The sequence below is a fragment of the Nonomuraea sp. B10E15 genome (genome assembly GCF_039871615.1).
Lineage (GTDB): Bacteria > Actinomycetota > Actinomycetes > Streptosporangiales > Streptosporangiaceae > Nonomuraea.
Genome location: NZ_JBDPMB010000002.1, coordinates 1 through 54,949, shown reverse-complemented (window position 1 = coordinate 54,949; position 54,949 = coordinate 1). Strand labels below are relative to the sequence as shown.

Below are 54,949 nucleotides of genomic sequence, written 5' to 3'. Positions count from 1 at the left end.
CAGCCGTCTCGTCGTCGATGACGCCACCTGCCGGATCGAGATCGCCGCCGAGCCCGGCACCCGCATCCCGCCGCTCGCCGCCGAGATCATGCTCGCCCTCGTGCACCGCTTCCCGGCCTGGCTCGCCGGAAAGCACATCGTGCCGTCCCGGCTGGAGCTGCCCTTCCCCGAGCCCGGGTACAGCGACGCATACGTGCCGGTCTTCGGCCGGATGCCGGTCTTCGACGCCCCGGCGGTGTCGATCAGCTTCGACGCCCGGCACCTCACGGCCCCCGTCGTGCGCGGGGAAGCCGACCTGCTGCGCTACCTCCGCCGCTGGCCGGCCGACCTGATCCTGCACCGCGACTACGGCACGACGACCGCCGCCCGCGTACGCAACGTCCTCGAACGCGGCGACACCACCGAATGGACGCGCGCCGACGACGTGGCCGCCAGGCTGTCGATCAGCCCCCAGCACATGCGGCGGCTCCTGCGGCAGGAGGGCACGTCGTTCCAGCGAATCCGGGAGGAGGTGCTGCGGGACCTGGCCGTCGCGAGCCTGGAGCGCGGCAGGGAGTCGATCGAGGAGATCTCCTCGCGGCTCGGCTTCTCCGAGCCCAGCGCGTTCCGGCGGGCCTTCACGCGCTGGGTCGGCAGCCCGCCGGGCGCCTACCGCGCCCGGCACACCGTCTGACCCGGGGCTGTCGGGTGCGGCGGCGGACCGCCAGGCCGATCGCGACGGCCGTCCCGGCCAGGCACACCCAGGCGAAGGCGTCGCCGATCACCCGGTGGACGGTGGTGGTGCCGCGCACGGGCACGTCGGAGAAGACCACGTGCCGGTCGCCGCCCGCGTAGTCGTGCGCGGCCAGCACCCTGCCCTGCGGGTCGAACGCCCCCGACACTCCGAACTCGGCCTGCCGGACCATCGCGTACCCGTTCTCGATCGAGCGCAGGCTCGCCTTCTGGCTGTGCACCGGCCCGATCTCCGCCCAGTCGCGTGCGGGCACGAGCACGATGTCGGCGTCCACGCGCATCAGCTCGGGAAAGTCGGCGTCGAAGCAGATCACCGTGGCCAGCCGCCCGTACGGCGTCCGCGCGACCGGCACCACGCCGTCGCCCGGCGGGTAGAACTCCAGGCCGGGAATGGGATGGGCCTTGTTGTAGACCCAGACCCGCGTGCCTGCCGGGTCGTACAGGTAGGTGCGGTTCGCCGCGTAGGGCGCCTGCGGCAGGACGACGGACACGGCGGCCTGCAGGTAGATCCCGCTCTCCCGCGCCACGGCCGCCACCTGGCCGAGGAACGCCCGCTCGTCGGCGGCCAGGACGCCGGCGGCCTGCTCGGACCACATCACGATCTTCGCGCCCGCCTGCCCCGCCTCCCGCGTCCTGGCCAGCAGGTTGGCGTTGACCTTGCCGAAGGCCGTCCGTACGGTCGCCTGATCCTGTCCCGCCACCTGCTGCGGGGTGAGGTCCGCGCTGAGCGTGGCGCGCAGTTCGCGGGTGACCGAGGTGTCCGGGCTGATGCCGGCGACCCGCACGGTGCCGCCGTCCGGCGGGAGGAACGCGAGCCTCGCCCCGCCGGCGAGAAGGGCGATCAGGAGCACGACGACGTACGCGGCCGCGCCACGGACGGCGTTCGCCCGCAGGCGGTGCTCCCAGAGGTGGTTCGCCGTCGTCGCGAACCAGCCGATGAGGAACCCCACGCCGTACGGGCCGGTCACCGACACGACCTGCAGCAGCGCCAGGTCGTCGTGCTGGGTGGCGGCCGGCACGCCGAACGCGGTGCCGAACGGGCTGAGCAGCGTCATCAGGAACTCGCAGGCCGCCAGCGCCGCCGGGAACAGCAGCAGGGACGTGACCGTACCCGCCCTCGGGGAGACGAGCCGGTCCACGACGTACGGCACGACCGTCAGGGTGCCCAGCCCGATGATGCCCACCACCACGATCACGGTCATCGGCACGGCGGTCTCGACCAGCCAGAACACGCCGGCCAGCGCCGAGGCCGCCCACACCGCCGCGAGCCCGCCGAGTGCCGGGCCGGTCCGTACGAACCTCAGCAGGAAGACCGGGGACAACCACGCCGCCACGGCGATGTCGAAACGGCCGTGAACCGCGAAGAGCCACAGCAGCGTCCCCGCTCCCAGCCAGGCCCACCGCCACCGACGTCCGCCAGGGACCGGCGGCGCGGCCTCGCTCCGCCGCTCGATCTGCTCTGCCCGCATGTGATCCTTCCCCGCCGTCGAAGCCTCCGCCCGGAGGGTTCGACCAGTGCCTTGCGCGACGGCCGATCCGGTCGCGGACCGACGCTAACCGCGGCACCCTCCTGAGGGCTGTGACCCGGCCTCTCTTCATTCATGACCGAACCGCTCCTCGCCCGGCCAGGAATGCCTCGCTAAAAGGGGAGTCCGAGAAGATACTGAGCGGGTGGAGCGCGAGCGGCCGAGCCAGAAGTTCCTCTGGATCGTCTTGGCCCCAGTAGCGGTGGCGATCATCATCGCACTCGTCAACGGCCCTACCGGCAACCTCTACGACTGGTTCGGGAACGAGCAGCCGTCTCCCTCTACCGGAGCAGGATCACCCAGCGCTCCGCCGGCGGAAACCGCCCAGCCGAGCAGCCCTCCGTCCGAGACGCCCATAGGCGACGATCCGCCGCCCATTTACCGGCAGAAAGGCATCAACCTTTCGAAGGGCTACACGATCTCCTTCTCCGACAGGCCCATTCGCCCGAACCAGGAGAACGGGACGATGGGCATGAGGCATGACGGTTACGTGTCGGTGCGCGGTGGACGGCAGGTGGTCCTCCTGAAACCCGGGCAACCACGTGAATACCGCACCTGCCGCGACGACACCCGTTACTACCAGCACGTCACCATCCCCGGCATTCCCGGCTCGAAGCTGCCGGAGGGTGCGGCGCTCTGCGTCACCGACACGGACAGCGGGCTGATCACGCTCGTCAAGGTGACCGGCTGGAGCGACTCGGACGAGGACGCCCACTACATGACCCTCGACGTCACCGTCTGGCAGGGGCCGGTCTACGACTGAGACTCACCGCCGGGGTCGCGGCCAGGCGCCTTCGTCAAGGCGCTGCCAACGCACCAGCGTGCCGTCCGACGTGCGCGAATGTGATTTCCGGCGCCGGAATTAATGGGTCCTGAAGAACAAGTAAATCGTCATTAAAGCGATGACTTCTAGCGTGCCAGCCATATCGGTTGAGCACCGGGCGACCGAACCACCACAACGCTGTCGGCAAGCATCGTACGCAACGGAGAGGGACGGGCTTCATGGACCTGCATCCATGGGATCGTCGCGGCCGGACGATCGACTTCATCAGAAGTATACGCGCTTCCCAGGATGAGATCTGGGAACGGCTGTCGACCCCAGCCGGCATCAAATCATGGCTACGGATGTCAGAGGTCGAGCTCGAACTGAAAGAAGGCGGTGCGTTCCGCTTCGCGTTGCACACCCAAGGGCGGGCTGACGTGGCGGCGAGCCACGAGATCGTGGGCCGGGTCAAAGAGGCCGTCCCCGGGTGGCTGCTGGCCCTTGAGTATCCCCTGCCCGCGAGCGGCGTCTGGACGGACCTGAGCTTCCAGCTCCGGCCCTCCTATCCGGTTTTCCACCAGGACTATCCGGTCGAGTGCGATCTCTGGTTGACCCATTCCGGTTTTCCGCACGAGGGACTGGGCCTTTTCGAGTTCGACGGTCACCACCGGCACTGGCGCCAGCGTGTGCTCGATCTCGCGGTGGACGTCGAGGGGCGCCCGCCCTTGCCGAGGCCCTCCTGCCTGTCGGGCCTGCAGTTCGTCGGCGGCGCCACCGGCATCGGCCTGCTGGTTTCGCAGGCGATCAAGGGTTCACCGGCGGATGTCGCCGGCATTCGCGAGGGCGACGTCCTGGTCAGTGTCAACGGGATCCGGATGAACGCCCTGGACGATTTCCATGACTGGATCGACGAATGCGAACCGGGCGACGTCGGCGAGGTCCGGCTCCAGGACCGTACGGTGCGACTGGCCACCGAAGACTACGAAACCGCGCGCCGGCGATTCCTGCTGCGGGCGGATGAGGATTGGGTTCCGGCCCGACGGTGACGGCGGACGGGGCTCGATGGAAAGAGCGAGACCCATCGCTCGACATAGCGAATTCCGAGAGGAGGTGCACCATGAACAAGTCGACCGAGGCGAAGACGATTCAGCCTAAGCCGGTCATCTTCACCAAGAAGTCGGTGGGGGCCGCGAAGAACCTCGCCATTGCGGGTTGCATGACCAGTTACTGATTCCCGGGCACCCGGCGCCTGCGTTCCCGGCGGCGCCGGGTGCTCATCCGAACGCACCGAAGGACACTTTCCGATGACCGATGTCGGCGGCGCCTACGCCCTCCGACGCTGGCTGCCGCTGATAGCGCCTGCGCCGGGCCGGGACGCGCCTGTTCATCTCCAGCATGCGATCCACCTGGCCTCGGGCGATCTCGGTGAACACCGGTTGCCCTGGTCCTCGATCATGTATCCGGCGAACGTACGCTACAACGCCTGCCGGTCGTTCGGCCTCGACCCGGATTTCGGCGCCTGCGCCGCCGAGTTCGACGCGGCGCCCTTGCGGACACTGCAGTCCGACCTCGACCGTCTCGACGAGCTTCCTCCGTCCCGGATCGCGGCCGTGATCGCCACCCTCAACTGCCTTTCCGAGCAGCGCCTGCTGCCGGACATCATCGAGCGACTGCCGGACGGCCACACCGACCGCGACGGCGGCATGATGTGGTACCAGGCCACGCGCGGCCTGCGGCAACTCGGCGGATACGACGAGTTCGTCGAGGACCGGCTCGTCCGGGTCGGCCTGGAGTCCACCCCCGACGTCGGCCTCAACTCGCTCATCCAGCTGACCTCCACCTACCTGCGGGTCGCCCGGGATGCCGACCGTGCCCGCTGGTCGCTGGAAGGCGCGGAGAAGGCGCTGGCGAGCCTGGGCTCGGACACGCCGTTCCTCAACGCGCTGCTGGAGTCCCGGTTCCACCGCGTCAGGGCGCTGCTGCAGATCCGGGTGGGTGAGCCGGGGCCGGCCCTTTCGACCATGGCGGACTGCGTGCGGGCCGCGGACGTCGCGACCACGCTGTCGGCGGAAATGTCGTCTTATTCGGGCTTGCTGGCGGCTGAGAACTACAAGATCGTCTGTGAGTCGCAGATGAAGCTCGCGGGAATCCTGCGGGATGCGGACGATCTGTACCACTGGGCCACCGAACTGATCAGAGTCGATCCCCTCGATGTCATGACGTGGCGTCACGTGGGCGAGTCGTTGATCTTGATCGGTGCGACCGCGGCCGCGGGACGGGTGACGCTGCTGTTCGCCGCGATGGGCGGGCACGGCATCGAGCGGCTGACCGGGCGACTGCGCGAGACGACGGCTGCGGTCGTCAGCACGCCTCCCTCCTTTGACGAGACGCTCGACCGGGCGGCGCTCGCCCTGTTGCCATGACGGAGACCGACACGCCGACCCACGTCGCCGGCCCTCGGGTGGTCCGGATCGGCACCTGCGTGGCGATGCTGGCGGCCATCACGGTGGGCGGGCGGATCACGGACGCGGCCGTCCTGATGGCGGCGGCGGTGCCCGGATCGGCGATCAGCCTGAGCATTACAGGCCTCGCCGCCGGGATCCCGTTCCTGCTCGCCGGCGGGATCGGGCGGCTGCTCCTGCTGGCGCGGCTCAGCCCGCGCGCGGCCATCTTGCTGGGCTCCGCGCTCGGCGCGCTGGCGGGCGTGGCACTGGCCACCGGGCTCGCCGACGCCGGCGCTCGCCCGTTCCTCGTGTACGCCCCACTCGTCGTGGTGACCATCGCGAACATCATCGTCAACGCGACGTGGATGAGCAGCCTGCCGGAGATCCTCCCTGACCTCACGCGCCGGCGCAGGACGATCGGAATCACCGCGACCGTGACGTCCGCCGGCGCCGCGGCCGGTCCGGCCATCGCCGGCCTGTCCTTCGGCTTTCTCGATCTGAGCGGCCTGTGCCTGCTGTACGCGTCGACCAGCGCGGCCGGGGGCATCGCCATGGCCGTCGCGATCGGCGCGCTCTCGCCCGCGGACCAGCCGGAGACGACCGGCGCCGACCGGCCTGACAGGTTCGGCGGTGTCCGCGACATCGTGCGCTCGCGACGGGCCCGCGGTCCGGTTCTCGTTCAGGTCTCGACCAATCTCATCGTCTTCGGCGTGATCTACAGCCTGCCGGTCCGAGCCGTCCAGGAGGCTTGGCCGCCCTCCTGGGTCGCGATCGGCATGGCCGCCCTGATGTCCGGAACCATCGCTGGTTCGCTTCTCGCCACCGTGGCGCCGAGCCACCGCCTCTATGCCACGGCACTTCGCCTGGAACCCCTCTTCCGGGCGATCATGTTGCTGCTGTTCGCGTTCGCCGCCGACGGATATCCGGCCTGGCTGTGCCTTTTCCTCTTCTCGCTCCCGCAGGGCTTCGGCCGGGTCGCCCGCCAATCGATGATGACCGAGGAGTTCGGCGCGGCGAACCGGTTGCAGGTGATGGCGACCTACCGCGGCATGCTGGGGGCATCGATGGTCATCGCCCCCTTCGTCATGGAACGCGGTGTCGACCTCATCGGCACCTTCGGCTACACCCTGAGCTGTGCAGTGGCTCTGACGACGCTGTTCGTCCTGCAGGTCGTCGACACCCCGAAGGGAGAACGGCCATGACCGTCGGCATGAACGTGACCTGCCCGGAGAGCTGGAAGATCGCCCATGGCGCCGGCCTCACGCTGCGACCGGCCGTCGGATTCTACGAACTCCTGCTGGACAACTTCCTCCATCTCGAACCACGCGACGTCCGGGCCGAGATCGGCGACATACCGATCAGCATCCACATCATGAACTCAGGCTGGGCCAACCGCGATCCGCGCGGGCTCGCCGATCTCGCCGCCCGCGTCCGGGACTGGTGCGCGAGCTTCGAGGTGCTCTACGTCTCCGATCACCTTCTGGTCACCGCCGACGAGCACGGGCGCAGGCTGCCGATCGTGCGCGAGATCGACTACGCCGACCCGTCCGTCGCCGGCCGCGCGGCCCGCTGGCAGGACCTGCTCGGCACGACCCTGCTGCTGGAGAACTTCGCCTCGGAGTCTCCGCGCGGGGACGGGCAGGTGCCGTACTTCCGGGAGCTCTGCGAGCAGCACGGCATCCGGATCCTCTTCGACGCGAGCAACGCGTTGATCGCCGAGCAGAACGGCGGTGACCGTTGGGACCTTTGGGGCGAGCCCGATGTGCGCGCGTTCGTGGCGGCCGGACATGTCAGCGGATTCAGGCCCTCCGACCTCGACCCGGCCATGCTGGTCGACACCCACGACTGCCCGCTGGACGAACGCTCACGCTCGCATGTGCGAATGATGAGGCAGCAGGGCTGGTTGCCGCCCACGATGGTGGTCGAGCGGGAGAGCGTGCTCGATGCCGCATCCTGGCTGGCGGACGTGCGCTGGGTCGGTGAGCTCTATGCCTGAGCCCCGATCCGTTACCGATCCCCTGTTCCGTACGTTCTGGGGCGGCGTTCCCGGCACCGGCACGCCGTCCGACCGGCGACGCGCCCGGGTGATCGCGGCACTGACGCACCGGAGCCTGCGCCGTGACGTCGAACTCGCGATGCCGAACCTGCCCCGGGTCCGTGGCGCGGGGTGGGAACGGGACTTCGGCAGGTTCCTGGACGCGGCGCTGGCCGAGGGGATGGACCTCGGCTGGCGACTGCCGCTGGAGCTCTGCGGCTACCTGCGCCTGGAAGATCCGGCGGTGTGGGCGGAGGCGGCCTCCTGCGCGACGCTGCGGTGGTTCACGATGGGCGATCCGTACCAGCGCTGGATGATGCTCTCCTGCCGCGACGCCGGGGCCGAACTGTGCATGGGGCTCCGGCGCGGCGGGCTCGCCGACGACAACGACATCTACACCGCACCGTACGAACACGTCTGGCCGGCTCGGTTCGCGATGGCCACGGGCACCTCGGCCACCCCGGAGGTCCCCCACTCGCCCGACGGCTGGCGGACCTTCGGCTACGGCCTGACGGCCCGGCTCCCCCTGTCACTGAACACCGCGCGACCCGAAGGAGGTGCCCCACGATGAAGGTGTGTCTGGTGTCCATGCCATGGGCACAACTGGACCTGCCCTCTCTGGCGCTCGGCGTCCTCACGTCCGTCTGCGAGAGGACCGCCTGCGTCGAGCGAGTGGACGTCGAATACGCGAACCTCGCCTGGTACGAGTTCCTCGCCGAACGGCTGGAGTACGCCCCGGACCGGTACGAGGTCCATTCGCTGCACTCCTACTTCTCGGGCGCGGGTGACTGGATCTTCTCCTCGGCGCTCAACGGCGTGGACTGGAACACGCCGGATTTCGCGGCCTATGCCGAGAGCTGGGGTCTCGACGTCGACGAATGCGTCACGCTGCATCGCCTGGCGCCGGAGTTCATCGACCTGCTCGCCGAGCGGATCGCGCGTACCTGCCCGGACGTGGTCGGAGTCTCGAGCGTCTTCCAGCAGAACATCGCGAGCCTGGCTCTCGCCAGGGCACTCAAGCGGCTTAAGCCGGATCTGATCACCGTGTTCGGCGGGGCGAACTGCGACGGCGTCATGGGCGAGGCGGTGGCCAGGAACTTCGACTTCGTGGACTATGTCGTCCGGGGCGAGGGTGAGGAAGCCCTTCCGCGGCTCCTGGAGGGCCTGCACCGCTCGGATCCGTCCGCGGTGAGCGCCGTTCCCGGCCTGGTCGGCCGGCACGGCGGCGAGCTGTTCGCCAATCCGATGCGATCGGGGTTCGTGCCGCCGGGGCGGATACCGAGGCCGGACTTCGACGCCTTCTTCGAGCGCTTCGCCGGCAGCCGGGTCGCCGAACACCACTCGCCGAAACTCGTGCTCGAGGCCAGCCGGGGCTGCTGGTGGGGCGAGCGGCACCACTGCACCTTCTGCGGCCTCAACGGCTCGATGATGACCTTCCGCAGCAAGTCTCCCGAATCCTTCGTCGACGAACTGGTGGAGCTGGCGGAGCGACACCAGTGCCTGAATGTCTACGCCGTGGACAACATCCTCGACCAGGCCTACATCGGCACCGCGATGACCGATCTGGCCGCTCGCGATCTGGACCTGCACGTGATGTTCGAGGTCAAGGCGAACCTCCGGCGCGATGACCTGCGGACGCTCAAGGACGCCGGCGTGGTCTGCGTGCAACCCGGCATCGAGAACCTCTCCTCCCGCGTGTTGCGCCTGATGGACAAGGGCGTGTCGGGCGCGCAGTGCGTACGCTTCCTGCGCGACGCGGACGAGCTGGGGATGACGGTGCTGTGGAACTATCTCTACGGCTTCCCCGGGGAGCAGGATCGCGACTACACCGACGTGCTGGAGTCGGCCGAGTCCCTGGTTCACCTGCCCCCTCCCGGATATGTCGGGCGGATCCTGCTGGAACGCTTCAGCCCTTACTTCAACGATCCGGCGTTGGGACTGCCGAATCGCGGGCCGCACTCCCGCTATCGCATCTCCTATGACCTGCCGCTCGCAGAGCTCGACGATCTCGCGTACGTCTTCCGATCGCAGGCGCAGGGCATCGCCGCGCAACCGGATGTCGCCGGGCGCGTATCCGGCTTCGCCGAGTACTGGCGGAAGGTGTTCCCCGAATCCTCCCTCGTGCACTATTCGAGGATCGACGGCTCCTACCTGATCGCCAACAGCAGACCGAACTTCGCGTGGAGCACGCACATCCTGACGGATCCTGTGGAGAAGGCGCTGTACGCGGCGCTGGACGCGCCACGCCGCCGCCGGGAGATCGCCAGGCGCGTCGGAGCGTCCGAGACCGAGGTCGAGAGCCTGCTCTCCGACTGGACCGAACGAGGGCTCTGCTTCACCGACGACAGCGGTCTGATCGTCCGGCTCTCGACCGCGGGCGTCGATCCGGCCAACAGCCGAGTCGAGGTGCCCTCATGATCAGTGCGACCTACGCGGTGCGGCCGGAGCAGCTGACGGCGGACGGCCAGGACCTGGGGCTGCCACCTCCGAACACCGTCCCGCAGGACGTCCCCGACGTGGCGGCTCTGTGGAAGGCGGGCTACCGCGCGGTGTTCGTCGACGGCCGCGATGGCGCCGCAGCGGCCGATCTCTGCCGCCTTCTGGCATCGCTCCGCGACCTCGAGTCCGCGGGGTTCCGGATCCGCTGGGCCGCGCCGGCGACGCTGCTCGACCGGGTCCCCGACTGGACGCTGCTGACCCACCTGCCGGCCCCCGAGTCGGGCCTGGACGCCGGCACCCAGGCCGAGTGGCGCGCCATGTATCGCTTCGGCCGGCTGCGCTGGTTCAAGGGACCGGGCTTCATCAAGATCCACGACCAGCGGTGCGACGCCGGCGTGGTGCTGACCCTCACCGATCACGTGCATCTCGACTTCGTCGAGCGGGCATCGGGCAGCGGCGTGTTCCGTCCCGACGTGGCGTGGTACGCCGGCGAGGAGATCGAGGTGTTCCACGACGCGGGCCTCATGCTGCGCCTCGACGACGATCACGTCTGGCTGGCCGGACGCGTCCGGCGATGGTCCAACCCCTCGCAGCTGATGGCGCCTTGACATGACCGCCGACCTCGCGCCCGCGGACGCCGACTTCCGCCGTACGATGGGCTGCTTCGCCACCGGCGTCGCCGTCGTGACCGTCGGCGGCCCGGAACCCCACGGCATGACCGCCAACTCGATCACCTCCGTGTCCCTGCACCCCCCGACGATCCTCGTATGCGTCGGTCGCAACGCGTCGATGCACGCCCGGCTCATGACGGCCGGCTGCTTCGGGGTCTCCGTGCTCGCGGGAGACCAGGAGCGGTACGCGCGCGCCTTCGCGGACCGCGCACGGCCGCGCGGCCGTGCGCAGTTCGCCGGTGTGCCGCACCGAGCGGGCCCGAGCACCGGCGCACCGGTGCTCGACGGGACGGCCGCCTGGGTGGAGTGCGAGCTCATCGGCACCCACGCCGTCGGAGACCACTCCATCTTCATCGGCTCGGTGCTCGACCTCGGCTTCTCGCGCCGGCCGCCGCTGGTCTTCTGGTCCGGAGGATACGTACGGCTGCCGGTGGCCGTGGACGCGGGCGGGGACACGTCCCTCCGACCGCCTACGTGAGCCGGCTCTGGTCAGGAACCGTACGTGGTGACCTTCCACAGATAGCCGTCCGGGTCGCTGAAGTAGCCGAAATATCCGCCCCACTCGGCGGGAGCCGCCTCCCTGACCACGCTCCCGCCCGCCGCCACCGCGTTGCGCATCATCTCGTCCACCACCTTTCTGGAGTCGGGGTTGATGTGGAAGGAGGCGCCGCGGAATCCGGATCCCTCCGGAGAGACCCCGGCGTCCTGTGCCGCCGCCTCCCATTCGTAGAGAGCCAGCTGCGGGGATCCCTCGCCCAGGCTGAGCAGAACGAATCCTCGGGTGTCCTTGTCGATCTCGCAGCCCAGGCCTTCGGCGTAGAACTTCTTGGCGCGGGCCAGGTCCTTGACCCCGAGCATGATGGCACTCACCTGTGGTGACACGGTTCTCTCCTGATGGTTTCGAAAGGTTGGTCAGAGGCGTTCTCGGCGACCACTCCGCGTAGGGCTGGTCCGTTCCCCCCCACCTGCTCGGCCAGGCCTTCGCGGCCGTGGAAGCCGACTCGCGAGCCTCCGTCCGATTCCATGAACACGACGACCCCGTAGTCGTCCTTGATGCTCCAGCCGAGCCCCTCCGTGTAGAACCGCTTGGCTGCGTCCAGGTCCCGGACGCCGAGGAGGATCGAGCTGACGTGCGCTTTCATACCCCGTCCCCCTTGTGAGCGAAGTGCATGTGCCGCCTGGAACGGCAGGCGGCACATGCCGGCCGGGCCCGGATGTCACATCGGCGTGGGTTCGCCGGTCAATCGGTATGACAGGCCGCGACGGAGGAATGTGACCGATGGTTGACCATGACTGGCTGAGCGAGCGGTTCGCCGAGCATCAGGACCGCCTGCGGGCGGTGGCGTACCGGATGCTCGGCTCACCCGGCGAGGCCGAGGACGCGGTGCAGGAGGCGTGGCTGCGGGTCAGTCGCGCGGACACCGGTCAAGTGGAGAATCCGGCCGGATGGCTGACCACGGTCGTCGCGCGGGTCTGCCTGACCATGCTCGAGGCCCGCCGGTCCCGGCGTGAGGAGCCCGCCGGCGCGCTGCCGCCCGAGCCGGCCGCGGGCATCCACCCGAGCGGCCAGGCCGGCCCCGAGGACGAGGCGCTGCTGGCCGATTCGGTCGGTATCGCGCTGATGGTGGTGCTGGACACGCTGACTCCCGCCGAGCGGCTCGCGTTCGTCCTGCACGACATCTTCGCGGTGCCGTTCGGCGAGATCGGCGCCATCGTCGACCGCTCCCCGGCGGCCGCCCGGCAGCTCGCCAGCCGGGCCCGGCGCCGGGTGCGGGGAGCGGCCGGGGCGTCCGACGCCACGCGATCCCAGCAGCGGGAGATCGTCGACGCCTTCCTGGCCGCCTCCCGGAACGGAGACTTCGGCGCCCTGCTCGACCTGCTCGATCCGGACGTCGTGGTCGGCGAGATGCGCGGCGGCCACGCGGTGGCGGCCTTCTTCTCCGGACGCGCCCAGGCCGCCCGCCCGGCACTGGTCGACGGCGTTCCGTCGGCCGTCTGGTCGCACCACGGCCGGCCGAAGGCCGTCTTCACGTTCACCATCGCCGACGGCAAGATCACCAGCATCGCCATCGACACCGAGCCGGACCAGCTCCACGACCTCGACATCGTCTTTCTCCGAGCCGGCGACAAGGGCCGCGACGAGCCGTAACCGTAACCCCCGATCGATCCGGCCGGATCCGCCACGGTCATCCGGTCGTATCCCGACGCCCGCAGAGTTTCCAGAACCGCACCCAGCAGCTCCGCTTCCCGCGCGGCCCCACCTCTGAACGCTTCACCGACATGCGCACGCCGCACGAGCCGGCCCGCGCTCACCGGGGCGCATGCGCGGCCATCTGCGGCAGAGCCGTGGAGAGGACGCCCGCCCGCGGCGCAGTCTCCAGCCCTCTAATCGGGGTCGGTCATCGCCTTCCTGAAGTCGCTCGGCGTGACGCCGTACGCGTGACGAAAGGCGCGGCTGAAGTCAGCGGCGCGGACGAATCCCCACCGCGAGGCGATCTCATGGATCGGCCTGCTCGTCAGCGCGGGATCGGCGAGATCGCGGCGGATGCGGCGCAGGCGGTGGACCCGCAGCCAGCCGGCGACCGTGGCGCCCTGCGCCTGGAACAGCTGGTACAGGTAACTGAGCGAGATGTGGTGCGCGGCGGCGATCTTGCGCGGGGTGAGCTCGGGATCGCGCAGGTTCTGCTGAATGAATGTTTGGATACGCAGGGTCAGGACATTCCTGTGGGACTCCGGAGACGGCTCCGCGCGCTCCTCGATGGCGGCGGCGAAGGAGGCGGAGATCAGGTCCAACGCGACCATCCCCAGTCGTGCCCCGTCCGCCGGCCTCAAGGACTGCTTCTCCAGGGTCAGATCGCGGACGAACCCCTTCAGCAGGCTCGGCACCCCGCCCGACGCCTGCTGGACGACTCCCAGGACGTCGTCCAGTTGCCGATCCGAGAACGGCAGCAACGGCCTGGGGATCTCCACCGTGGCCATCTCGAAGGTGTCCTGGCCGTCGGCGGCCTGGAACTCGACCTCGTGCACCCGGGAAAGGTCGTGAGCGACCAGGTCGTCACAGCTCGCCGCGAAGCCCCGGTCGTGCCAGACGGCCCGTACGGCTCCGCGTAACGGCACCACGACCTGCACCACCTCCTGGCCGGCCAGGGGGATGGAGCAGGCGTCCAGTCGAAGCGCGTGCATTGACTTCCTGCCGACCCGCGCGATCCCGAGGTCGACGTGATGATCGAGAACGGACACCGACGTAGGTTCACCAAAACCGGTCATATCTGTCAACCGTTTGTGCGGCGCGGCCCTGGTCAGCCGGTATACAGCGCTGGCCCGATGTGAGAGCCGGCGCCGACCTCGGCCGACCGGGCCTCGCAGCCGTTTCAGACCGGCTTGATGACCTTGGACTTCGACACGTGCGATGTACCGGGTTTCTGCAGGCCATAGGCCTACTTCAGGAGTTGGCGGGCCATCACCATGCGCTGGATCTGGTTGGTGCCCTCGTAGATCTGGGTGATCTCCGATGCCCTAGCCAGCGGCCTTGAGGAACCTGTCAATCAAGCCACTGAGCAGGCATTACAGCTGCGACTGGCTCTCACCGCTTCTCGCTGGTCTCGACGCTCCCACGGAACAACGACGGAACAGAGTCCTCAACCGGCAGTCGAGGGGTACCGCACTATCGCCAAATCTTCGACGAGATCTTCCAGGGTGAGGTCGGCGTTCAGCGTGGTGACGACCGCGTGCGTCAGCGGGCGAAGTGCGTAGACGTGCCGCACCGCTTCGAGGTCCACGGGGACTTCGTAATAGTCCTCGGCGAACCTCTGGAATGCCTCCGGAGAAGGAGCGACGAGCCGGGCGAAAAGGTACGCAGCTCCATCGGGGTCGCTCTGGCACTCCGGATAATCGATCTCACCGGCCATCAACTGATCGTCTCCTACCTCATGCCACAGACAGACGGTCACGATCGGCATGCCGTCCTGGTTGCAGAACGCGGGCTTCTCTATGCCGGGGTGGAAAACCTCAGGAACCGAGTCGAGCACTCCCTGCCACAGCCCGTCATTGCCATACGGGCTCATCACCGCCTCGTGGGCGAAGCCACGGATGTACGCACCCGCTGCGGAGATGATGATGGAGTACTCATCTCCTGACCCGTTGCGCATCGAGGCCATCTCTTCACCCGGCCCCCAATCCGAGTTGAAGGAGTGGTACCGGTTGGACCACTCCGGGCTCAGGATGGCCTCCAGCACGGTCATGGACCGGCACAGGTCACGGAGCACCGGGATATCCGGCAGCAACGAACGGCCTCGCTCAGCCGCGGCATCCAGTGGCAAGGCCCGACGAAGGAGGGCTTTGCCGGCGATCGCCCCAGCCTGTACATCGGGGACCGAAGTCGGCGATCGTAACGGCCTGAGCCACCTAGCCTGTACAACCGATGCCCGCTGTGGCTGACACTCCTCGTCACCCGTAGCACTCTCGCATGCATTTACCGATACAGATGCTTACGCTGCCGATACATTTGAGGAAGGATGACACTCCTAGAAGGACTCGCCAGGGAGCGGCGTAGGTCTTCGAGTTCGCGTGCTGCCAGTGTACGCCTGTGTTACGGAGATGGATGTGCAAGCAGAACTACGAATCACTAGTGACGATGCGGTCCGCGACCTATCCTCACTGCTCACATGGCTCCAAAGTCAACGCGAACTGCAAGGATTGGTGCGGACAGTACGCCGTCCCCCATCCACGGGGGAATTGGGCGGAGCTGTCGAACTACTCACCGTCGCGCTCGGTTCGGGTGGCGTGGGCGTGGTGCTGACCCGGGCGCTCACCGTATGGCTAACGAACCGAAAAGCCGACGTGAACGTGACCGTTACTACCGAGGCTGGAACCGTGACGCTTGAGGCCAAACGGGTTGATGATGCGCTACCGCTGCTGCAGGAAGTTCTAAAACACGAAAACAGCAAAAAAGATGAGGCTTGATCCGGTTGCAGCATGGCAGGATTCACGGGCAATCCTGATCGGCGTTTCAGCCTATCGGGACGAACGACTTCCCAAGATAGTCGCTGCAGCTAACAGCCTCCAACAACTGAACGGCGTGATCACTTCTCCCCATCTATGTGGATGGCCAGCAGATCGGGTTACTGTTCTATCCGATCCGTCCGACAGTCGAACTGTCGCTATGCAGATACGACAGTTCGCGCAAGAAACCAGAGATGTACTGCTGCTATATTACGTCGGCCACGGAACTCTGACCCCTCACGGCGAACTATGCCTATCGGTTACAGACACTGATGCCGATAATCCTGATCTGACCGGGGTGGAGTATAACCGCATTCGCTCAGCACTCAGGGATAGTCCAGCGCGAGTCAAAATGGTCATCCTGGACTGCTGCTACTCTGGCCGCGCAATAAAAACGCTCATCAATCAGGCTACTGTAGTGGCCGACACCACCGAAATCGCTGGCACTTACACCCTAACAGCAAGCGACCTAGCCGCTCACGTACCACCTCCGGAGGAACAGGCCGACGCGTGCACCTCTTTTACTGATGAGCTAGTAAATTTGATTCGGACCGGCATCCCGGATAAAGGCAACCCGCTCACCTTGGGAACTCTGTATATAGAGTTGCGTCGTCGACTCCGCGCTCGGGGCTTGCCAGATCCAAATCAGCGTGGCACCGACACTGCTCACAGTTTTGCCTTCACTCGGAACGCCGCTACATCGCAGCCTGCTGTGACTGCCCTCAAGGCCATTTCCCCCTCAACAGCGCTTACGCATCAGCCTATGCAAACATCGCTGAATCGTGAAACTCGACTCGGCCGTATACCAGACAAGTCTCCCGTTAAACCAAATGCACTGTACAAACTTAGCAGAGTCCCTCTAGGGGAGGGGACGTTCTCACAGGTATTTCTCGCAGCACATCGCACGACCGGCGATCAAGTGGCACTTAAGAGGGCGAGAGCGAACAAGAACGCCCGAGCACGAATTCAACGCGAGATCGAAGTCCAACTTCTGCTCGCACCGCATCCTCATATAATGCCAATTATCGATTACGATCCAGGTCTTCACTGGTACACTATGCCGGTCGCCAAAGGCACATTAAAAGACCTTCGAGACGGATTAAATGAAGACGACCTCGCATCCATCATTACTGATCTTTCATGGGCACTCGAAGCCGCACATGAGCAAGAACTAGTACATCGCGATATTTCTCCTATGAACATCCTTGCATTGGAGAATGGACCTACCCGTCAATATCAATGGGTGCTTGCCGACTGGGGCATGGTGAGGCGCCCATACGGTACCAACTCAGCACGGTTGACTCGCACTGGCGCTAGCGCTGGAACTCCTGGGTTCGACGCGCCTGAACTCGCAAACGACGCTCAAAACGCCTCAGCTGCTGCCGACGTATATTCGCTCGGCCGTGTTGCTGCTTGGTTCCTCACCAAAAAATTCCCCTCCTCGGGGCAACCACTACTCCCCGAGGGTCCTGAATTGCACTGGCGAATGTTCGTAAAGTCGTGCACTGAAAATGATCTCAGCGATCGACTCGCGAGCATGCCTGAAATAAGAGAAGCACTTGCTAACGTCTTCATACTACAGGAAGATCCGCCAGCGCTACGGATACAGCGCTTACTCGACGATACGATCAAGGGATACACTGGCCTCAAAGATCTTATGCAGTTTGCGCAAGCCTATTCCTCCGATGCAGAGATCTATATCGATCACGTAGCGCGGGTTCCAACCGGGAAACTTCGGGAATGGTCCGTTGAGCATCCTTCGCTTGCCTCTGAAATTGCCATCCACATGGCTCAGCATGTACGAACCAGTCAGTGGGGAGATCGAGATCGCGAGTACGTCGCCATCCCGTTGATGTTCATCTTGACAATCCTTCAATCCCTTACCGATGCTCATCACTTCGCTCACGCTATGGATGTGGCCACAAGTTACTTTGCCGCAGATGCATTGTGGGCGTGCGCTCATCAACGCGACCGGACTGTGCAGTGGCTATTGGATCTCAACGCGCCTGCCGACACCGTCATAGCGCGAGCGCTTACCAGCCAACTCAACCTGGTCGACTATTATCGACCGGGGATGACGCCCCGCAGCCTGGCCTTGAGGGCGATCTTCAATGTGTGACTCAGCTCACACCTTCGCCACCGTGGTGCTCCACCCCATCACCGTGGTGGAATAGGCAGGTGCCGACGCCAGCAACTAACCCCAGACGGGCTGAAACGCTCCCAAATATGGACAATACTCCTGGGGCGCTTCCTGCAGAGCCATCAAGCGGTCGTGGGCGCCGCCATGGCACCAGTAGCACTGAACCTTTCGATAGATGGTTCCGATATCCGGCGGGCTTTGCGTCGGACTATGCTGCAACGCTCTTGGAACACCTCGGCCTGAGCCGGCAAGGGATCGTGGTAGACCCCTTTGCTGGATCTGCTGTAACCGGCACAGCCGCACAACGTCTGGGGCTGTCGTTCTACGGAATTGAGACCCACCCCCTCATTGCCGAACTGGGACAACTAAAACTTCAGGAGCCTCCTGCGGCGGGAGCCGGCCTTAATGCTGCATGCGAAAGGCTAATCGAATCAGGAAAGAAAATTCTCGGCACAAAAAAAACCCCCGACCTCGACTGCGAGACCGACCTGGTTCAGCAATGCTTTACTAGGGATACGTTAGTGCAACTTGTCACTTTGCGTAATCTGATTCGTGCAGGCGAGGCGGGCATCTGGAGTGCTTATCTAAAATGGGGACTGCTAGCGACGCTACGTGATGTCGCGTCAGCTCGAGTTGGTTGGCCCTATCAACGTCCAGGTAACCAGCGACACCCTCAGCACAAAGACGTCATCAACCGCCTGCGGCAGCGGGTTCTAATGATGGCTGAAGACCTAGATCGCTTCTCCAAATATCGATCGCCATCACGAACTGATACACACTATACAAGCCAACTAGTTCACGGAGACGCGCGCGACCCTGAGTCATGGGCCAAGCTCCCCTCTACTGGTGCACACGGCTGTGTGTCGTCCCCTCCGTATCTCAACAACTTTGACTACGCTGATGCAACGCGCCTCGAGTTGTACTTCTGGGGAGACGTGACCAGTTGGTCTGAGATGTGTGGCCATGTTCGCTCGGGAATGATTACGGCAACTACCCAACAAAGTAGCGTCGGAGGAGCTGCTGCTGCCACACGCCAACTACAAGACTTTGGGGCCACCGCAGAAAAGGTTGAAACGCTAACCGGTCAACTGCGTGAGGAGCGCGCAGCCCGTGCCCGCGGCAAGGAATATGACCGCGTTGTTCCCGCATATTTTGCCGCGATCGCTCAAGTGCTTCAAAATCTAGCCAATACCCTTCCCTCAAGGGCACCAGCCGTACTACTGATCGGCGATAGCGCCCCGTATGGGATTTATATAGACACTCCCGCATTGATCGCCGAGCTTGCTCAGCAGTGTGGACTGCATCTCGAAAAGGATATTGTGCTGCGGCGACGAGGGCTTCGCTGGGCCACCAACAGCCAGCGTCACGACGTGGAACTCTCCGAGCGTCTAGTCCTTCTACGCCGACAGTGAGGACATGGCATTGCTGGCAAACATCCAGCATGCGTGATCCGCCTACCCTATTGGTCGGCCGCGTGCCGGGCCTGGGTGAAGCTTTCAAGCAAGCGCTGTTTAAGATCGCTAGTTTCCGCCTTGCGATCGAAAACCATGGATCTATACGCAAGCGCATGTGTACTAGCCTTAAACGCTGCAACGAGATCATCGTAGGCTTGTTTTAGTGTGTTCTCACTAATAGGCCGACGAGCAAGTTCTGCGCCAAGCAATGCGATAACATCATTGACGGCAATTTCAGGAACAAAGATTAGCTTCTCTCCTGGCTCACCAGGTTCTACCAATAGGCGATGCGCCAACCGTCGTCGCGCTTCCGTCAAAGGCCATCCGCCTTTGAGTTTCTGCTCACCCGATGACCTTCCTCGCCTACTTATGCCAATAGTACTGGCAAAGGCCTCAGCGCCCGCATGGATCGCCCAATCTACATCTTTTCCATCCTGCGTGTCGTGGTGCCTCTGAATCACAGCACGTTCCATCGTGGTAGATCGATTGACTAGCAGGGCAAGTACCAGTCCAACTGAGACGGGTTGCAACGGCTCTTTGCCGCGGCCGCTGCGCAGTTCAATGACTTGAGTCAAACGATGCAACGCCCATTGACGATAAATACTCAAAGCCTTGCGCTCTGCACTCTCGATCGTGGAATCAGATAGCGCTATATAGTTGCCCTCGTTTTGGCAGGTGGAAAGAAGCTCCATCATGAGCCTAGCCTCCACGCCAACGAGTAGCACGTCTTCCCCTGCTTCGGTCACTAGGGGTTGGCCATACTGAGTGATTCTTCCACGCAAGTCAGGAGACGCCGGCTCTACGGCAGACAACCGTGTTCTCAGGGACTGTCCTCTTGCGACCGGATCGAAGAAATGGCGGCATCGATCGAGGTCTGACTGTAGATCGGAGATTTTGGAGCCATAGCAGGTGTTCCAAAGCGCTATGAGATCCGAGAGCAGCGCCGAGCGCTCCATCTGGGTCAGCACAGCGGGAACCCCGAACACAGAACGTGTAGACGTGTCAGCGCTCTTCATACTTACAAGGATTCCGCATAGTAGCCATGCCGAGCAAGCATAGCCCTTCGATCCGTCCCGATAGCATTCGGGGACGGTGGGGCATTAAGACTTGTCGGCAGAATGAGAACAACCTGGTCATCCGGAGCTCGATTCTTCCGCTTCCTCAAATCCTCAACGAGGTCAGCGATACGTCTTCCATCCAGGTATGCCCCGAACTCATCCAAGGCGATCAGGCGGTTTGGCGTCGATGCGCTATCCCGTTCGAGCTGCAACAATTGAGCGCGGGTATAGGCGAAGGCCTGTTCTCCGCTCGAGAATCCTGCCAGCGGGCGAGTCACACGTTCCCCGCCAAGCGACCAAGATAGTGTCAGATTACGAGGATCAAAGCGTACATCATCACCACCGCCGAACAATGCCTCCTTCATCGACTCGTCATCAAGCCACGCCCGAGCTTCTTCGGCAAGCCATGCCGCCGCCAGGCTGGGATCGTAGACGTTATTCGCTGGAACACGTTCGGGATGCTCAATCCTTTCTGCCAATCCCTTTAGCTGTGCACTAAGGGTTTCGATTGCGCGCTTTGTTTCATCAATAATTCCGCGGGCGCTCTTTACGTGAGAGAGCAGTTCGTCCAGCAGCTTCATCTGCTCTTCCATGGGAAGCTCTTGAAGTCTAGCAAAGTTCGGAAGAACGCGGCCCAACCAATCATAAGAGCCGGCGGTGGCCACTTCAGCTACAACACGATGCACCCCATCAAGGTATTTCCTGGCATCTCGGCTGGTCGACGCCAGCTCAACCGACGCTTGAGTTTCCTCTTTATTAAGTTGTGTTAGATGATCCTCTGACTTTTTCAATTCATTTCGCAAGCGAGATTGGGTTACTTCTGCCTCCCTGCAGAGGCGGTCAAGTTCCTGCATCAGCTCCTCCTCGGTGTGGCCACCACCGATCAAGGCGAGTTCGGAGCGAAGCCGATCAATAGAGGACTGGAGGCTGCGGCCTTGTTGGACGCACGTATTGCGCTCCTTGGTCATCTCATCGAGGCTGCGTCCTCCCTTTCCGGGAAGTCCTGAAACTGCCTTTACCAGCTTTGCTTCAGCATCCCTCAATTTTCCTTCAGCATCTTCGGACGCCGCTAGTTTTTGCAGGACATCATTGAGAGCGCCAAGTCGCAAACGCGCCTGCTCGATATTTTCATTAAGCTGCTGCTCGTCGCTGGTTGGACGCCTTTCGGAGAACTTCTCCAGTTGTTGCTTACACGCATTATGAAGCGAGTGAACGGTCCACGTTGGTGCTTCTTGATCGAACAAAATCTTATCACCGAGATCAGCGGCAATAGCCAACTCCAGGCGAGACACCAGATCTTCGAGCAGCGTGGCGAGCATTGGGCCTGCGCTCACATGAGGTAGCGCATCCTGGAGTTGCGTTAGTCGTTGTTCGATGAGTGCGAGCTCTCTTTGAATACTGTCCCGTGCTGGTGAAACACCTACTTGGGCAGCAGTTTCCCTTAGCTCTTCGGCAGCTGCGTGTTGACTTCTAGTGCAGCGTTCCAATGCTTTCTGCGCTCGGCCAAAGGCATTCTCTGCTCGCTTATCACTGTCTTGCCTTGCATATGCAGCCTCGATTTCCTCATCCAGGGCGTTCTTGCGCATATCCACTGTCGCAAGTTCGCTCTCCAACTGAGACAACCGGTCCTGGTGTCGGGGCGTGGCCCCCCGCAGAGCATCGAGGCGATCTGCCGTTGCAACGGCAGTCGTAAGCAGATCAACTCGTTCACGCGCTCCTCTGGCACGCTGCGAAATTTCGCGTACCACAGTTTCAGCGCGGTCAGCTGACTTGAGCGCAAGCCGAGCGCGATCAGTAGAACAGGATTCCAGCAACTTAGCTAATCTGAAAAGTGGTGCATCGACGGCATCTGCTCGTTCATCTGCTGAGTGCCATGCCGATAGGATATGTCCGCCTATATGTGCACGCGAAGCCAGAATGGTTTCGGGAGTCTCAGCGATATTGAGGTGGTGTACCTGCAGCAAAGATGCTGCATCCCTCAACTTCTTCCTGCGTCCGTCAATAGCGACACGCACCATGTCCTCGCTGAGAGGCTTAGCTTGGCTGCGCGCTCCTTCCTCCCAGTGATTTGGCTCTAGAATCCATTCAATCTCGCGGGCCTCGTTGAGTTGTCTTGCCACAACTCGAGCGTAAATGAGCTCCGAGCAGAACGTGCGCCATGTCACATCATTGAACGGCTGCATGCCTGTGCACAATTGAAGAAGTTTTATTGCGCTTGTTTTGCCAACGCCATTGTAGCCTTCAATCTTGCATAGCGGCGTTGACGGGATCTCGCCGATAATCTTCAGGCCCCTGCGACATTCGGCCTCAATCACCACTTGCATTCGCGACCAACCTCTCCGTGATAGCAATTGGGTCGAAGTTATCGCAGTTAGCTAGTTTCTCTAGGAGTTCCATGTTAAACAGCGGATGAGGTGGCCATATATCTTTTTTGCCTGTAGTGCTTACAGCCCGTTCAACATCTAGGACTATCCTCAGCATCCGCTCGCCGAGCTCGTTCGTACTGTCCATGACAGCCCTTCCCGCTGCTTAGCCAGCCTCAGCAGTCATCCGTCATCAGCTCTAGATAGGCGCTCAGTGTATCTCCCTATCTGTCTGGCGGAAGGGGCATTCTTCAATGCCGTTGGCGCAGCATGTCACTAGTTAGCCGCCGCTGGTGGGGTGCTCGGGCGCTTTCCAGCGACACTATCGATCTTCAACTCTGGTCCACCAGTGGCCGTTGGTCCAGATCATGCATCGTTGTAGTACAGGCATTCGACGATGCCGTGCGTGGGGCGGTCGCCGGCCGCGACCGGCCGAAGAGCCGCAGCGCGGCCAGCGATCGCCCGGCCGCCGAAGGCGGTCGGCTTGATGACGTGGAGAGAAGTTGCTTTCTGGCCTGGCCGTTGCTGTGTCTGGTGGGGCTTGAGTTACTTGGCGCAACGCTGGGCCGAGATCCAGATGCGGTTGAAGCTGGTCAGGTATGTGCTTGCCAGCCCCTGGTCGTCGGTCCGGTTGAGGTGCATGACGGGGGCGTTGGCTGCTGGGGTGCCGTAGGCGTGGGTGTTGATCAGTAGTTGATCGTCTGCGCGGTAGAGGGAGTTATAGAGCACCGTACGGTGAAGCCGAACTTCGATGCCGGGGACGACAAGTAGCGGTCGGTACAGCGTGAGCGCGTTCTTGACCCGGGCTGCCATCACCTCGGCTCCGATCCCTTCGTCGGCTCCGCGTGTGGCGATTTCCGGGGCTTCGGGGTCGCCGAGGAGGATGCACACGTTGACGCCGGTCTTGGCTCGTTCGGTGAGGATGCGCAGGGTGGCGTGGTCTTCGGCGAGGAAGAGGGCGCTGTAGGCGAGGATGTCGATCTGCCTCATGGCGCTGTTGAAGTGGGTGCGCCAGGTCGTCTGGGGGATGGCCCAGCGATGGGGGTAAATCGTGTGGATGCCCTCGGCGAGTGCCCGGCGTTTCGGGGCGGCCTCTGGCCATAGGTCGGCTTCGTCCACGTTGAGGAGGTCGGCGACGGCCCAGCGGTGGCGGGGGTAGGGGGTGCGGCCGTTGAGCCAGCGGCTGACGGTTTTGGGGTCGACGGCCAGGGCTGCGGCAACGTCGATGGGGTTGAGCCGGGCGGCGGCCAGTGCATAGCGGAGGTTGTTGTTCATGACCGGGCTGCTCCTCTCGCAGAACGACCCTGTGCTGCGACGTTAGCATCAGACGTCCCTAGACGTCCCCAAGTTGCGGTGTTCCCGCCCCTGGCCGCGGGGCGAAGCTCGACGCACGGAACCGCACGAGACGTCAGGGAGGACGAGGGTGCGCAAGAGCCAGGCCATCAAGGAGCAGCAGCGAGCGTACGCGGAGCGGCTGCTGGTCGCGCTGGGCGAGCAGCTCGGCGCGCGGGGCGTCCCGCACGTATTGGTCGTCACCCAGGACGGGCGGCCGGCGTTGGATGTGACCGACAGCCGGTGCCGGGTGCGGCGGGTGTTCGTGCACCTGCCGTTCTGCTGGTTCTACTGGGGTGATCAGCAGGACGAGCGGGTGTCGTTCCTGCAGATGGCCGTCGCGGTGGACCGGATCGAGGAGGCCGCGCAGGAGGGATGGGCCGACGGGGAGCAGGGGGATCTCAGCGTCGATCTGAACAAGCTGCTCGATGCCTACCGCGGCTGAGCCTGTGGCTACGGGGCGATGGCTGACCGGCGGTCAGGTCTACATCCAGGTCGCCGATCGGATGCGGGAACGGATCCAGTCGGGTGAGTTCGCCCCTGGGCAGGCGCTGCCCTCTGAGGCGGAGCTGTGCCGGGACTTCGGGGTAGCACGGAACACGGTTCGGCGCGGGCTGGCGATCCTGGAGGAGGAAGGGTTGCTGGTAACGGTTCCGTCCAAGGGGCGGGTGACCGCCGGGAAGAATACGGATGCCCCTTACCGCTACCAGGTGGTCGCCGCATGGTTGCGCGAGCAGATCGAGCGGGGTGACCTCGCTCCAGGCGCGACGCTGCCCAGCGAGGCCAAGCTCCGGCGGGAGCTCACGATCTCGCGCAACACCGCGCGGCAGGCGATGGCCATGCTGGAGCGCGAAGGTCTGATCGTGACGGAGCAGGGCCGGGGGCGGTTCGTCCGGCATGAGCCACCGTCAGGAAGGACGTCCCAGGACGTCTAACCGTCCCCCGGCGTTTTCCGCCGCATTTCATGCCTATCGTGAGGCACGTGGGACATACCGAATGGGCATATGGCCTGGCCAAAGACCTGCTGGAGACGACGTTGCCCCGACGGTGGGCGCACACCCAGGGGGTCGCCGACCGGGCCGAGTCCCTGGCGGCGGTGCTCGGTGCGGACACCGACACGTTGATCACGGCCTGTCTGTTGCATGACATCGGCTACGCCCCGGACCTCGTCAACACCGGCATGCATCAGCTCGACGGGGCCCACTACCTGCGCGACGTGGCCGGGGCGGACGAGCGGCTGTGCCGTCTGGTGGCCTACCACTCGTGTGCGGACAACGAGGCCCGGCAGCGGGACCTGCTCGACGTCCTGGCCAAGGAGTTCGACCAGGAACGGCCGGACCTGGCCAGGGCGCTCACCTACTGCGACATGACCACCGGCCCGGACGGCCGACGCATGGACGTGCTCGACCGGCTGGCCGAGATCCACTCCCGATACGGGCCCGAGCATGTGGTCAGCCGGTCGATCACGGACGCCACCCCGTGCATCGTGTCCTCGGTGCGGTCGGTGGAGGCCGCGCTATCCGATGTACGGCAGGCCGGCGCCGGTTAGGTAGTGCTCGATCCGCATCCGCATCGACCGGTCCATGGGCAGCGACATGACCTCGTCCCGCGGCACCCAGCGGACCTCTCGGGACTCCTCGCTCGGAGCCGGCTCCCCCTCGATCGCGCGCCCGGTCAGGACGATGGAGAACTCTTGGCGGGCCTCGCCGTCGCTGGTGTAGAGGATCACGTGCCGAGGGTCGCTGTAGGTGCCGACCAGGCCGGTGATCTCACACGTGATCCCGGTCTCCTCGACTGTCTCGCGGATGGCCGCCTCCGGGATGGACTCGCCAAGGTCGATGGCCCCGCCTGGGACGGCCCAGTTGTCGTTGTCGCTGCGGCGGATCATCAAGACGTCCCCGACCGGGTTGGTGACGATGACGTTCACGGACGGGACGAGGCTGTTCGGCTCGGGCGCGTCGGAGTCGTCGTAGAAGTCGATGCGCTTGGCCATGATCAGGACTCCACCGGGACGGCCCCGGCCCAGACCTTTTCGAAGCTGTCGACGTAGGTGGTGACCATCTCCCCACCGGCCACTCTCCGCAGGTGAAGGACGGGCGCGTTGCCGGCGCGAGTGCCGTACACATGCATGTTGACCAGGTAGTCGTCATCGGACCGGTAGATCGAGTTGTACAGGATCGTCTGGTGGAGCCGGAGCTCGAAGTTGTCCAGGCCGAACAGCGGCCGGTAGAGCACCAGAGCGGTACGGATCTGTGAGGCCATGCCGTCCCCCACGCCCTCATCCTCACCGCGCTGGGCGACCTCGGCACAGTCAGGGTCGCCGAGAAGGATGCGCACCCGCACGCCCGCCCGCGCCTTCTCACCGAGCAACCGCACCATCGCGGCATCGTCGGCGAGGAACAACCCGCTGTAGACCAGGACACCGATCTCCTCGGACGCGGCAGTGAACAGACGTCCCCATGCGTCCCGGGGCACGGCCCACCGGTGCGGGTAGATCGACAGGACTTCGCTCTCGGAGGCGGCGACCACCTGCTCGCGGGAGAGGGCCTGCGGCCACAGGTATGTCTCGTCCACGCCCAGGTAGGAAGCCGTGGCAAACCGGTGCTTACGGTACGGCTCGCGGCCCTTGGTGATCCACCGCTCCACGGTCTTGGGATCGACTTCGATCGCCTCGGCCAGGTCCACGACGCTCACACCCTTCTGCAACAGCGCCGCGCGTAGCCGTTCGTTCGCCATCTCACCTGCTCCCAAGGACGTCCGGGGACCTGGCCATCGTAGGCCGGACGTCTTGAACATGTCCCGTCGTGTAGTGATCTCGTCCTAACGCTGCGTCGCATTCTCGGTTGCACAACGCCACAACGGCAGCAACCGAAGGAGGAGATGCACTCATGAACATCGAGATCACGATCCTGGGCGAGACGCCCGCCTGCGAGTGCGGCAACGCCCTGACCGAGGGACAGACCCGCTGCTCCAAGTGCCTGGCGCGGGACCGGTGGGCGCGCAAGGAGCGGGCCAGGAACCGGCGCAACCGGCGCTCGGAGACCCGGCGTCCTCCGCGCGCCCCTCGCGGCCTGGCCGAGGCAGGGGTGATCTGGTCATGACCACGATTCCCCTGATCATCGCCGGACTGCTCGGCGTCGCGCTGCTGGCCGCGTACGTGATGGTGCTGGTCGGCATCCGCCGCGAGGACAAGCAGCTGAGCCTGCGTCAGGCGCCGGACGGGGCTTCGGCGTCGCTGGCGCGGAAGGTCACTGGCTGCTACGTCCGGAACGGCGTGTCGTGGACGTAGCCAACTGCTCTTCGACTTTGGCCAGGCGTACCGACAAGTCCTGCACGGCGGCGCGCAGCTCGGCCACCTCGTCACCGGAGGCCGGCGGCGGCTCCTCGGCATCGCGTACGAACACGCCTTTGCCCTGCTGGCCGATCACCAGGCCTTCGTTGCGCAGGATGCCGACGGCCATCTTCACCACGCTCAGCGAGGCGTCGTACTGCTCGGCGAGCTGGGCGGTGGACGGCAGCGGGGTTCCGGGCGCGAGGGAGCCGCCGCGGATCTGCGCGCGGAGATCGTCGGCGATCTGGAGGTAGCCGGGGCGCCCGGTGTTCTGGACCATCGCCGTCCCATCACATCACGAAACAACGACCAAGCCAACCGAGAGCACATTGACAACCAAGCCAACTAGGTTAACTATGTTGGTGAACGACGAAAGAGGAGGTCACCGCCCATGCGTTCCGTCCCGATCCCTGTGGATGTCAGCAAGCTCGCCATCACCTGCGTCAAGGGCCCGCGCCCGCGCGTGCTCAACCGCGACACCGGCGAGATCAAGACCGACAAGAACGGCAACACCGTCTACGAGGTCACCGTCTCCGTCGAAGACGAGTTCGGCCGGATCGAACTCGTCAAGATCGGCATCATCGGAGAGCCGCCCATCAGCGTCGGTGACCAGGTCAACGCCGTCGGCCTGCTCGGCTACGTCTGGGAGATCGCCGGCCGATGGGGCATCGCCTACCGCGCCAACGCGCTGCTCCCGGTGCGGGAGGCCGCCGATGCGTGACGCGCTGGTAGTGCTCGCAGTCCTGGCCGCCGTAGCGGCCGGGCTGTGGGCCTGGCGCCGCTACCACTACCCATCCTTCTGGCTCGCGCTCGGCTTCCCGCTAGTCGCCCTGTCGGTACGTGCCTCGTGGCGGCGGGTCGCCCTCGGCTGCAACCTGACCAAGAAGCAGCAGCGCTTCTGGTTCACCACCGTCCCCGGCCTGATCGCCTCCACCGGCATCGTCCGCGTCAAGCGCAAGTGGCAACGCATCGCCGTAGACACCAAACCGTTCATGTGGCTGCCCATGCCGACCCGGCACGGCTGGCGCGTCACCCTGCACACCCTGGAAGGCCAGACACCCGGCGACTACGCCGACGCCGCCGAACGCCTCGCCCACTCCTGGGGCGTCCACGCCATCCGCGTCTCCTCACCCGGCCCCGGCCGCGTTGTCCTCATGGCCACCATGCGCGACCCACTGGTCAAGGTCGACGAACTCCCGCTCTCGCCCGAACTGCTCATGGTGACTGTGGGACGCCTGGAGACCGGCAAACCCTGGACCATCGACTTTCGCACCGTGCCGCACTGGCTGAACGCCGGAGCGACGCAGTCCGGCAAGTCCAACCTCGCCAACGCGCTCATCGTCGGCCTCGCGCCGCAACCGGTCGCGCTGGTCGGCTTCGACCTCAAGGGCGGGGTGGAGTTCACGCCCTACAGCCCGCGCCTGTCCGCGCTGGCCACCTCACGCGCCGAGTCCGGGGCGCTACTGGATGACCTGGTCGGCCTGATGGTCGATCGCATGGGCCTGTGCCGCCAGGCCGGCGCCCGCAACATCTGGCAACTCCCGCCCGCCATCCGCCCGGTCCCGATCGTGGTCCTGGTCGATGAGCTGGCCGAGCTCTACCTGATGGCCGACAAGTCCGAGAAGGACGAGATCGCCAAAACCTCGACGGCGCTGCTGCGGGTCGCCCAGCTCGGGCGGGCGTTCGGCATCTACCTGTTCTGCTGCGGCCAAAGGATCGGCTCCGACCTTGGCCCCGGCGTCACCGCGCTTCGGGCCCAGTGCTCAGGGCGGATCTGCCACCGCGTCAACGACCCCGAGACCGCCACCATGACCCTCGGCGACCTCGACCCCGCCGCCCTCGCCTCAGCTCGCGCCATCCCGGCTGAGACACCCGGCGTGGCCATCGTCGCAGGCCAGGACGGCCAGTGGTACCGCGCCCGCTCCTTCTACGTCACCGAGCAGACCGCCGAACACGCCGCCCGCACCCACGCCCACCTCACCCCGACCTGGGACGAAATCACCGCCCACCTACCTCAGCCCATCAACGCCTGAACCCATGAAGGGAGGAACGATGCGACGCTTCGCCTGCCGACTGCTCGACACCGGCCCGGTCCTCATCCTGGCCGCCATCGCGGGTGCCGGATCGTTCACCCACATCCGCGACACCGCCAGCCAGCACGGCCAGACCGGCTGGATGTCCTGGGCCATCGCCGTCTGCATCGACCTGACCTGCGTCATGGCCGCCCGCGAACGCCAACGCGACAAGAAGACCGGCCGCACCCGGTCCGGCCGCCTCACCTGGCCCGTCCTCGTCCTGACCGGCGGCATCGTCCTGTCCCTGGCCGCCAACCTCGCCCAAGCCGACCCGACCGTCTGGGGCTGGATCACCGCCGCCACCCCGGCCGCCGCCTTCCTCATCGCCATCTCAATGCTCGAACGCCGCGCCACCCGCCCAGAACCATCCACCGCCACAACCGTCCCGGCCTCCGCCCCGGTGGAACTCCTCCCGCACCAAGCCGGAGAGGACGCCCAGGACGAACGGGACGGTAACCTCGCGCCCGCGCTGGTCGACTACGCCCGCCGCGTCGCCGACGAACACCACGCCAAACACGGCAAGCCCATCACCGGCGACGCCCTACGCGCCCACCTGGGCGTCTCCAGCCAACTCGCCTCCGACCTCCTGCGCACTCTGCGCACCGCCTGAAAGGAGAACCGACCGATGACCAACACGCACCGCACCGCCTTCATCAACGGCCTGCTCGACCTGGCCGTCTTTCTCGAAGCCCACCCCGACGTACCCGTTCCGCCCAGCGTCACCGTCCACCACTTCCCGCGCCCAGGCAGCGACGCCGCCCAGTGCGCCGAGATCGACCAGCTCGCTACCCTCATCGGCTCGGAGATCGACTACGAGGAATCCCCGTACGACCACTACGGCACTTCGCGCCTGTTCGGCCCTGTGGAGTACCGCGCCGTCGCCGTCCTGGCCACCGCCCGCGCCCTCCACGACGCCGAAGCCAGTTACCGCGGCTGCATTCAGCCTGACGCCTGACAGGAGAGCCCGATCATGCGCATCCGCATCGACGGCACCCGAGCCGAGATCGTCGACGCCCTGTTCCGCCTACGCCTGCACTTCACCGTCATCGGCGTCTCACGCGCCTACCCCGACCGCGCCCACCCCCACCACTGGCGCGTCTACTTCACCACCACAGCCCGCGACAGGAAGCAACCCAGATGAACGAGGTGATCCATTACCACTGCTGTACCTGCAACGGCACCGGCATCGACCAAGACGACACCCGCTGCCGCGACTGCGACGGCACCGGCATCGACAACCACGGCGCCTGAACGCGCAGCGCCCCCGGCCTGGCCGCACATCCGCCAAGACGACTGCCAGGTCGAGGGCCATCCCTTCACCCGAACGAGCGAAAGGAGGACACCATCTTGCCCACAACCCACGCCACCGCGCACGCCAAAGCGGGCATGATTGCCCGACTCAACCATCCCGACTACGACCGCTGGGCCGCTCAGGTCCGCAGCACCGGCGGCTGCCGCCAGCCCATCCACCTACGCGGCAAGGTCGACCACTACGACCGTGCGACCGGCCAGCTCCTGCACCGCTACACCACCAAGCACGAGCCCGACGGCGTCCTGCGCGTCCCGTGCAAGACCCGCCGCGCCTCCCGCTGCCCTGCGTGCGCCGAGACCTACCGCGCCGACACCTACCACCTCATCCGCGCCGGCCTCGTCGGCGGCAAGGGCGTCCCGGACACGGTCACGACCCATCCCACCCTGTTCGTCACCCTCACCGCCCCCAGCTTTGGAGCGGTCCATGCGCGGCGTGAGAAGAACGGCAAGGCCGTGCCCTGCCGCGCCCGCCGCGACGCCCAGAAGTGCCCGCACGGGCGCGTCATGTCCTGCACCGAACGGCACAGCAAGGACGACCCGCGTCTCGGCGAACCGCTGTGCCCTGACTGCTACGACTACACGGGCTCCGTCTTGTTCAACGCCCTGGCCCCACTGCTGTGGAAGCGCTTCGCCGACTCCGTACGCCGTCACCTCGCCAAACTCGGCGGCCTCCTCCTCAAGGAACTTCGCCACCACCTCACCCTCTCCTTCGCCAAGGTCGCCGAATATCAGCGACGCGGCGTCGTCCACTTCCACGCCGTCATCCGCCTCGACGGCCCCGGCGGCCCCGAAGCATCGCCACCACCTTGGGCAACGGCCGACGTGCTGACCAAGGCCATCGAGCACGCCGCCAAAGCCGTCTCGGCCAAAGCTCCCGCCTACGCCGACCAGCCGGAACGGGTCCTGCGCTGGGGCGACCAGATCGACATCCGTCCCATCACCCTGGACGGTGACCTCACCGAACAGGCCGTCACCGGCTACATCGCCAAGTACGCCACCAAGGCCGCCGAATGCGTCGGCACCCTCGACCGCCGCATCAACCCCCTCGACAACCTCGACACCTACAACCTGCGCGATCACGCCCGCCGCCTCATCACCACCTGCCAGCGCCTCGGCACCGAACCCGACCTCGCCGAACTCCGCCTCACCAACTGGGCCCACATGCTCGGCTTCCGCGGCCACTTCTCCACCCGTTCCCGCCACTACTCCACCACCCTCGGCGACATCCGAGCAGCCAGAGAACACCACGCCCGCGAAACCGACATCACCACCGGCCGCCTGCCCCTCTTCGACGAAGACACCGTCCTCGTCATCAGCGAATGGCAGTACGCAGGCAAGGGCCACTCCCTCGGAGACCAACTCCTCGCCGCCGCCATCACCGGAGGGTGCATATGAGCACCCTCGCCAAGCTCTGGACCGTGGAAGACGTAGCCACCTTCCTCGGTGTCCCGATCGCCACCCTCTACCAATGGCGCCACCACCGCACCGGCCCCAGAGGCCACAGAATCGGCCGACACCTGCGCTACGTGCCCGAGGACGTCATGTCCTGGGTCCAGGACCAGGAGTAGCCCATGGCCTTCGTCAAGGACCTCTGGACCAAGACAGTCCGGACCCCCGACGGCAAGTCGCAGAAGGTCAAGACCGCACGCCACGGCAAGGGCAAGCGCTGGCTCGCCGTCTGGGTCGACCCCGACGGCAACGAGCGCTCGACCGCCTACGACCGCAAGGCCGACGCCGAGCGCAAGATCGCCACCATGGGCGCCGACATCGCCCGCGGCGATTACATCGACCCGAGCGCCGGCAAGGTGCTCTTCTCCGACCTCGCCGAACGATGGCTCGCCTCGCGCATCGTGGACCCATCGACCAAGATCCGATACGAGTACATCCACCGTCTTCATGTCGCGCCGACCTTCGCCAAGCGCCAGGTGAAGAGCATCAAGCCATCCCAGATCCAGGCCTGGATCAGCGACCTGAGCAGCCGCTTCGAGACCTCAACCGTACAGACGGCCTTTCTGGTTCTTCAGGGGATTCTCGACCTGGCCGTCGCCGACGAGGCGATCAAGCGAAGTCCCGCCAAGTCACCGATCGTCCAGGTACCGAAGCGCGCCACCGAAGAGATCACGGCGTGGTCGGACGAACGGGTTCACGCCCTGATCGACGCTCACCCCGCCCTCTTCCGCCTGCTCCCGATGCTCGGGACTGCATGTGGACTGAGGCAGGGTGAACTGTTCGGCATGGCTCTTGAAGACATCGACTTCGAGGAGCGCGTCCTCCGAGTACGGCGGCAGATCAAGAAGCTGGGAAGCGACCACGTCTTCGCCCTGCCGAAGAACGACCGGGAGCGGGTCGTACCGCTTCCTGACTGGGCATCCGAGGCCATCAAGCGGCACGTCTCGGCCTATCCTCCGCTGGTCTGCTCTCTGCCCTGGGAGAGACTGGACGGCAAGCTCCGTACGCACAACTTGCTGTTTCGTTGGACGGACGACCGCTTTATCAAGGCCAGAAGTTACAGCGAAACCGTCTGGAAGCCCGCCCTCGTGACTGCGGGCGTAATCCCGGCGCCGGACAAGGACGTCCGCCAGCGGAGCCGCTACGCCACGTCTCGCAAGGAGGGACTACACCAGCTCCGGCACTACTACGCGAGCGTCATGCTGGCCGGTGGCGTCTCGGTCAAGGAACTCGCCGAGTATCTCGGCCACGCCGACCCGGGCTTCACCCTCCGCGTCTACGCCCACATGATGCCAGGCTCCCACGACCGCGCCCGCCGCGCGATCGACGACCGTCCGTATCTGCCCAATGTTTCGGATGTTCCATAACGCTCCGACGGTTAGGCTCCGACACAGCACCCCACGACCCCGGTCCTCCTCCATGGCCGGGGCCGTTTCTTCCCTTCCCCTTCCAAAAGCGGCCGATCAGATGGAGCTATTCGCGAACGTGGGTTGGGGCGCAAGGACGGAGGTAGTCTGCACGATGTCCGACTTGCCTCCCGACAGGACCAGTCCAGCCGACAAGGTCTGAGTCTGGAGCAGTTCGGGTTGGGAGAGAGCCCCAAGGGCATCGATCACGTCAACGACAGGAAACTCACGGCGATCAGCCAGATAGCGAGCGACCGTCCGGGCTGCTGGGCGAGGCAATGAAACCTCCTTAGGGACCTGCGCGTCGGCTTCGAGGAAGGCTGTCACGACTTCCCATGCCATATAGAACGTCTCGACGAAGCTCCCGTCGTATGGCATTGGGCAGATCACCAGGTTCTTGGTGTCGTCTTTCCGAATGCCATCCGAGCTTCCTTGGCTGGCGGGCACGACGCCGATGCGAAGCCCCGGATATCCCTTCAGACCCAATGGGTTGATCTTCACGGTGGTGCCGACCCAAGAGTCGGTGTCGGAGTGCCCCAGGAACAGGTCAGCGCGCCACAGCCCACTAATACTCTGCGGCAGTCCTGACTCTGCGCCCTTCTTCCTGAAGGCCGCAGCCGCGCTCGTAAGATGCCTTTTCAGCTTCACCGGGCGACCTCGCGAACCCGACAGGAGGACGGAGTCCTCCGTTAGAAGTACCTCGGCGGTATCGATGAGTTGCTGTGAACCAGCTTTCTCCGCGCCGAAGAGGATAGATCCGACGCTGTTGCCTCGAACCCTGCAATGGCTCAAGGCGTCGTAGACACGCTCGCTGACGTCTGGCTCCCCTCGGCGTACTGCGTCATGTACGGCGTACTCGAAGCAGATGCCAGTGTCGCCGCTTCCGGGCCGGCGGAGCCGCGGCAACATCCTCAGCTTGACCCCTTCGCGCCCTCCGGCCTCCTCCACCACCTCGGCTTTGAGCGAGTAGAGGATGCCGTAGAGGATGGGTCGAACGACCGCAGTGATCGCTGAGACTTCGTCAGCCACTGGGTTCAGCTGACGCTCGTTCCTGATTTCCACGGCTTCAACCTAGTCGCCTTGATCACATGCGAGCACCAGTCGAGCGACCTCAGGGAGGGGCGAGCCAACACCCCTCCCGACGCCCACGTATGTGACCACGGTCCGGATCATGTGCGCTGCGAGCCCAGTGATAACTCTCACGGAACAGCCACGGAACAGTGATCGTTTGAGCCGAGATCACGACACGAGAAACCCCTGCCCCCGGCAATCGGAAGGCGGTGTTTCTACTGGTCGAGCCCTACTTGAGCAACTGCCTGGCCATGACCATCCTCTGGATCTGGTTGGTGCCCTCGTAGATCTGGGTGATCTTGGCGTCGCGCATCATGCGCTCCACCGGGAAGTCCTTCGTGTAGCCGTACCCGCCCAGCAGTTGCACCGCGTCCGTCGTGATCTCCATGGCGGCGTCCGAGGCGGCGCACTTGGCGGCGCTCGACAGGAAGGTGAGGTCTTTCTGGGGTTCGCCGTGCATGGCCCGCTCCGACTTCGCCGCCGCGTGGTACGTGAGCTGCCGGGCCGCCTCAAGTTTCATGGCCATGTCGGCGATCATGAACTGCAGGCCCTGGAAGTCGGCCACGGGCCGGCCGAACTGCTTGCGTTCCTTGACGTAGCCGATCGCGTAGTCGAGGGCTCCCTGGGCGATGCCGAGGGCCTGGGCGGCGATGGTGATGCGGGTGTGGTCGAGGGTGGCGAGGGCGGTTTTGAAGCCGGTGCCTGGGTCTCCGATCATGCGGCTGGCCGGAATGCGTACGTCGTCCAGGATCACCTGGCGGGTGGGTGAGCCCTTGATGCCGAGTTTCTTCTCCTTGGGCCCGAAGGAGACGCCTTCGTCGGACTTTTCGACCACGAAGGCGGAGATGCCGCGCGCCCCTGCGGACGGGTCGGTGACCGCCATGACCGTGTAGTACTCGGAGACGCCGGCGTTCGTGATCCACATCTTGGTGCCGTTGAGCACGTACGTGTCGCCGTCCGCGACCGCGCGGGTCTTCATGGCGGCCGCGTCCGAGCCCGCCTCCGGCTCCGACAGCGCGTACGAGAACATGGCCTCCCCCCGGGCGACGGGCGCCAGGTAGCGGGATTTCAGCTCTTCGGACGCCGAGAGCAGCAGCGGGACGGTGCCCAGCTTGTTGACCGCGGGGATCAGGGAGGACGACGCGCACGCGCGGGCGACCTCCTCGATGACGATCACCGTGGCCAGCGCGTCCGCCCCCGCGCCGCCGTACTGTTCGGGGACGTGAACGGCGTGCAGGTCGGCCGCGACGAGCGCCTTGTAGACGTCCCAGGAGAACTCCTCGGTCTCGTCGGCCTCGGCGGCGTGCGGAGCGATCTTCTCGTCGGCCAGGGCGCGGACGGTCTCCCTGAGCATGTCGTGTTCCTCGGCGGGCGCGTAAAGAGGGAAGCTCATGCGACGAATACTAGGACGTCCGACCATCTTGTTACCAGCGGGTACGGTTTGCAAAAGGGAGGAGGTGGCACGAAGGAGATAGCGCGGGCCGGTAACATGCCTCAGCGATCGAAAGGAGCTCTCTCGTGCCATATCGCCTCACGGTGATCGGGACTGGATACCTGGGGATCACCCATGCGGCGTGCATGGCCGATCTCGGATACGACGTCCTGGGCCTCGACATCGACGCCGACAAGATCAACCGGCTCAGCAACGGGCAGCTCCCCATCCACGAACCCGGGCTCGAAGAGGTGCTCCACCGCGGGCTCGAGTCCGGCCGCCTGCGCTTCACCTCCTCCTTCGAAGAGGTCGCCGCCTTCGGCGACGTGCACTTCCTCTGCGTCGGCACCCCGCAGAAGCGTGGCGAGTACGCCGCGGACGTCTCCTACGCGGACAGCGCCATCGAGTCCCTGGCCCCGCTCCTTGACCGGGAATGCCTGGTGGTGGGCAAGTCCACCGTGCCCGTCGGCACCGCCGAGCGGCTGGCCGACAAGCTCACCCGGCTCGCCCCCGCGGGCACCGAGGCCGAGCTGGCCTGGAACCCCGAGTTTCTGCGGGAGGGTTTCGCGGTCAAGGACACGCTCCACCCCGACCGCATCGTGCTCGGCGTGCGCAGCGAGCGGGCGGAGAAGGTGCTGCGCGAGGTGTACGAACCGCTCGGCGAGATCCCGTTCGTGGTGACGGACTACGCGACGTCCGAGCTGGTCAAGACGGCCGCGAACGCCTTCCTCGCCACCAAGATCTCCTTCATCAACGCCATGGCCGAGGTCTGCGAGGCCGCCCACGCCGACGTCAAGCAGTTGTCCGAGGCGCTGTCGTACGACGACAGGATCGGCGGGCGCTACCTCAACGCCGGGCTCGGCTTCGGCGGCGGCTGCCTGCCCAAGGACATCAGGGCCTTCATGGCGCGGGCCGGCGAGCTGGGCGCGGACCAGGCGCTGACGTTCCTGCGCGAGGTGGACGACATCAACATGCGCCGGCGGGCCCGCATGGTCGACCTGGCAAGGGAGCTGGCGGGCGGCTCGTTCCACGGCTGCACCGTGGGCGTGCTGGGCGCCGCGTTCAAGCCCAACTCCGACGACATCCGCGACTCCCCCGCGCTCAACGTCGCCGTGACCATCGGCCAGCAGGGCGGACGGGTCACCATCTACGACCCGATCGCGCTCGACAACGCTCGTAAGGCTCATCCCGAGCTCAACTACGGCGATTCCGCCGTCGAGGCGGTGCGCGGGGCGCACGTGGTCCTGCTGCTCACGGAGTGGCAGGAGTTCCTGGAGCTCGACCCCGAGCAGCTGGGGGCGGTGGTCGCCACCCGGCGCATCGTCGACGGCCGCAACTGCCTCAACCCCGAGTCGTGGCGCTCGGCCGGCTGGCACTACCGCGCCCTGGGCCGCCCGTGAGTCATCGCAGGTGGAGCACCCACTGGGTGGTCAGCGGGCGATAACCGCGGCGCGCCCAGAACGGCGTGGACAGCGGGTTGGGCAGCGCGTGGTGGAGCATCATGGACGCCACTCCGCGCGCCGACGCATGGCGGTGGGCCACGTCGACGAGCGCCGCGCCCACGCCGTGACTCCGCCAGGCCGGCTCGACGTACATGACCCCGAGGTAGGCCACGGGCGAGTCACGCACGTCCTTGCCGATCCAGCGGGAGCGGCCCGGCGGCTGGACGATGACGCAGCCCAGCGGCCGGCCGCCCGTCGCGGCGACCCAGCACCACTCCAGCGGCAGCACCTCCGCCGCCACGAGTTCCTTGATCCGTGCCGTCGTCGAGCCGCGCAGGGCCACCCAGCCGAACTGCGCGTCGTAGGCCACCAGCCGCTCGTACATCCGCACGATGGCCTCCGCGTCATCCGCGGTGGCCCGGCGGACGGCAGGCGCGCCCACCCCGCGCTCGCCGGGCAGGCGGACGGCGAGCGTGTTCGCCGAGCGCTCGCCGGGCGGGCTGGCAGCGGGCGTGTTCGCCGAGCGCTCGCCGAGCCGGCGGACGGCGGCCACGGAGATGGGCGCGAACCCCCGCACGGCCAGAGCCCTGACCGGCGCGGTGTCCCTGCTCGGCCACGACACGGCCAGCGCCTGCCCGGGGCCGGGATCGGGTAACCCCGCCATCCACCGGTCGAGCAGCCCGCCCAGCGCGGCCTCGGGGTCGGGGCCGCCGACGCGGGCCTGGAGCCGGTGGACGACCAGCGGTGACCAGGAGGCCCGCAGGTCGTCCGGGTTGATGCGGTCGACGGAGGCCAGCCCCGCGGCGTCGCGGGTCTCGAGCCGCACCCCGCCCGCGCCGGGCAGCTCGTCGTGGCCTGCGACCAGCGGATCGGCCGCCCGCACCCGGGCGGCATGGCCCCTGATCACGTTGTCCATCCACGGCACCCTAGCCGTACGGCCAGGCCCGTGGGAGCGCTTTCCAGGGGCGTCCGCGCCTGGGTCAGAGCTCGGCGGCCTCGGCCCGCAACCGCTCGCCCTTGGCGTACGCCTGCTCCTTCAGCCGCGCCTGGAACTCCTCCATGCGCGTCCGCAGCCCGGCGTCGGAGGCGGCGAGAACGCGTACGGCCAGCAGCCCCGCGTTGCGGGCGCCGCCGACGGCCACGGTGGCCACCGGCACCCCGGCCGGCATCTGGACGATCGACAGCAGGGAGTCGAGCCCGTCGAGGTGTTTGAGCGGCACCGGCACCCCGATCACCGGCAGCGGCGTCACGGAGGCCAGCATGCCGGGCAGGTGGGCGGCGCCGCCTGCGCCGGCGATGATCACCTGGAGGCCGCGGGAGGCGGCCTGGCGGCCGTAGTCGATCATCTCGACCGGCATGCGGTGGGCCGACACCACGTCGGCCTCGAACGTCACCCCGAACTCGGCGACCGCTTCGGCGGCGGCCTTCATGACGGGCCAGTCGGAGTCGCTGCCCATGACGATGCCGACGCGCGCCGCGGGCGAACTCATGTGTACTCCCCGGTGGTGAGGTAGACGGCGGCGTGGCGGGCGCGGGCGCGCACCTGATCGAGGTTGGAGCCGAGGGCCGTCACGTGGCCGATCTTGCGGCCCGGACGCACCTCCTTGCCGTAGAAGTGCAGCTTGATGCCCGGATCGTGGGCGAGCACGTGCTCGTAGCGCTTGAACAGGCCGGGGTCGTCGCCGCCGAGCAGGTTGGCCATGACGACGACGGGCGCGGTCATGGTGGGCGAGCCGAGCGGCAGGTCGAGCACCGCCCTCAGGTGCTGCTCGAACTGCGAGGTCCTGGCGCCCTCGATCGTCCAGTGGCCGCTGTTGTGCGGCCGCATGGCCAGCTCGTTGACCACCAGCCCCTGCGCGGTCTCGAACAGCTCCACCGCCAGCAGCCCCGTCACCCCCAGATCGTGGGCGATCTTCAGGCCGATGCGCTGGGCCTGGGCGGCGTCTTCGGGGTCGAGCCCGGGCGCGGGGGCCAGCACCTCGACGCAGATGCCGTCCTCCTGCACGGTCTCCACGACCGGGTAGCTGACGCCCTGCCCGTGCGGCGAGCGGGCCACCAGCACCGCCAGCTCCCGCTCGAACGGCACGAACGCCTCGGCCATCAGCTCGACGCCGGACGCGAGGGCCTCCGCGACGTCCGCGGCAGACCTGCACACCCACACGCCGCGTCCGTCGTAGCCGCCGCGCACGGCCTTCAGCACCATCGGCCAGCCGTGCTCGCCGGCGAAGCGCTCGGCGTCGGCGGCCGTGCCGACCCTGGCCCAGGCCGGGCAGGGCACGCCGATCGCGGTCAGCCGCTCGCGCATGACCGCTTTGTCCTGGGCGTGCACGAGGGCGTCGGCCCCCGGGTGCACGGTGTGGCCGTCGGCGACCAGGGCCCTGATGTGCTCGGTGGGCACGTGCTCGTGGTCGAACGTGATCGCGGCGCAGCCCTTGGCGAACGCGCGGAGGTCGCCGAGAGCGCGATAGTCTCCGACCCGCGTGTCGGGGATCACCCGCGCGGCGCTCTCGCCGGGGGCCGCGGCCAGCACCCGCAGTTCGACGCCGAGCGCGATGGCGGGCGGCTGCGTCATCCGGGCGAGCTGGCCGGCGCCGACGATGCCCACGACCGGTCCGATAGGGCTGTAGGAACTCACGCCAGGTGAGCTTACCGGGACGGAACGACTTCCCTGACGGGCGACCCTTCCAGATCATGGCAGGTTAGCGGGCTTGGCAGGGGTTAGGACGTTTTCGCGATGAACGTTCCTTTGCGCGGTATGTTCATCTGTCTGACACCGGGCCTACACGGTGGCCGGTACGCTGAGTTGGTCAGGCTCGACGAAGGAAGGGACCGAGCAGAGACGTGGACTTCGCCAAACGCCTCTACGAGCGGTTCGCCTCCCTGCTGCACGAGCTGGCCAAATTCGGCAGCATCGGGGCCATCGCGTTCCTGATCGACACCGGCGCCTACAACCTCTTCCTGCTGGGGGTCGGCCTGGGGCCGCTCACCTCCAAGGTTTTCGCGACCACGATCTCGGCGACGTTCGCCTACCTGGGCAACCGCTACTGGACGTTCCGGCACCGGGAGCAGAGCGGGCTCGGGCGCGAATATTTCCTGTTCTTCCTGCTCAACGGCATCGCCCTGCTGTTCGGGCTGCTGGTGATCGGCTTCACCACCTACACGCTCCACCTCGACGACGCCCTCAGCGCCAACATCGCCAACATCATCGGCGTCGGGCTCGGCACGCTGTTCCGCTTCTGGTCGTACAAGAAGTGGGTGTTCCTGGAGGCCACCGAGCCCATCCCCGTCGAGCTGCCGGAAGCCGGGGTCAAGCAGGACCGCTGACCACGCGGTTGCCGCCGTTCTCCTCCGCGGGGCGCAGGAAGACGGCGAACGTGGCCGGGCGCCGGCGCACCAGCTCCAGCCTGCCGCCGTCGGCGGCGGCCAGCGCGCGGGCCAGCGTCAGGCCGAGTCCGGTGCCTCCGCCACCGCTGACGTTCCGCTCGAAGATCCTCGGGGCGATCTCGTCGGCGATGCCCTGGCCCTCGTCCGCGACCTCGATCACCACGTAGTTGTCGCCGCAGGTGGACGTCACGGTGACGGCGCCGCCGCCGTGGCGCAGGGAGTTCTCCAGCAGCGAGGCGATCACCTGGCCGAAGCCGCCGGTGGTGGCCATCGCCTTCATCCCGCGGGTGCCGTCGAGCCGGATCTCGCGGCCCGCGTCGCGGAAGACCGGCTCCCATTCGATGATCTGCTGGCCGAGGATCTCGTCGATGGCCACCGGATGTGCCTGGGCGTGGCGCTGGCGGCGGGCCGCGGCCAGCAACTCGTCGATCACGGCGGTGAGCCGCTCCGCCTGGACGATCGCCGCCTCGCCCTCCTCGCGGACGACCTCCGGCTCGTCGGAGGAGGCGACGATCTCCTCCAGCCGCATGGTCAGGCCGGTCAGCGGCGTGCGGAGCTGGTGGGAGGCGTCGGTGGCGAACTCTCGCTCGCGGGTGAGCAGGTCGGAGATGCGGGTGGCGCTGCGGTCGAGCACCTGGGCCACCCGGTCGAGCTCGGGGATGCCGTAGCGGTGCTTGCTCGGCCGCGCGTCGCCCGAGCCGAGCCGGTCGGCGATCTTCGCCAGGTCCTGCAGGGGGAGCGTCAGCCGGCGTGACTGGACCACGGCCAGGCTCACGGCCACCGCCAGAGCGGCCACGGCCAGGGCCACGATGAGCAGCAGGCGGGCGGCCACGTCCTGTTCGACCTGGTCGCGGTCGCGACTGATCCGGACGTAGACGCCGGTGTTGGTCTGGGCGTCCTCCGTCATGAGGTGGCCGGACGGCGGGGGCGAGCCGACCACGGTCACCCGGAGGGGGGTTCCGTGCTCCCAGATCTGGATGTATCTTCCCGGGTATTTCTGCTCCAGTTGCTGGGGGTCGAGTGGCGTCTCCTGGACACGGGCGTATTCCACCTCTCCCACGAGACGCTTGGCTTCGGACCCAAGCTCCTGAGCCGCTTCGTCGACGATCAGGCGACTCACCACGACGCCCAGGGGGACCCCCAGCAACAGGACCGCGATAACCGCGACGACCAGGGTGGAGGTGAGCAGTCGGCGGCGCATCCGCCTACTCGCGTTCGAACCGGAAGCCGACTCCCCGGACGGTCGTGATGTAGCGGGGCTTGGCGGCATCGTCGCCGAGCTTGCGGCGCAGCCAGGAGATGTGCATGTCGAGGGTCTTGGTCGAACCCCACCAGTTCGTGTCCCAGACCTCCCGCATGATCTGCTCGCGGGTGACGACCTTGCCGGCGTCGCGCACGAGCACGCGCAGCAGGTCGAACTCCTTGGTCGTCAGGTGGAGCTCCTTCTCCCCCATCCAGGCCCGGCGCGAGTCGGCGTCGATGCGCACCCCCTGGACGACCGGGGTCTCCGAGGTGCCGCGCCGCAGCAGGGCGCGGACCCTGGCGAGCAGTTCGGCCAGCCGGAACGGTTTCGTCACGTAGTCGTCGGCGCCCGCGTCGAGCCCGACGACCGTGTCGACCTCGTCCACGCGTGCGGTGAGTATCAGAACCGGAGTGCCGTGCCCTTCGGCGCGGATCCGGCGGGCCACCTCCAGACCGTCCATTTCGGGCAGGCCAAGGTCGAGAACGATGAGGTCTATGCCGCCCGACAGGGCCCTTTCCAGGGCCTGCGGGCCATCGGGGCTCACCTCGACCTGATAACCCTCGCGGCGTAGCGCACGCGCGAGCGGCTCGGAAATCGAGGTGTCATCCTCGGCTAGAAGTACGCAGGTCATGAAGCGATCGTAGGACCTTAGGCGATCGTTTCCCGGGCACAGCGCGCGGTTTGACTCGTAGTTGACCTATCCATTGACCTGGGCAAACTCGGCTAAATATCACTTAGTCAGGATTAAATTACCGTGATTATCGACGCGAAACTTGGCGGCCCGTGCACGACGCGCCAGAGTGAAAATTCCGCTCAGCACTTTCCGCCGATCACTTTCCCCGGCCGAGCGCCCGGGTAGGGGACGCGTCCACGGCGGAACCGGTCGTGTGGCGAAAGACCTTTTCCAGGTGCCGCGTGGCGCCGATCCTCGATCGGGGCCCGGCCGGAAGAAGGAGATGATCATGATGACTACGAGCACCGACGCGTTCGCCGACCGCCTGCTGGGATCGGCACTCGGCACCATCGACCTGCTCTCCATGCACATCGGCGACCGGATGGGCTGGTATCGCGCGCTGGCCGCGCACGGCCCGGCCGACGCCGCCGAGCTGGTCGCCCGTTCCCGCGGCCACGAGCGGTACGCCAGGGAGTGGCTGGAGCAGCAGGCCGCCACCGGGATCCTGGAGGCCGCGGAGGACGGCCGCTTCGCCCTGCCCGGCGGCGCGGCGGAGGTGCTGACCGACGAGTCCAGCCTGGCCTACCTCGCCCCGCTGGCCCGGATGCTGGCCGGCGCGTCCGTCCAGTTGCCCGCGCTCCTGGTCGCCTACCGCGACGGCGGCGGGGTGCCCTGGGCGGCGTTCGGGGCCGACATGCGGGAGTCGCAGGCCGACATGAACCGGCCCTGGTTCGAGCACGCACTGCCGGACGCGCTCGCGGGCGTGCCCGTGCTGGACGCCGTGTTGCGCCGCCCCGGCGCCCGCGTCGCCGACGTGGGCTGCGGCGGTGGATGGTCGGCCATCGCGCTGGCCAGGGCCTACCCCGGAGCGACCGTGGAGGGCGTCGACATCGACGGCCCGTCCGTCGAACTGGCCACCCGCAACGCGGCCGGCGCGGGTCTCGGGGACCGGGTGACCTTCCGCCGCGGCGACGCTGCCCTGCTGCACGAGAGCCGCTACGACGCCGTCTTCGCCTTCGAGTGCGTGCACGACATGCCGCGGCCGGTGGAGACGCTGGCGGCGGCGCGGCGGGCGACGAGCCCGGACGGCGCCGTCGTGATCATGGACGAGGCCGTCGGCGACTCCTTCACGGCCCCCGCGGACGACGTCGAGCGGCTGATGTACGGCTTCAGCCTGCTCATCTGCCTGCCCGACGCGATGAACGAGCAGCCCTCGGCCGCCACCGGCACCGTGCTGCGACCGGGCACGCTGCGCCGCTACGCCCGCGAGGCCGGCTTCTCCGACGTCGAGATCCTGCCCATCAAGGACTTCGGCTTCTGGCGTTTCTACCGGCTCATTCCCTGAGCAGAGGTCGGATGTCTCTCCGTGCTGCCCTGGTACCCTGGGGCCGCATGGCGGACCTCCCGGGAGATACACCCGATGACCTGACGCTCTGGTACGACGAACCGGCCACCGACTGGGAGACCCAGGCGCTGCCCATCGGCAACGGCGCCCTCGGGGCGATGGTCTTCGGCGGCACCCGCACCGAGCGGCTCCAGTTCAACGAGAAGACGTTGTGGACCGGCGGTCCAGGGTCGGCACAGGGCTACGACTTCGGCAACTGGACCTCGCCCCGGCCGGACGCCCTGGCGGGGGTCAGGCGGCGGCTCGACCGCGACCCGCGGATGTCGCCCGAGGAGGTCGCGGCCGAGCTGGGGCAGCCGAAGTCGGGATTCGGGGCGTACCAGGCGTTCGGCGACCTGTGGCTGGAGATGGCGGAGCACGGCACAGCCGGCGGCTACCGGCGGGAGTTACGCCTGCGGGAGGCAGTGGTCAGGGTCGGCTACACCGCGGGCGGCGTACGCCACGCGCGCGAATACTTCGCCTGCCATCCGGCGAACGTGATCGCGGGGCGGCTCTCGGCCGACCGGGCGGGCGCGGTGTCGTTCACGCTCCGCGCGACCTCGCCGCACCTGCCGCCCGAGCAGGCCGGCGTCGCCAACGGGCGGCTGACGCTCAGGGGAGCGCTGGCGGACAACGGGCTGAGGTACGTGGCCCAGGTGCACGTGGTCGCGGAGGGCGGCACCCGCACCGACGGGGACGGCCTGATCACGGTCACCGGAGCCGACAGCGCGTTCTTCGTGATGTCGGCGGGCACCGACTACGCCGGGACGTACCCGGCCTACCGCGGCGACGACCCGCACGCCGCCGTCACCGCCGCCGTGGACCGGGCCGTGGCGCTGGGTTACGACGCGCTGAGGCGGGCCCACCAGGACGATCACCGGGCGTTGTTCGACCGGGTGGTGCTGGACCTCGGGCAGCGGACGCCGGCCGTCCCCACGGACCGGCTGCGGGCCGCCTACACCGGCGGCCAGGGGGCGGACGACCGCGCGCTGGAGGCGCTGTTCTTCGCCTACGGCCGCTACCTGCTGATCGCCTCGTCGCGGCCCGGGTCGTTGCCCGCGAACCTGCAGGGCGTCTGGAACGACTCCACCAGCCCGCCCTGGTCCGGCGACTACCACACCAACATCAATCTGCAGATGAACTACTGGCCCGCCGAGGTGACGAACCTGGCCGAGACGGCGCGGCCGTACGACGACTTCGTCACGGCGCTGGTGGCGCCGGGCGAGGTGACGGCGCGGGAGATGTTCGGGGCCGGCGGGTGGGTGGTGCACAACGAGACGAACCCGTTTGGGTTCACCGGCGTGCACGACTGGGCCACCGCGTTCTGGTTCCCGGAGGCGGCCGCCTGGCTGACCCGGCAGATGTACGAGCACTACCTGTTCAGCGGCGACATCCGCTACCTGCGCGAGACCGCCTACCCGGTGATGAAGGGGGCCGCGCGGTTCTGGCTGGACACGCTGCACACCGACCCCCGCGACGGCGGCCTCGTCGTCTCGCCGAGCTACTCGCCCGAGCAGGGCGACTTCTCGGCCGGGGCGTCGATGGCGCAGCAGATCGTCTGGGACCTGCTCACGAACGTGGCCGAGGCCGCCGGCGTGCTGGACGCCGACGCCGCGTTCCGCGCGCGGGTGCGGGAGGCGCTGGCCCGGCTCGATCCCGGGCTCAGGATCGGATCCTGGGGGCAGCTCCAGGAGTGGAAGGCCGACTGGGACGACCCCGGCAACACGCACCGGCACGTGTCCCACCTGTACGCGCTGCACCCCGGGCGCCAGATCACGGCGGAGAGCCGCGAGGGCGGGGCGGCCGGGGTCGCGCTGGCGGCAAGGGCTGACGGTGGCACGGGCTGGAGCAAAGCGTGGAAGATCAGTTTCTGGGCGCGGCTGCTCGACGGCGACCACGCGCACACGATGCTGCGCGAGCAGCTCAGGCACTCCACGCTGGACAATTTGTGGGACACGCACCCGCCGTTCCAGATCGACGGCAACTTCGGGGCCACCGCGGGCATCGCGGAGATGCTGGTGCAGAGCCGGCCCGGCGAGATTCACGTGCTGCCCGCGCTGCCGTCCGCCTGGCCTGCGGGGTCGGTGCGCGGGCTGCGGGCCAGGGGCGACGTGACGGTGGACGCCTCCTGGCGTGACGGCGCCGCCGAGCGGATCACGCTGCGCACGGGGCGCGGCGGCCCGATCACGTTGCGTTCGGCGGCCATCACGGCCGCCAGCCGGGTGCTGGACGGGCGGGGCGACGACGTGGGCGCGCGCCGCTCCGGCGACACCCTGGCCTGGAACGCCGCCGCGGGGGCGGCGTACGTAGTCGTGACGGGGAGCGGTCAGTCGGCCGAGGGCGGCTCGGCGTAGCGGGCGAGGTAGAGCTGCTCACCGAGGCTGCGGATCAGGTCGAGCTCCGTCTCCAGGTAGTCGATGTGCTCCTCCTCGTCCTCGAGGATCTCCTCGAAGATGCGGGCGGAGGTGACGTCGCCCTTCTCCCGCATGAGCGGGATGGCCGGCCGCAGCCGCTGCACCACCGACAGCTCCACCTCCAGGTCGGCCCTGAGCTGCTCCTCGACGGTCTGGCCGATGTGCAGTGTGCCCAGGCGCTGGTAGTTGGGCAGCCCTTCGAGGAACAGGATGCGGTCGGTCAGGCGTTCGGCGTGGCGCATCTCGTCGAACGACTCAGCGCGGGTGTGCTCGGCAAGCTTGGTGTATCCCCAGTTCTCCTGCATCTTGGCGTGCAGGAAATACTGGTTGATCGCGGTCAGTTCGGCGGTCAACTGCTCGTTGAGCAGCTCGATGATCTGCTTGTCGCCCTGCATGGCAGGCCCCTTGCTGCTATCCGGCTACGCGGTCGTCAGTTCTTCAGACCGTTTCAGGATCGCACAGATTTTCCGCACACATCGGGCACAGTCACCACCAGCCCCGGTGGTGTCACGGATCTGCTTCGCGCTGGTAGCCCCGGCGGCAATGCAGTCGTGCACCTCGTTCTCGGTCACCGCACGGCACACGCACACGTACATCCGGGGACAAACCTCTCGAGCCAAAGGGGGAACACCATTAGGTAAGGCACACCTAAGGTAGCCCACTTTGATAAGGCTTGCCTACGTTAGGTACGCCACAGTGATGTACCGTACGCGTGCGAGCCACTCCTCTCAGTGACCCCGGGCGATCCACTCCTCAAGGTGCGGCGCCTCCGCGCCGATGGAGGTCGAGTCGCCGTGCCCGGTGTGCACGACGGTCTCCGCGGGCAGCGCCAGCAGGCGCTCCCTGATCGAGTCGATGATCGTGTCGAACGAGCTGTAGGAACGCCCGGTCGCCCCGGGCCCGCCCTTGAACAGCGTGTCGCCGCTGAACAGCGCGCCCAGCTCGGGGGCGTACACGCAGACCGCTCCCGGCGCGTGACCGGGCGTGTGCATGATCTGCAGCGTGATGCCGCCGACCGCGATCTTCTCGCCGTCGGCCAGCGGTTCGTACGACAGCGAGTCGGCGTACTGCTGCTCCCACAACACCTGGTCGGCGGGGTGCAGCCGGATCGGCGCCCCCGTCAGGCCGGCGAGAGGTCCTGCCGCGTTGATGTGGTCGTTGTGCGCGTGCGTGCAGACGATGGCCCTGACCGCGCGCCCGCCCACCCGCTCGGCGATGGGCGTGGCGTCGTGGGCGGCGTCGATGACGACCACCTCGCGGGCGTCGCCCACCAGCCAGACGTTGTTGTCGACCTCCCACGTGCCGCCGTCCAGCGAGAACGTGCCCGAGGTGATGACCCGGTCGATCATCAGAGGACCACCACCGAGCGCAGCACCTCGCCGCGGTGCATCTTGCCGAACGCCTCCTCGACCTGGCCGAGCTGGATCGTCTCCGTGACGAACCGGTCGAGCGGCAGGCGGTTCTGCAGGAACAGGTCGATCAGCATGGGGAAGTCGCGCGAGGGCAGGCAGTCGCCGTACCAGGAGGACTTGAGCGAGCCGCCGCGCCCGAACACGTCGAGCAGCGGCAGCTGCAGCCGCATCTCGGGGGTCGGCACGCCGACCAGCACGACCGTGCCGGCCAGGTCACGGGCATAGAACGCCTGCTCGTACGTCTCGGGCCGCCCCACCGCCTCGATGACCACGTCGGCGCCGAAGCCGCCGGTGAGGTCGCGGATGGCCTCGACCGGGTCGTTGTCGCGGGAGTTGACCGTGTGGGTGGCGCCGAAGCCGCGGGCCCACTCGAGTTTGCGGTCGTCCACGTCGACCGCGATGATCTTCGCGGCGCCGGCCAGCGACGAGCCCAGCACGGCCGCGTCGCCGACGCCGCCGCAGCCGATGACCGCCACGCTGTCGCCGCGCGTCACCCCGCCGGTGTTGATCGCCGCGCCGATGCCGGCCATGACACCGCAGCCGAGCAGCCCCGCCACCTGGGCCGGCGCCTCGGCGGAGACCTTGGTGCACTGGCCGGCGGCGACGAGCGTCCTGGCCTGGAACGCGCCGATGCCCAGCGCGGGCGACAGCTCCGTGCCGTCGGCGAGCGTCATCTTCTGGCGGGCGTTGTGGGTGTTGAAGCAGTACCACGGCCGGCCGCGCAGGCAGGCCCGGCACTGGCCGCACACGGCCCGCCAGTTGAGGATGACGAAGTCGCCCGGCTCCAGCCCCGTGACCCCCTCGCCCACCGCCTCGACGGTGCCCGCCGCCTCATGGCCGAGCAGGTAGGGGAAGTCGTCGCCGATCCCGCCCTCCCGATAGTGCAGGTCGGTATGGCAGACCCCGCAGGCCTGCACGTTGACGACCGCCTCGCCCGGCCCCGGATCGGGAACCACGACCGTCTCGAGCGAAACTTCCTGACCCTTGCCCCTGGCGATCACGCCCTGCACTTCGTACGGCATGCCAGCCATCTTGTGTCAGGAGGATGATCTCCGCAAGACATAGGGCCGCACCACGCCGGGCCGTCCGGCCGGAACGATCCTCCCGCTCGCGGGAGCGGGCGTCAGCGGCCGTCGATCGTCCCGTCGGAGGCGTCCTCGACGAGCCTGAACAGCTCGGTGCGGACGTCCTGGATCCTCGGGATGTCGCGCAGCACGATCTCGCCCCTGTCGGAGGCGGACTCGACCGTCAGCGTGCCGCAGCCGAGCAGCCGCTCGGGGAACGTCTGGTCGGAGCTGACCGTGTTGACCTTGGCGATCGGGATCTCGTCGGTCGACTTGTTGAGCACGCCGGTGCTGATCGTGAAGCGGTGGGTGGTGAGCACGTAGCCGGTGTTCTTCCACTGCAGGTAGGGGACGAACGACCAGATCGTCAGCAGGATGAGGCCGATGACGCCGGTGGCAATCCTGGCGTGGAAGGCGAACTCCCAGTCGGCCGGGATGAAGTAGAGAGCCGCGCCGGCGGCCGCCGCGATGAGCACCAGCGCGACGAAGGGGCCGACGAGCCGCTTCCAGTGCGGGTGGAAGGACCTGACGCGCCGCTCACCCTGCGTCAGATGATGGTCGGGAAGGGTCATGCGAAGAATGGTGCCATCCTCGCGGCCCCGGCGGCTATCGCGGTGGTGCGGCGCGCACCCTCCGCATCTCAGGCCATGCGCACGTGGACGACGTCGCCCGCGCTCAGCGTGTAGTGCTCGCCGCCGGACTCCACCTGGAGGTGCCCCCACTGGTCGATGCCGGACGCCCGGCCGGTCAGCGCCTGATCGCCCGGCAGCTCCACCCTGACCTGCCTCCCGACCGTGGCGCTGGTCGCGAGGTAGGCCGAGCGCAGCCCGGACGCCTCCGCGTCGCCCTTGGCGTCGACCCAGTCGTGGTAGTGGCTCTCGACCTCGCGCAACACGGCCCGCAGCAGCGGATCGCGGTCGAGGCAGGCCGCCTGCTCGATGCCCAGCGACGTGGCGGTCTCGACGGGCAGCTCGTCGGGTTTGAGCGACACGTTCAGCCCCATGCCGATGACGACGGCGTCGTCGGCGCGCTCGGCGAGCACGCCGGCCAGCTTGCGCTCGCCGACCAGCAGGTCGTTGGGCCACTTCAGGCGCACGTCGACCTCGGCCAGGCGGCGCACCGCCGATGCGGCGGCGACGCCGTACAAGAGGGTCAGCCAGCCCTGGGAGGCGAGGGGGACGTGCGGCCGGAGCAGGATCGAGAACGTCAGGCCCGAGCGGGGCGGAGCCGACCAGGAGCGGCCCAGCCGCCCGCGGCCCGCGGCCTGCGCCTCCGCCACCAGCACGGACCCCTCCCGCGCCCCCTCCTTGGCGGCGCCGGCCAGGTCGGCGTTGGTCGAGCCGGTGCTCTCGACGACCGTGACGCCCGTCCACAACGAGCCTGGGCGGACCAGCGCGCGGTTGAGCGCCGCCGCGTTCAGTGGCGGGCGGTCGAGGTCGGAGTAGCGCGAGTTGGCCATCTCCCCATCTTGGCCGATGGCGGTGGGTTCGCTGACGGCGGGAGACCTATTGGAATAAAGCATTCCGTTCTGCTATTATCGGAACAGAACGAACCGTTCCCGAGAGGATCGTCATGAGCATCACCCCCTTCCGCATCGCCGTCCCGCAGGCCGACCTCGACGACCTGCGGGACCGCCTCGCCCTGACCCGCTTCACCGACGAGATCGACGGCGCCGGCCAGGGAGTGAGCGTCGAGCGGGTCAAGCGCCTGGTCGGCCGCTGGCGCGACGGGTTCGACTGGCGGGCGCTGGAGGCCAGGCTCAACGCGTACCCGCAGTTCACCACCGAGATCGACGGGCAGAACGTGCACTTCTTCCACGTGCGCTCCGACAACCCCGAGGCCCTGCCGCTGATCCTCACCCACGGCTGGCCCGGCTCCGTCGTCGAATATCTCGACGCCATCGAGCCGCTGTCACGCCACTTCCACCTGGTCGTCCCGTCGCTGCCCGGCTACGGCTTCTCGGGGCCGACGCGCGGGCCGGGCTGGAACAACCAGCGCATCGCCAGGGCGTGGGCCGCGCTCATGGCCGAGCTCGGCTACGAGCGCTACGGCGCTGTGGGCAACGACGCCGGGTCGATGATCTCGCCCGAGGTCGGCAGGATCGACCCCGAGCACGTCGTGGGCGTGCACGTCACGCAGCTCTTCTCGTTCCCGTCCGGCGACCCCGCGGAGTTCGCCGACCTGAGCGAGGACGACCAGGCGGGGCTGGCCGTGCTCGACTGGTTCTGGAAGGAGAAGGGCGCCTTCAACGTGCTGCAGTCACAACAGCCGCAGACGCTCGCGCACGCCCTCGCCGACTCCCCCGCCGGGCTCGTGGGCTGGCTCGCCCAGCTCTTCGACGAGGACCTCGACGACGACTTCGTGCTGGCCAACGCCGCCGTCCACTGGTTCACCGGCACCGCGGGCTCCGCGCTGCGGCTCTACTGGGAGAACGCCCGCATGGAGCAGCCGAAGGAGCCCACGACCGTGCCGACGGCGCTGGCCATGGCCGAGGGCGACTTCCTGTCGATCCGCCGTTTCGCCGAACGCGACCACGCGAACATCGTCTCCTGGAAGACGCTGCCCGCCCCGGCGCGTGGCCACTACACCGCGCACAGCGCCACGGACGTGCTCGCCTCCGACATCCGGGCCTTCTTCGACGCTCTCCGCCGGCTCAGCCGGTGTTCTGCAGCCCCGCCGCGACACCGTTGACCGACAGGAGCAGGAGCGTGGACAGCCGGTCGCGCTCCCGCTCCGACGGGTTGCCGGTGCGCAGCGCGCGCAGGGCCCGCAACTGCAGGTGCGACAGCGCGTCGACGTACGGGTCGCGCAGCTGGACCGCCCGCGAGAGCACCTTGCGGTTCTCCAGCAGCCGCCTGTGCCCCGTGACCCTGAGCACCAGCTCGCGGGTCCTGTCGTACTCCTCCAGCACCTGCCGGGCGAAGTCCTCCCTGCCGCCCAGCGCCAGATAGCGCTTGGCGATCGAGCGGTCGGTCTTGGCCAGCGACATCTCGGCGTTGTCGAGCATCGCGTTGAACAGCGGCCACTCGGTGTACGCCGCCCGCAGCTCCTCGATGTCGCCGACGGCCGCCAGGCCGGTGCCGAGGCCGTACCAGCCGGGCAGGTTGACCCGGGTCTGCGCCCACGCGAACACCCACGGGATCGCCCGCAGGTCGTCGAGCGAGCGCGGCGCGCCCAGGCCGCGGCGGGCCGGACGCGAGCCGAGACGCAGCGTGCCGATCTCCTCGAGCGGGCTGACCAGGCCGAACCACTCGGGGAAGCCCTCCGCCTCGGTCAGCGACCTGTAGGCCCGCTCGGACGCCGTGGCGACCTGCTCGGCCAGGCCGCGGAACCGTTCGGCGGCGGCCGCGGTGCGCGACCCGATCGTCGGCGAGGAGGCCAGCAGCACGGCGTTGGCCACCTGCTCCAGGTGGCGGCGGGCGATCGCGATGTGGCCGTAGCGGGCGAAGATGACCTCGCCCTGCTCGGTGACCTTGAACCGGCCCGCCACCGAGCCGGGGGCCTGGGCCAGCACGGCGCGGTTGGCCGGGCCGCCGCCGCGGCCGAGCGCGCCGCCGCGGCCGTGGAACATGCGCAGCTTCACGTCGTGCTCGGCGGCCCAGCGGGTCAGCTCCTCCTGCGCCTCGTAGAGCCGCAGGGTGGCCGCGGCGGGGCCGAGCTCCTTGGCCGAGTCGGAGTAGCCCAGCATGATCTCCATGCGCCGGCCGGTGTCGGCCAGGCGCTGCCGCACCTGCGGGATGTCGAGCATCCCGGTGAGCACGCGCGGCGAGTTGGCGAGGTCTTCGCCCGACTCGAACAGCGGCACGACGTCGAGCACGGGCGCGCGGTCGCCGAGCGCGTGCCCGGCCAGCTCGTAGACGGCCGCGACGTCGTCGGCCGAGCGGGTGAAGGACACCACGTAGCGGGAGCAGGCGCTGACCCCGAACCGCTCCTGGATCCAGGCGATCACCCGGATCGTGGCCAGGACCTCCTCGGTGCGCTCCGACGGCTCGCCGCCCGCCCGCAGCTCCTCCAGTGCGGCGGCGTGCACCTGGGAGTGCTGGCGCACCTCCAGCTCGGCCAGATGGAAGCCGAACGTCTGGACCTGCCAGATGAGGTGCTGCAACTCGCCGTACGCCTGCCGCGGCGCGCTCGCAGCCAGCGACTCCTGCGCCAGGCGCAGGTCGGCCAGCAGCTCGTCGGGCGAGCGGTAGGCCAGGTCGAGGTCGCGGCGGTGGGTGGCGGCGATGCGCGCGGCCACGAAGAGCAGCCACTGCCGGTGCGGCTCGCGCGGCGAGCGGGTGGCCAGCTCGGAGACGACCTCGGGGTAGGCGTCCACGGCCGTGGCCAGCGCCGTCTTGAGCTCGGGCGAGCAGGGGGCGAACTGCGCGGAGGCCGTCAGCGTGCGGCCGATGCGCGAGCAGGCGGTCTCGAGGGCCGTCAGCACGTGCTCGGACTGGATCTGGACGGTCTCACGCGTGACCCTGGCCGTGACGTTGGGGTTGCCGTCGCGGTCGCCGCCGATCCAGCTGCCGTAGCGGATGAACGGCCTGGCCCGGGGCGGGCGGGCGCCGGTGCCTCCGTCGTGGGCAGGGTCGGCCGCCGCGCCGAGCGCCGCGTCGAGGGCGCGGTAGACCTGCGGCACCGTACGGAACAGCGTCTCGTCGAAGGCGGCCATGGCGGTGCGCACCTCGTCGAGCGGGTCGAGCTTGGTGGAGCGGAGCTGGGCCGTGCGCCACAGCAGGTCGATCTCCTCCAGCATGCGCCGCTTGCTCTCCGCCCGCTCGGAGGCGCCGCGGCCAGGGGAGTTGTACTCGGTGAGCTGGCCGCTGACCCGCTGGATCGCGGTGACGACCGCGCGCCTGCGCGCCTCGGTGGGGTGCGCGGTGAGCACCGGGTGCAGCTCGAGGCCCTCCACCAGCTCGGTGACGCGCTCGTGGCCCAGCTCGCGCACGGCCTGGGCGAGCGACTCGCGCTGCACCCTGCCCTCGGCGTCGCGTTCGCGCAGCGTGCGGATGCGGTAGTGCTCCTCGGCCAGGTTGGCCAGGTGGAAGTAGCAGGTGAACGCCCGGGCCACCTCGACTGCCCGCTCGATCTCCCATCCCGCGATCATGGCGGTGATCTCGTCGGCCGAGATCTCGCCCCTGCGCGCGGCGATGACCGCCTTGCGCAGCCGTTCGACGTCGGCCAGCAGGTCTTCGCCGCCCTGTTCGGCCAGCACCTGGCCGAGCAGCTTGCCGAGCAGCCGCACATCGTGGCGCAGCTCGTCCGGCATCTCGGTCACGGCGGCGCTGCGATGTTCGAGCCCCTGGTCAATCATGTTTCGAAGGGTAGCGAGTCGCCACGAACGACCGTAGACCGGTCTCATCAAATGGACTAGACCACTGGGTCCAGGCAGGTCAGGTGGGTTTCGACACCGCCGCGAGCACCAGGTGATGCTGTTCGCCCGCCAGGTTGACTTGATCATGGTGGAGTCGCTGCCGTCCATCGCCAGCAGCCTCACCACCATGACCGGCTGACCGTCCTCGGTCACCTTCACCTTCTTGGTGGCGAAGTCCTTGGCCGCAGTCGGCGGGGACGTGGAAAACGCGTTCGCCGAATACTTCAACGACATGCCGTCACGGCATACCGGCTCGCGCCAACCCCGCCGAGGTAGTACGAACGGCATCCGTCGTGACTCCTCCGCTCCCTGAAGGGAGCGGCTTCTCGCTAAGCCGCTTGCGCAGCCTGGCGAAGGGCAAGCCCTGCCCTCAAGATGTTGACCGCCGCATTCACGTCAGCGTGCGCGGCATGCCCGCACGCCGTACAGGCGAACCCGGCCTGGGTGACGCGGTTCTCCCGTGCGCTGTGCCCGCAGCGGGCGCAGGTGCGGGAGGTGCCGGCGGGGTTCACCGCGATCAGCTTGCGACCGGCGCTTTCAG

Annotated in this window: 58 protein-coding genes (1 of these 58 cut by a window edge); 32 read left to right on the top strand and 26 right to left on the bottom strand. The window is 67.2% G+C overall.

Annotation, left to right across the window (positions count from 1 at the left end; all coding sequences use genetic code 11):
- On the top strand, positions 1-673 hold the 3' portion of the coding sequence (locus ABGB14_RS09455) for an AraC family transcriptional regulator ligand-binding domain-containing protein (protein WP_347643202.1). It extends 314 nt beyond the left edge of the window; only the last 673 of its 987 coding nucleotides appear in the window; its start codon lies off the left edge, out of view; the stop codon is at positions 671-673.
- On the opposite strand, the gene ABGB14_RS09450 is transcribed toward ABGB14_RS09455, so the two are convergent.
- On the bottom strand, positions 618-2,201 hold the full coding sequence (locus ABGB14_RS09450) for a nitrilase-related carbon-nitrogen hydrolase (protein WP_347643201.1): 1,584 nt from the start codon (positions 2,199-2,201) through the stop codon (positions 618-620). The genes ABGB14_RS09455 and ABGB14_RS09450 overlap by 56 nt on opposite strands.
- 202 nt (positions 2,202-2,403) lie before the next feature.
- Here ABGB14_RS09450 and ABGB14_RS09445 point away from each other — a divergent pair, with 202 nt between their 5' ends.
- The 9 genes from ABGB14_RS09445 (at position 2,404) to ABGB14_RS09405 (ending at position 11,088) form a co-directional block, all read left to right on the top strand.
- Positions 2,404-3,021: a hypothetical protein gene (locus ABGB14_RS09445; protein WP_347643200.1), complete on the top strand. Its 618-nt coding sequence runs from the start codon at positions 2,404-2,406 to the stop codon at positions 3,019-3,021.
- A gap of 239 nt (positions 3,022-3,260) precedes the next feature.
- Positions 3,261-4,067, top strand: a complete 807-nt coding sequence (locus ABGB14_RS09440; RefSeq protein ID WP_347643199.1) for a PDZ domain-containing protein — start codon at positions 3,261-3,263, stop codon at positions 4,065-4,067.
- Positions 4,068-4,325: 258 nt separating this feature from the next.
- Entirely contained in the window at positions 4,326-5,444 is a 1,119-nt protein-coding gene (locus ABGB14_RS09435) for a hypothetical protein (RefSeq protein ID WP_347643198.1), read from the top strand.
- Positions 5,441-6,667: an MFS transporter gene (locus tag ABGB14_RS09430; protein WP_347643197.1), complete on the top strand. Its 1,227-nt coding sequence runs from the start codon at positions 5,441-5,443 to the stop codon at positions 6,665-6,667. Before ABGB14_RS09435 ends, ABGB14_RS09430 begins: the two co-directional genes overlap by 4 nt.
- Positions 6,664-7,461, top strand: coding sequence for a DUF692 family multinuclear iron-containing protein (locus ABGB14_RS09425; protein ID WP_347643196.1), 798 nt, complete (start codon positions 6,664-6,666; stop codon positions 7,459-7,461). The genes ABGB14_RS09430 and ABGB14_RS09425 overlap by 4 nt, the downstream gene beginning before the upstream one ends.
- Complete coding sequence (locus ABGB14_RS09420; protein WP_347643195.1) at positions 7,454-8,071, top strand: hypothetical protein; 618 nt, start codon at positions 7,454-7,456, stop codon at positions 8,069-8,071. The genes ABGB14_RS09425 and ABGB14_RS09420 overlap by 8 nt, the downstream gene beginning before the upstream one ends.
- 11 nt (positions 8,072-8,082) lie before the next feature.
- Complete coding sequence (locus ABGB14_RS09415; protein WP_347643194.1) at positions 8,083-9,918, top strand: RiPP maturation radical SAM C-methyltransferase; 1,836 nt, start codon at positions 8,083-8,085, stop codon at positions 9,916-9,918.
- Complete coding sequence (locus ABGB14_RS09410) at positions 9,915-10,547, top strand: DUF5825 family protein (RefSeq protein WP_347643193.1); 633 nt, start codon at positions 9,915-9,917, stop codon at positions 10,545-10,547. The genes ABGB14_RS09415 and ABGB14_RS09410 overlap by 4 nt, the downstream gene beginning before the upstream one ends.
- Position 10,548: 1 nt before the next feature.
- On the top strand, positions 10,549-11,088 hold the full coding sequence (locus tag ABGB14_RS09405) for a flavin reductase family protein (protein WP_347643192.1): 540 nt from the start codon (positions 10,549-10,551) through the stop codon (positions 11,086-11,088).
- A gap of 11 nt (positions 11,089-11,099) precedes the next feature.
- Here the strand turns inward: ABGB14_RS09405 and ABGB14_RS09400 are convergent, their stop codons facing one another.
- Together ABGB14_RS09400 and ABGB14_RS09395 are read right to left on the bottom strand one after the other, a co-directional pair.
- Positions 11,100-11,492: a VOC family protein gene (locus tag ABGB14_RS09400; protein ID WP_347643191.1), complete on the bottom strand. Its 393-nt coding sequence runs from the start codon at positions 11,490-11,492 to the stop codon at positions 11,100-11,102.
- Positions 11,477-11,752 (bottom strand): VOC family protein, encoded by a 276-nt coding sequence (locus tag ABGB14_RS09395; RefSeq protein WP_347643190.1) that lies wholly within the window; start codon positions 11,750-11,752, stop codon positions 11,477-11,479. Before ABGB14_RS09395 ends, ABGB14_RS09400 begins: the two co-directional genes overlap by 16 nt.
- A 137-nt stretch (positions 11,753-11,889) precedes the next feature.
- Here ABGB14_RS09395 and ABGB14_RS09390 point away from each other — a divergent pair, with 137 nt between their 5' ends.
- Positions 11,890-12,759, top strand: coding sequence for a sigma-70 family RNA polymerase sigma factor (locus ABGB14_RS09390; RefSeq protein WP_347643189.1), 870 nt, complete (start codon positions 11,890-11,892; stop codon positions 12,757-12,759).
- Between the two features lie 236 nt (positions 12,760-12,995).
- Here the strand turns inward: ABGB14_RS09390 and ABGB14_RS09385 are convergent, their stop codons facing one another.
- The gene (locus ABGB14_RS09385; protein ID WP_347643188.1) at positions 12,996-13,793 is read right to left on the bottom strand and encodes a helix-turn-helix domain-containing protein; all 798 of its coding nucleotides are present in this window, start codon (positions 13,791-13,793) and stop codon (positions 12,996-12,998) included.
- 455 nt (positions 13,794-14,248) lie between these two features.
- The gene (locus tag ABGB14_RS09380; RefSeq protein WP_347643187.1) at positions 14,249-14,851 is read right to left on the bottom strand and encodes a hypothetical protein; all 603 of its coding nucleotides are present in this window, start codon (positions 14,849-14,851) and stop codon (positions 14,249-14,251) included.
- Positions 14,852-15,206: 355 nt separating this feature from the next.
- On the opposite strand from ABGB14_RS09380, the gene ABGB14_RS09375 reads away from it, so the two are divergent.
- From ABGB14_RS09375 to ABGB14_RS09365, 3 genes are all read left to right on the top strand, one after another.
- A complete protein-coding gene (locus tag ABGB14_RS09375; protein WP_347643186.1) occupies positions 15,207-15,572 on the top strand; it encodes a hypothetical protein in 366 nt (121 codons plus the stop codon).
- Entirely contained in the window at positions 15,562-17,730 is a 2,169-nt protein-coding gene (locus ABGB14_RS09370) for a protein kinase (protein WP_347643185.1), read from the top strand. Before ABGB14_RS09375 ends, ABGB14_RS09370 begins: the two co-directional genes overlap by 11 nt.
- Positions 17,731-17,837: 107 nt before the next feature.
- The gene (locus ABGB14_RS09365; protein WP_347643184.1) at positions 17,838-19,163 is read left to right on the top strand and encodes a DNA methyltransferase; all 1,326 of its coding nucleotides are present in this window, start codon (positions 17,838-17,840) and stop codon (positions 19,161-19,163) included.
- A 47-nt stretch (positions 19,164-19,210) separates the two neighbouring features.
- Here the strand turns inward: ABGB14_RS09365 and ABGB14_RS09360 are convergent, their stop codons facing one another.
- The 3 genes from ABGB14_RS09360 to ABGB14_RS09350 all read right to left on the bottom strand — a co-directional run bounded on the left by ABGB14_RS09360 (position 19,211) and on the right by ABGB14_RS09350 (position 23,901).
- Positions 19,211-19,900 (bottom strand): hypothetical protein, encoded by a 690-nt coding sequence (locus tag ABGB14_RS09360; RefSeq protein ID WP_347643183.1) that lies wholly within the window; start codon positions 19,898-19,900, stop codon positions 19,211-19,213.
- Positions 19,901-20,223: 323 nt separating this feature from the next.
- Positions 20,224-22,587: a hypothetical protein gene (locus tag ABGB14_RS09355; RefSeq protein ID WP_347643182.1), complete on the bottom strand. Its 2,364-nt coding sequence runs from the start codon at positions 22,585-22,587 to the stop codon at positions 20,224-20,226.
- A 585-nt stretch (positions 22,588-23,172) separates the two neighbouring features.
- The gene (locus ABGB14_RS09350; RefSeq protein WP_347643181.1) at positions 23,173-23,901 is read right to left on the bottom strand and encodes a helix-turn-helix transcriptional regulator; all 729 of its coding nucleotides are present in this window, start codon (positions 23,899-23,901) and stop codon (positions 23,173-23,175) included.
- Positions 23,902-24,049: 148 nt separating this feature from the next.
- Between ABGB14_RS09350 and ABGB14_RS09345 the strand changes: the two genes are divergently transcribed.
- From ABGB14_RS09345 to ABGB14_RS09335, 3 genes are read left to right on the top strand one after another with little or no spacing between them, the layout of a single operon-like run.
- Positions 24,050-24,403: a hypothetical protein gene (locus ABGB14_RS09345; protein ID WP_347643180.1), complete on the top strand. Its 354-nt coding sequence runs from the start codon at positions 24,050-24,052 to the stop codon at positions 24,401-24,403.
- Between the two features lie 4 nt (positions 24,404-24,407).
- Positions 24,408-24,893 carry a GntR family transcriptional regulator gene (locus tag ABGB14_RS09340; RefSeq protein ID WP_347643179.1) on the top strand — a complete coding sequence of 162 codons (486 nt, stop codon included), beginning with the start codon at positions 24,408-24,410 and terminating at the stop codon, positions 24,891-24,893.
- Positions 24,894-24,940: 47 nt separating this feature from the next.
- Positions 24,941-25,507, top strand: coding sequence for an HD domain-containing protein (locus ABGB14_RS09335; RefSeq protein ID WP_347643178.1), 567 nt, complete (start codon positions 24,941-24,943; stop codon positions 25,505-25,507).
- Here ABGB14_RS09335 and ABGB14_RS09330 read toward each other — a convergent pair.
- Together ABGB14_RS09330 and ABGB14_RS09325 are read right to left on the bottom strand one after the other, a co-directional pair.
- The gene (locus ABGB14_RS09330) at positions 25,475-25,951 is read right to left on the bottom strand and encodes an NUDIX domain-containing protein (RefSeq protein WP_347643177.1); all 477 of its coding nucleotides are present in this window, start codon (positions 25,949-25,951) and stop codon (positions 25,475-25,477) included. The genes ABGB14_RS09335 and ABGB14_RS09330 overlap by 33 nt on opposite strands.
- 2 nt (positions 25,952-25,953) lie before the next feature.
- Positions 25,954-26,694: a helix-turn-helix transcriptional regulator gene (locus ABGB14_RS09325; RefSeq protein WP_347643176.1), complete on the bottom strand. Its 741-nt coding sequence runs from the start codon at positions 26,692-26,694 to the stop codon at positions 25,954-25,956.
- A 152-nt stretch (positions 26,695-26,846) separates the two neighbouring features.
- On the opposite strand from ABGB14_RS09325, the gene ABGB14_RS09320 reads away from it, so the two are divergent.
- A complete protein-coding gene (locus ABGB14_RS09320) occupies positions 26,847-27,059 on the top strand; it encodes a hypothetical protein (protein ID WP_347643175.1) in 213 nt (70 codons plus the stop codon).
- Entirely contained in the window at positions 27,056-27,247 is a 192-nt protein-coding gene (locus ABGB14_RS09315; RefSeq protein WP_347643174.1) for a hypothetical protein, read from the top strand. Before ABGB14_RS09320 ends, ABGB14_RS09315 begins: the two co-directional genes overlap by 4 nt.
- Here the strand turns inward: ABGB14_RS09315 and ABGB14_RS09310 are convergent.
- Positions 27,207-27,569, bottom strand: coding sequence for a winged helix-turn-helix domain-containing protein (locus ABGB14_RS09310; RefSeq protein WP_347643173.1), 363 nt, complete (start codon positions 27,567-27,569; stop codon positions 27,207-27,209). The genes ABGB14_RS09315 and ABGB14_RS09310 overlap by 41 nt on opposite strands.
- Positions 27,570-27,680: 111 nt before the next feature.
- Between ABGB14_RS09310 and ABGB14_RS09305 the strand changes: the two genes are divergently transcribed.
- The 8 genes from ABGB14_RS09305 to ABGB14_RS09270 all read left to right on the top strand — a co-directional run bounded on the left by ABGB14_RS09305 (position 27,681) and on the right by ABGB14_RS09270 (position 33,491).
- On the top strand, positions 27,681-28,010 hold the full coding sequence (locus ABGB14_RS09305) for a hypothetical protein (protein ID WP_347643172.1): 330 nt from the start codon (positions 27,681-27,683) through the stop codon (positions 28,008-28,010).
- Complete coding sequence (locus ABGB14_RS09300) at positions 28,003-29,322, top strand: FtsK/SpoIIIE domain-containing protein (RefSeq protein ID WP_347643171.1); 1,320 nt, start codon at positions 28,003-28,005, stop codon at positions 29,320-29,322. The genes ABGB14_RS09305 and ABGB14_RS09300 overlap by 8 nt, the downstream gene beginning before the upstream one ends.
- A gap of 19 nt (positions 29,323-29,341) precedes the next feature.
- Positions 29,342-29,974: a DUF2637 domain-containing protein gene (locus tag ABGB14_RS09295; protein ID WP_347643170.1), complete on the top strand. Its 633-nt coding sequence runs from the start codon at positions 29,342-29,344 to the stop codon at positions 29,972-29,974.
- Positions 29,975-29,989: 15 nt separating this feature from the next.
- Positions 29,990-30,319 (top strand): hypothetical protein, encoded by a 330-nt coding sequence (locus tag ABGB14_RS09290; protein ID WP_347643169.1) that lies wholly within the window; start codon positions 29,990-29,992, stop codon positions 30,317-30,319.
- Between the two features lie 15 nt (positions 30,320-30,334).
- Complete coding sequence (locus tag ABGB14_RS09285) at positions 30,335-30,505, top strand: hypothetical protein (protein ID WP_347643168.1); 171 nt, start codon at positions 30,335-30,337, stop codon at positions 30,503-30,505.
- A 206-nt stretch (positions 30,506-30,711) separates the two neighbouring features.
- On the top strand, positions 30,712-32,070 hold the full coding sequence (locus ABGB14_RS09280) for a replication initiator (RefSeq protein ID WP_347643167.1): 1,359 nt from the start codon (positions 30,712-30,714) through the stop codon (positions 32,068-32,070).
- Complete coding sequence (locus ABGB14_RS09275) at positions 32,067-32,243, top strand: helix-turn-helix domain-containing protein (RefSeq protein WP_043627595.1); 177 nt, start codon at positions 32,067-32,069, stop codon at positions 32,241-32,243. The genes ABGB14_RS09280 and ABGB14_RS09275 overlap by 4 nt, the downstream gene beginning before the upstream one ends.
- A 3-nt stretch (positions 32,244-32,246) precedes the next feature.
- A complete protein-coding gene (locus ABGB14_RS09270; protein WP_347643166.1) occupies positions 32,247-33,491 on the top strand; it encodes a site-specific integrase in 1,245 nt (414 codons plus the stop codon).
- Positions 33,492-33,587: 96 nt separating this feature from the next.
- Here the strand turns inward: ABGB14_RS09270 and ABGB14_RS09265 are convergent, their stop codons facing one another.
- Together ABGB14_RS09265 and ABGB14_RS09260 are read right to left on the bottom strand one after the other, a co-directional pair.
- Positions 33,588-34,592 carry a hypothetical protein gene (locus ABGB14_RS09265; RefSeq protein ID WP_347643165.1) on the bottom strand — a complete coding sequence of 335 codons (1,005 nt, stop codon included), beginning with the start codon at positions 34,590-34,592 and terminating at the stop codon, positions 33,588-33,590.
- A gap of 238 nt (positions 34,593-34,830) precedes the next feature.
- Positions 34,831-35,994, bottom strand: coding sequence for an acyl-CoA dehydrogenase family protein (locus ABGB14_RS09260; protein ID WP_347643164.1), 1,164 nt, complete (start codon positions 35,992-35,994; stop codon positions 34,831-34,833).
- Positions 35,995-36,119: 125 nt separating this feature from the next.
- Between ABGB14_RS09260 and ABGB14_RS09255 the strand changes: the two genes are divergently transcribed.
- Entirely contained in the window at positions 36,120-37,433 is a 1,314-nt protein-coding gene (locus ABGB14_RS09255) for a UDP-glucose/GDP-mannose dehydrogenase family protein (protein ID WP_347643163.1), read from the top strand.
- Between the two features lies 1 nt (position 37,434).
- Here the strand turns inward: ABGB14_RS09255 and ABGB14_RS09250 are convergent, their stop codons facing one another.
- The 3 genes from ABGB14_RS09250 to ABGB14_RS09240 form a co-directional block, all read right to left on the bottom strand.
- Positions 37,435-38,391 (bottom strand): GNAT family N-acetyltransferase, encoded by a 957-nt coding sequence (locus tag ABGB14_RS09250; RefSeq protein ID WP_347643162.1) that lies wholly within the window; start codon positions 38,389-38,391, stop codon positions 37,435-37,437.
- Between the two features lie 64 nt (positions 38,392-38,455).
- Positions 38,456-38,965 carry a 5-(carboxyamino)imidazole ribonucleotide mutase gene (gene purE, locus ABGB14_RS09245; protein ID WP_347643161.1) on the bottom strand — a complete coding sequence of 170 codons (510 nt, stop codon included), beginning with the start codon at positions 38,963-38,965 and terminating at the stop codon, positions 38,456-38,458.
- Entirely contained in the window at positions 38,962-40,110 is a 1,149-nt protein-coding gene (locus ABGB14_RS09240) for a 5-(carboxyamino)imidazole ribonucleotide synthase (RefSeq protein WP_347643160.1), read from the bottom strand. The genes purE and ABGB14_RS09240 overlap by 4 nt, the downstream gene beginning before the upstream one ends.
- 206 nt (positions 40,111-40,316) lie before the next feature.
- On the opposite strand from ABGB14_RS09240, the gene ABGB14_RS09235 reads away from it, so the two are divergent.
- Positions 40,317-40,799 carry a GtrA family protein gene (locus ABGB14_RS09235; protein ID WP_347643159.1) on the top strand — a complete coding sequence of 161 codons (483 nt, stop codon included), beginning with the start codon at positions 40,317-40,319 and terminating at the stop codon, positions 40,797-40,799.
- Here the strand turns inward: ABGB14_RS09235 and ABGB14_RS09230 are convergent.
- Both ABGB14_RS09230 and ABGB14_RS09225 read right to left on the bottom strand, forming a co-directional pair.
- On the bottom strand, positions 40,783-42,060 hold the full coding sequence (locus tag ABGB14_RS09230) for an ATP-binding protein (protein ID WP_347616536.1): 1,278 nt from the start codon (positions 42,058-42,060) through the stop codon (positions 40,783-40,785). The genes ABGB14_RS09235 and ABGB14_RS09230 overlap by 17 nt on opposite strands.
- 4 nt (positions 42,061-42,064) lie before the next feature.
- Positions 42,065-42,733 (bottom strand): response regulator transcription factor, encoded by a 669-nt coding sequence (locus ABGB14_RS09225; protein WP_043620820.1) that lies wholly within the window; start codon positions 42,731-42,733, stop codon positions 42,065-42,067.
- Between the two features lie 331 nt (positions 42,734-43,064).
- Here ABGB14_RS09225 and ABGB14_RS09220 point away from each other — a divergent pair, with 331 nt between their 5' ends.
- Both ABGB14_RS09220 and ABGB14_RS09215 read left to right on the top strand, forming a co-directional pair.
- Entirely contained in the window at positions 43,065-44,120 is a 1,056-nt protein-coding gene (locus ABGB14_RS09220) for a class I SAM-dependent methyltransferase (protein WP_347643158.1), read from the top strand.
- A 47-nt stretch (positions 44,121-44,167) separates the two neighbouring features.
- The gene (locus tag ABGB14_RS09215; RefSeq protein WP_347643157.1) at positions 44,168-46,513 is read left to right on the top strand and encodes a glycoside hydrolase family 95 protein; all 2,346 of its coding nucleotides are present in this window, start codon (positions 44,168-44,170) and stop codon (positions 46,511-46,513) included.
- Here the strand turns inward: ABGB14_RS09215 and bfr are convergent.
- From bfr to ABGB14_RS09185, 6 genes are all read right to left on the bottom strand, one after another.
- The gene (gene bfr, locus ABGB14_RS09210) at positions 46,486-46,968 is read right to left on the bottom strand and encodes a bacterioferritin (RefSeq protein ID WP_347643156.1); all 483 of its coding nucleotides are present in this window, start codon (positions 46,966-46,968) and stop codon (positions 46,486-46,488) included. The two genes, ABGB14_RS09215 and bfr, sit on opposite strands and share 28 nt — an antisense overlap.
- A gap of 24 nt (positions 46,969-46,992) precedes the next feature.
- Positions 46,993-47,169, bottom strand: coding sequence for a (2Fe-2S)-binding protein (locus tag ABGB14_RS09205; protein WP_132618226.1), 177 nt, complete (start codon positions 47,167-47,169; stop codon positions 46,993-46,995).
- 132 nt (positions 47,170-47,301) lie between these two features.
- Positions 47,302-47,922 carry an MBL fold metallo-hydrolase gene (locus ABGB14_RS09200; RefSeq protein WP_347643155.1) on the bottom strand — a complete coding sequence of 207 codons (621 nt, stop codon included), beginning with the start codon at positions 47,920-47,922 and terminating at the stop codon, positions 47,302-47,304.
- Positions 47,922-49,007, bottom strand: a complete 1,086-nt coding sequence (locus ABGB14_RS09195; RefSeq protein ID WP_347643154.1) for an S-(hydroxymethyl)mycothiol dehydrogenase — start codon at positions 49,005-49,007, stop codon at positions 47,922-47,924. The genes ABGB14_RS09200 and ABGB14_RS09195 overlap by 1 nt, the downstream gene beginning before the upstream one ends.
- Positions 49,008-49,108: 101 nt before the next feature.
- Positions 49,109-49,621 carry a PH domain-containing protein gene (locus ABGB14_RS09190; RefSeq protein ID WP_347643153.1) on the bottom strand — a complete coding sequence of 171 codons (513 nt, stop codon included), beginning with the start codon at positions 49,619-49,621 and terminating at the stop codon, positions 49,109-49,111.
- A gap of 68 nt (positions 49,622-49,689) precedes the next feature.
- The gene (locus ABGB14_RS09185) at positions 49,690-50,508 is read right to left on the bottom strand and encodes a biotin--[acetyl-CoA-carboxylase] ligase (RefSeq protein ID WP_347643152.1); all 819 of its coding nucleotides are present in this window, start codon (positions 50,506-50,508) and stop codon (positions 49,690-49,692) included.
- 113 nt (positions 50,509-50,621) lie between these two features.
- Between ABGB14_RS09185 and ABGB14_RS09180 the strand changes: the two genes are divergently transcribed.
- The gene (locus tag ABGB14_RS09180) at positions 50,622-51,740 is read left to right on the top strand and encodes an epoxide hydrolase family protein (RefSeq protein ID WP_347643151.1); all 1,119 of its coding nucleotides are present in this window, start codon (positions 50,622-50,624) and stop codon (positions 51,738-51,740) included.
- Here ABGB14_RS09180 and ABGB14_RS09175 read toward each other — a convergent pair.
- Positions 51,703-54,348 (bottom strand): phosphoenolpyruvate carboxylase, encoded by a 2,646-nt coding sequence (locus ABGB14_RS09175; protein ID WP_347643150.1) that lies wholly within the window; start codon positions 54,346-54,348, stop codon positions 51,703-51,705. The two genes, ABGB14_RS09180 and ABGB14_RS09175, sit on opposite strands and share 38 nt — an antisense overlap.
- A 389-nt stretch (positions 54,349-54,737) precedes the next feature.
- On the bottom strand, positions 54,738-54,949 hold a 212-nt coding region (locus ABGB14_RS09170), incomplete at its 5' end, for a zinc ribbon domain-containing protein (RefSeq protein ID WP_347643149.1).

What these genes read in the sequence shown, in the direction of transcription:
- ABGB14_RS09450 (WP_347643201.1), bottom strand. Translation starts at nt 2,201, where the DNA reads ATGCGGGCAGAGCAGATCGAGCGGCGGAGCGAGGCCGCGCCGCCGGTC.
- ABGB14_RS09440 (WP_347643199.1), top strand. Translation starts at nt 3,261, where the DNA reads ATGGACCTGCATCCATGGGATCGTCGCGGCCGGACGATCGACTTCATC.
- ABGB14_RS09435 (WP_347643198.1), top strand. Translation starts at nt 4,326, where the DNA reads ATGACCGATGTCGGCGGCGCCTACGCCCTCCGACGCTGGCTGCCGCTG.
- ABGB14_RS09430 (WP_347643197.1), top strand. Translation starts at nt 5,441, where the DNA reads ATGACGGAGACCGACACGCCGACCCACGTCGCCGGCCCTCGGGTGGTC.
- ABGB14_RS09425 (WP_347643196.1), top strand. Translation starts at nt 6,664, where the DNA reads ATGACCGTCGGCATGAACGTGACCTGCCCGGAGAGCTGGAAGATCGCC.
- ABGB14_RS09420 (WP_347643195.1), top strand. Translation starts at nt 7,454, where the DNA reads ATGCCTGAGCCCCGATCCGTTACCGATCCCCTGTTCCGTACGTTCTGG.
- ABGB14_RS09410 (WP_347643193.1), top strand. Translation starts at nt 9,915, where the DNA reads ATGATCAGTGCGACCTACGCGGTGCGGCCGGAGCAGCTGACGGCGGAC.
- ABGB14_RS09405 (WP_347643192.1), top strand. Translation starts at nt 10,549, where the DNA reads ATGACCGCCGACCTCGCGCCCGCGGACGCCGACTTCCGCCGTACGATG.
- ABGB14_RS09395 (WP_347643190.1), bottom strand. Translation starts at nt 11,752, where the DNA reads ATGAAAGCGCACGTCAGCTCGATCCTCCTCGGCGTCCGGGACCTGGAC.
- ABGB14_RS09390 (WP_347643189.1), top strand. Translation starts at nt 11,890, where the DNA reads ATGGTTGACCATGACTGGCTGAGCGAGCGGTTCGCCGAGCATCAGGAC.
- ABGB14_RS09385 (WP_347643188.1), bottom strand. Translation starts at nt 13,793, where the DNA reads ATGCACGCGCTTCGACTGGACGCCTGCTCCATCCCCCTGGCCGGCCAG.
- ABGB14_RS09380 (WP_347643187.1), bottom strand. Translation starts at nt 14,851, where the DNA reads ATGACCGTGCTGGAGGCCATCCTGAGCCCGGAGTGGTCCAACCGGTAC.
- ABGB14_RS09375 (WP_347643186.1), top strand. Translation starts at nt 15,207, where the DNA reads ATGGATGTGCAAGCAGAACTACGAATCACTAGTGACGATGCGGTCCGC.
- ABGB14_RS09370 (WP_347643185.1), top strand. Translation starts at nt 15,562, where the DNA reads ATGAGGCTTGATCCGGTTGCAGCATGGCAGGATTCACGGGCAATCCTG.
- ABGB14_RS09365 (WP_347643184.1), top strand. Translation starts at nt 17,838, where the DNA reads ATGGACAATACTCCTGGGGCGCTTCCTGCAGAGCCATCAAGCGGTCGT.
- ABGB14_RS09360 (WP_347643183.1), bottom strand. Translation starts at nt 19,900, where the DNA reads ATGATGGAGCTTCTTTCCACCTGCCAAAACGAGGGCAACTATATAGCG.
- ABGB14_RS09355 (WP_347643182.1), bottom strand. Translation starts at nt 22,587, where the DNA reads ATGCAAGTGGTGATTGAGGCCGAATGTCGCAGGGGCCTGAAGATTATC.
- ABGB14_RS09350 (WP_347643181.1), bottom strand. Translation starts at nt 23,901, where the DNA reads ATGAACAACAACCTCCGCTATGCACTGGCCGCCGCCCGGCTCAACCCC.
- ABGB14_RS09330 (WP_347643177.1), bottom strand. Translation starts at nt 25,951, where the DNA reads ATGGCCAAGCGCATCGACTTCTACGACGACTCCGACGCGCCCGAGCCG.
- ABGB14_RS09325 (WP_347643176.1), bottom strand. Translation starts at nt 26,694, where the DNA reads ATGGCGAACGAACGGCTACGCGCGGCGCTGTTGCAGAAGGGTGTGAGC.
- ABGB14_RS09320 (WP_347643175.1), top strand. Translation starts at nt 26,847, where the DNA reads ATGAACATCGAGATCACGATCCTGGGCGAGACGCCCGCCTGCGAGTGC.
- ABGB14_RS09315 (WP_347643174.1), top strand. Translation starts at nt 27,056, where the DNA reads ATGACCACGATTCCCCTGATCATCGCCGGACTGCTCGGCGTCGCGCTG.
- ABGB14_RS09310 (WP_347643173.1), bottom strand. Translation starts at nt 27,569, where the DNA reads ATGGTCCAGAACACCGGGCGCCCCGGCTACCTCCAGATCGCCGACGAT.
- ABGB14_RS09305 (WP_347643172.1), top strand. Translation starts at nt 27,681, where the DNA reads ATGCGTTCCGTCCCGATCCCTGTGGATGTCAGCAAGCTCGCCATCACC.
- ABGB14_RS09300 (WP_347643171.1), top strand. Translation starts at nt 28,003, where the DNA reads ATGCGTGACGCGCTGGTAGTGCTCGCAGTCCTGGCCGCCGTAGCGGCC.
- ABGB14_RS09295 (WP_347643170.1), top strand. Translation starts at nt 29,342, where the DNA reads ATGCGACGCTTCGCCTGCCGACTGCTCGACACCGGCCCGGTCCTCATC.
- ABGB14_RS09290 (WP_347643169.1), top strand. Translation starts at nt 29,990, where the DNA reads ATGACCAACACGCACCGCACCGCCTTCATCAACGGCCTGCTCGACCTG.
- ABGB14_RS09285 (WP_347643168.1), top strand. Translation starts at nt 30,335, where the DNA reads ATGCGCATCCGCATCGACGGCACCCGAGCCGAGATCGTCGACGCCCTG.
- ABGB14_RS09275 (WP_043627595.1), top strand. Translation starts at nt 32,067, where the DNA reads ATGAGCACCCTCGCCAAGCTCTGGACCGTGGAAGACGTAGCCACCTTC.
- ABGB14_RS09270 (WP_347643166.1), top strand. Translation starts at nt 32,247, where the DNA reads ATGGCCTTCGTCAAGGACCTCTGGACCAAGACAGTCCGGACCCCCGAC.
- ABGB14_RS09260 (WP_347643164.1), bottom strand. Translation starts at nt 35,994, where the DNA reads ATGAGCTTCCCTCTTTACGCGCCCGCCGAGGAACACGACATGCTCAGG.
- ABGB14_RS09250 (WP_347643162.1), bottom strand. Translation starts at nt 38,391, where the DNA reads ATGGACAACGTGATCAGGGGCCATGCCGCCCGGGTGCGGGCGGCCGAT.
- purE (WP_347643161.1), bottom strand. Translation starts at nt 38,965, where the DNA reads ATGAGTTCGCCCGCGGCGCGCGTCGGCATCGTCATGGGCAGCGACTCC.
- ABGB14_RS09230 (WP_347616536.1), bottom strand. Translation starts at nt 42,060, where the DNA reads ATGCGCCGCCGACTGCTCACCTCCACCCTGGTCGTCGCGGTTATCGCG.
- ABGB14_RS09225 (WP_043620820.1), bottom strand. Translation starts at nt 42,733, where the DNA reads ATGACCTGCGTACTTCTAGCCGAGGATGACACCTCGATTTCCGAGCCG.
- ABGB14_RS09220 (WP_347643158.1), top strand. Translation starts at nt 43,065, where the DNA reads ATGATGACTACGAGCACCGACGCGTTCGCCGACCGCCTGCTGGGATCG.
- ABGB14_RS09215 (WP_347643157.1), top strand. Translation starts at nt 44,168, where the DNA reads ATGGCGGACCTCCCGGGAGATACACCCGATGACCTGACGCTCTGGTAC.
- bfr (WP_347643156.1), bottom strand. Translation starts at nt 46,968, where the DNA reads ATGCAGGGCGACAAGCAGATCATCGAGCTGCTCAACGAGCAGTTGACC.
- ABGB14_RS09205 (WP_132618226.1), bottom strand. Translation starts at nt 47,169, where the DNA reads ATGTACGTGTGCGTGTGCCGTGCGGTGACCGAGAACGAGGTGCACGAC.
- ABGB14_RS09200 (WP_347643155.1), bottom strand. Translation starts at nt 47,922, where the DNA reads ATGATCGACCGGGTCATCACCTCGGGCACGTTCTCGCTGGACGGCGGC.
- ABGB14_RS09195 (WP_347643154.1), bottom strand. Translation starts at nt 49,007, where the DNA reads ATGCCGTACGAAGTGCAGGGCGTGATCGCCAGGGGCAAGGGTCAGGAA.
- ABGB14_RS09190 (WP_347643153.1), bottom strand. Translation starts at nt 49,621, where the DNA reads ATGACCCTTCCCGACCATCATCTGACGCAGGGTGAGCGGCGCGTCAGG.
- ABGB14_RS09185 (WP_347643152.1), bottom strand. Translation starts at nt 50,508, where the DNA reads ATGGCCAACTCGCGCTACTCCGACCTCGACCGCCCGCCACTGAACGCG.
- ABGB14_RS09180 (WP_347643151.1), top strand. Translation starts at nt 50,622, where the DNA reads ATGAGCATCACCCCCTTCCGCATCGCCGTCCCGCAGGCCGACCTCGAC.
- ABGB14_RS09175 (WP_347643150.1), bottom strand. Translation starts at nt 54,348, where the DNA reads ATGATTGACCAGGGGCTCGAACATCGCAGCGCCGCCGTGACCGAGATG.